The sequence below is a fragment of the Photobacterium sp. MCCC 1A19761 genome, from assembly GCF_037389125.1.
Taxonomy (GTDB): Bacteria; Pseudomonadota; Gammaproteobacteria; order Enterobacterales; family Vibrionaceae; genus Photobacterium.
This window is the reverse complement of record NZ_JAZGTF010000027.1, coordinates 1-57671: the sequence shown is the minus strand read 5'-3', so window position 1 is coordinate 57671 and position 57671 is coordinate 1. Positions and strand designations below refer to the sequence as shown.

Below are 57671 nucleotides of genomic sequence, written 5' to 3'. Positions count from 1 at the left end.
CGGCCTACGGCAGCGATCTGCTGGGCGGGAACATTCTGATTGCTTCGTATATTGCAGGGGTCATGATTGGCAACGAGTTAAAGCGGGGCAAAGTTGTCAGCCGCCATTTCTTCAACAGCCTCTCCTGGCTGGCACAGGCGTTGATGTTCGTGATCCTCGGCTTGCAGTTTTTTCCGGCAGCACTGGTAGGCGACATGCTGGTGGCGATTATTCCGGCGTTGCTACTGATGTTCATCGCTCGGCCGTTGGCAATCTTTCTTAGCTATGTCCCGTTTCGCAAGGCCAGTTTGCAGAAGCGTCTCTTTATTTCGGCGATTGGCCTGAAAGGAGCGACCCCGATTGTGTTTGCCTTGATCCCGGCTGCAGCCGGCGTGCCCGGCGCACAAACTATGATGCACATGGTGTTCTTTATTGTGCTGATCTCGGTGTTTGTCCAAGGGGGGGCGATCGATCCGCTGGCGAAGAAATTGGATCTGAATCAGTCCTGATCCTCGGTCGGGAGAATGAAAACGGCGAAGGGAAATCCTTCGCCGTTTTTGTTTGTCCTACAAACTGTGTATCGGTTCACAGTGTTGCCCGAAACTGCCGGGGGGCGTAGGGCGGAGGAGGATGCTCATCCTGGGGGCGGAGGAGGACAATATAGGGGTTCAAAAACAATAACTAACTGACTCTCAATAACGGAAATCGACTATGAAACGTGTTCTGAAAACGCTGACTCTCTGCTCTTTGACCACTGCTTTGGCATTCCCGTTTGCCGCCTCTGCGATGCAGGAAGGCGAACTGCTGATCTGGATTAATGGCGATAAAGGTTACGAAGGCCTAGCTGAGGTGGGGCGTCAGTTCGAAGAAGATACCGGCATCAAGGTAAACGTCCAGTATCCGGAGTCGCTGGAAGCCAAGTTCCAGCAAGTGGCTGCGACCGGTGGCGGTCCGGATATCATCTTCTGGGCCCATGACCGTTTCGGTGGCTATGCCAAAGCCGGCTTGCTGGCGGAAGTGAACCCGTCAGCGTCCTTTAAACAGAAGCTGGTTGATTTCAGCTGGGATGCAGTGACCTATGAAGGCAAGCTGGTGGGTTACCCGGTAGCGATTGAATCCCCGTCACTGATTTACAACAAAGACCTATTGCCTGAGCCGCCGAAAACTTGGGAAGAATTATATGCTATCGACAAGGCGATGAAAGCCAAGGGCAAGACCGCCATCATGTGGGATGTGAAGAATGCATATTTCACCTGGCCGATGATCTCTGCCAACGGCGGCTATGCGTTTAAGAAAACCGAAACCGGTTTTGACGGCAAGCAAGTTGGGATCAACAGCGACGCCGGCGTGGCGGGCCTGAGCTTCCTGGTGGACTTGGCCAAGAAAGGTGTGGTGTCTCCGGACATGGACTATGCGGTTTCCGAAGCCGAATTTAACAAAGGCAATGTGGCCATGACCATCAATGGTCCCTGGTCGTGGGGCAACCTGGAAAAATCGAAGATCAACTATGGTGTGGCGGTCTTCCCGACCCTGAACGGCGGTGCTTCTAACCCGTTTGTCGGGGTGCTGAGTGCCGGGATCAACGCGGCCAGTCCGAACCAGGATCTGTCAGTGGAGTTTCTGGAAAATTACCTGCTGACTGATGATGGTCTGAAAAAGGTCAACGATGACAAGCCACTGGGTGCGGTGACGCTGAAGTCCTTCCAGAACGAGCTGGCAAAAGACAGCCGGATTGCCGCAACCATGACCAACGCACAAAATGGCGAGATCATGCCGAATATTCCGGAAATGACCGCTTACTGGTTTGCTGAAGGCGCGGCGATTGAAAACGCACTGAATGGCCGCCAGAGTGTGAAAGATGCGCTGGATACAGCGGCCAAGCAAATCAAGTAGCAGGGATTTCACCTGAGTGGATACAATGCGCAGCTTGCTGCGCATTGTGCGTATTTCAGGCCGGTAGATTGCGGACTTGCGATTCCGGCTTGCTGGCAAGAAGGATAATGAAGACGTGAACGGGTTAACAGCGATGCCATACAGCGAGACGCTGTATGCAAAAGGAACCTTCAATGGCTGGGGCAATGATACGCCGATGCATTACATGGGCGACGGCCAGTATCAGGCCGTGATTTGTCTGCCGGCCGATCAGCATAGTTTCAAAATTTCCGACCAGGCAGGAAGCGAGCACCTGACGTTTTCAGCCGACAAATACAAGGCCGTGCCGTGCAGCGTCGATCAGGCTCAGGCTCTGGTTCCGGCCAAGGGGATCGGGAATGATCTGACGTTTCTGGCCCCGGCGACCGGGCTCTATACCCTGACGTTGACCGTGGCCGATGGCCATGCGCCGTCGCTGCTGATTCGCCTCGGCGGCGAAAATCGTGATGCCGCGCCGGAGCGGGCACTGTATTCCGGTGAATTTCAGATCACGGCCGGGCAGGCTGCCCTGCAAGGCAAAGCAGCGTCGGTACTGGCGCCGACTGAACTGTTCCGTCAGCTGGCAATTTGCGAGACGGCTGCCGCGCCGTTTGTCTTCGGCGATAATGTTGACGGCTATTATGAAGGGGCGACCCATGGCTTTGTGGCTGCGGGAAAGTACCGCCATCAGCAAGGCTGGTATCTGGGCACTTTCGCTGCCTTCGTTGGCGATCAACTTTTGGATAAAACAACGGCCAGTCAGGCGGATATCCTACCGTATGGCGTCACTCACCATTTCGACTCGGGAGCCAGCGACACCCTGATGTTGCTGTCCCAGCAACGGGCTGCAGCCCTGACGGTTCGCGCGGCTCAGCCGGCGACACTGGCTATCGCGCCGCAGTTGAACCTGGCGATCAATGCCTCAACGGTCAAAGCCTTTGAGGGCGGGGTGGTGTATGCGCTGGTGCCGGAATTGCGGCAGGAAGCGACGCCGTCATTTATCGCAATCACGGCCAACCGGCCGTTCCGTTGCCGTGAAGTTACGTTTGCTGAGGTCCCGGCGCTCAATGAGGTGGTGCACCTGAGCGGCAGCCATGTCAAACCGATGCTGGAATCCCTGGCGCCTGAAACGCAGATGACCGTCTATCTGACGTTTGCCCCTAGCGAAGAGGAAGCGATTGCCGCCGCGCAAACCCTGGTGGCGGAAGATGGCTTTACCGGTCATCAGCAGCAGGTGTACGACATGCTGACCCGATCGTACCTGTGGACGTCGGACCCGGACTATAACCGGGCGCTGATGTGGGCCAAAGCCTCGGCAAAAGTCTTTGTGTCCAATGAATACGGGAAGGGGATCTGGGCGGGTTTGCCTTGGTTTAAGGATTGCTGGGGGCGGGATTCGTTTATCGCGCTGTCGGGCACCTGTCTGGTGAACGGCGATTGTGAGGATGCCCGGGCGATTATCGACAACTTCTCAACCATGCAGCAAACCGATCCGGCCGATATCAACTTTGGCCGCATCCCGAACCGGGTTACCAGCCTGACCAACATGATTTACAACACCACGGACGGCACGCCCTGGATGGTCCGGGAGGTCTGGGATTACCTGCGCTACAGTGGCGATGCGGACTATGCACGGACGATCTATCCGGTCGTTCAGACCTATATTGCTGGCATTGAGAAAAACTACCTCGACGCCCATGGCCTGATGACCCACCGGGATCCGGATACCTGGATGGATGCCAAGCTGGAAGGCAAGCTGCCGTGGTCGGCCCGTGGTAACCGGGCGAACGATATTCAGGCGCTGTGGTATACCAGCCTCAAGGTGGCAGTTGAGTTGGCGCGGCTGAATGACGACCGCGATGGCGAGCTTCATTATCAACAACTGGCGGATCGGGTCCAGGCCAGTTTCCAGGCGCTGTTCTGGGATACCGACCAGGAGATGCTGGCCGATCGCCTGCACGCAGATAACAGTCGTGACCTGCAGGTCCGGCCGAACCAGCTGATGGTGCTGACCGTGCCGTTTGAGGGCGACCTGCTGGAGAAAACCATCGGGGCTAAAGTGGTCAAAAATGCGGTCAGCGAGCTGCTGTTCCCGTGGGGGATCACCTCGTTGTCGCAAAAGGATCCACACTTCCACCCGTATCATGCTAACCGGGCGGAGTATCACAAAGATGCGGCGTACCATAACGGCACGATCTGGGGGTGGAATGCAGGCTTTACCGTCAGCAGTCTGATTGCGTACGGCTATGCTGATTTTGCCTACCAGCTGACCCAAAACCTGTCGCAGCAAATCCTGACCTTAGGCCATCGCGGTGCCATGAGCGAAAACCTGGATGCATTCTTAACTGAGCAAGGCGCGTTGACGACGTCCGGCACCTACGCGCAGGCCTGGTCAGTCTCTGAGTTTACCCGCAACGGGTATCAGGATTATCTGGGATTCCGACCCGATCTGATGGCGCGCCAGTTGACGCTGGCACCTTGCATACCGTCGGCCTGGCAGACGTTTGATGCGGTGTTAAGTTTCGGCCAAACGCAAGCGCAAGATGACCCGGCATCGCTAGAGGTTCGATTTGAGCGCCGTGGGGCGCAGCAGGTGTATCAGTTGCAGCTGAATGTCTCGGCTGTCGGTGCCGCTGCCGGTGTCGAGCAACTGGCGCTGATCCTGACCGGTGCTGACTATGCCAAATACCGGTTGGTACTGCCTGCTGACATGCAACGATTGACGGTGAGTTTTGATCCGGTCACCGCCAAAGCGGCAGTGAACGGGATGGAGGTTACGCTGGCATGTCTCCAGCCAAGCTATCAGGCGGAGATGGGGCAGCTTTGCTTTGCCGAGCCGGAGACCGGGCGAACCTTCCCAGTGTTGCAGTCACCGCATGTTCTGCAACGTCTGGTAGAGCGCAGCGACCTAGCCCAGGCGACGGACTAAGGTACCGATATTAGGCCAAGGACATCTTCTCGGCCAAAGTACAGGTATCCTTTCGCGCGATCTCATCAGGGTTTGATTCGATGATGGCGCAGGTCATCGCCATGTAAAATCGCCATGCAAAAGCGCAGCCTTCGGGCTGCGCTTTGTATTGGGTCGTCGGTTGCTTTCCCGGTTGCTTGGTGGTCGGGCAGCATTACTGGCGGTGCCAGTGTGGAAGCCGTGGTTTGCGGCTACTCGTCTAAAAACACTTTGTCTTCAATCGAATAAGGCTCGTTGTCGTCGTACAGGTGTGTATCCCCCTTTAACTTTTTGACTTTCGCTTCAAGTGCTTTGGCCTCCTGATAGTCACCTTCCTGATACGCCATGTAAATGCGTTGCTCGAGATCTTCAATTCGGTCGTGGCTGCTCATCAAATGATCCTCCATCAACGATTCGTTTCTCTCAACCGGGTTTCAAAGACAGCGGTCTGTCCGACCGGCATCTTTAAGTTTAGCTGTGACCGGCAGTGAGGGCATAAAAAAGCGCTGCTCGTTTGAGCAGCGCAACAAATGAAAGTAAGGGAAAAGGAGGGAATCAGATATTAAACGCCCGGCTCCTGGTACAGGCGGCGGCAGGCACGGCCGTCGCTGTGGAACAGGTGGCAGCGGTGCGCTGGGATACCGACTTTGTAGCTATCTCCGACTTCGACCGGCAGCGTATCCGGGCGGCGGTAGATGAAATCAGCGTCCATATGTTCCAGGTTCAGGTAGGTTTGGGTTTCATAACCCAGTTTTTCGACCACCTGAACTTTGCCCTCAACGCAGGCATCGCCTTCGTCACAAGGCACCAGGTGCTCTGGTCGGATCCCCAGAGACATGCGATCGCCTTTGTTGACTGTGGTGCCGTCAACCGGGATCCAGAAGCTTGCACCGTTCGGCAGTTGCACCATCACGCGCTCGTCTTCGACCTGTTCAATCGACACACTCACGAAGTTCATTTTCGGCGAGCCGATGAAACCGGCGACAAAACGGTTTTGCGGGTAGTGGTACAGCTCCAGGGGTTTACCGACCTGGGAGACATAACCGCCATCCAGGACCACGATTTTCTGGGCCATGGTCATGGCTTCGATTTGGTCGTGGGTGACATAAATCATGGTGCAGCCCAGTTGCTTGTGCAGTTTGGCAATTTCGATCCGCATCTGCACCCGAAGCGCCGCATCAAGGTTAGAGAGCGGTTCATCAAGCAGGAATACATTCGGCTGGGAAACCAGGGTACGGCCAATGGCAACACGTTGGCGCTGGCCACCGGAAAGGGCTTTCGGTTTACGCTCAAGCAAGTGGCCCAGTTGCAGAATATCCGCAGCGTGGTCAACACGCTTCTTAATTTCTGCTTTGTCGGCTTTGGCCAACTTCATCCCGAATGACATATTGTCGAACAGGTTGAGGTGTGGGTACAGCGCGTAAGACTGGAACACCATGCCGACACCGCGCAGGGATGGCGGGACGTCATTCATCCGCTCTTCGCCGATGTACAGGTCCCCGGAGGTGATATCTTCCAGGCCGGCAATACAGCGAAGCAGCGTTGATTTACCACAACCTGACGGCCCTACAAAAACCACGAATTCGCCTTCAGCAATATCGAGATCAACATTTTTGGATATCAGGTTATCTCCATATGCTTTACATACATTTCGTAACGTGACACTTGCCATCAAGCCTATTCCTCTAAGTTCGTTGTTGCCTGCAAGGTACCTTGCGTGGGAATGATATTCATGCTGTACCTTGCCGGTAAAGAATTTTTCGGCAGTAGAGAAGAAAAAGAGCGGGTAGCGGATATTCACTCAGGCAGTGGAATGAATCGCTACCCTGACTAAAGCCGGACTACTTACTTCCCCAAGAAGTAGTGCGGTACTGTCGTTTCCAATAAAAAAGAACAAACTGTGAAAGTAAATTGCATCGTGCAAACAGTTAAAACATCTTCATCTACCCCATTGGGTATGGTGCTATTTTTACCCAGCTCAACAGGGGAAACATCCTCCTTGCGAAGAAATTCGCAGGGGGATGAGGGGGGGAGGAGTGCTTGGATCACACTTTGCTGTTAACTCAGCTGATGTTGCAATTTGAACGCAGTACCATGTGCGTTGCATCACAATCAAGTGTCGTTTTTAGATCTGCATCACTCATCGAAACGACAGAGATCACGCTTTCAAATCTGAGGGTTAGGGGGCGTAGGACTCAGGATGATGTTGAGTGCTGATTACTGGTGGATGATACAGACTGCAAATTGCGCTGACAGAGATGACTCTGCAGCAGACAAATAACAATCACGAAGGATGTTAATAATGAAGAAAGTCCTCAGCACTGTCGCTTTTTGTACCCTAGCCGCACTTGGCTCTGTAAATGCACACGCCGCGATTGAAGAAGGTCAACTAACCATTTGGATCAACGGTGACAAAGGCTACAACGGCCTGGCCGAAGTGGGTAAGAAATTTGAAGCAGACACAGGGATTGCGGTGACGGTTGCGTTCCCGGACGGCCTGTCTGAAAAATTCCCGCAAGTTGCTGCTGCCGGTGACGGCCCGGATATCGTGTTCTGGGCACATGACCGCTTCGGTGGTTATGCCAAATCCGGCCTGCTGGCAGAAATTAAGCCGTCTCAGGAAGTGAAAGACAAAATCATCGACTTCACCTGGGATGCCGTGAAATACGACGGTAAGTACATCGGCTACCCGATTGCGGTTGAGGCACTTTCTCTGATTTACAACAAAGACCTGGTTCCGAACCCGCCGAAGAACTGGGAAGACATGGAAGCGCTGGATAAGAAACTGCAGAAAGATGGTAAGAAAGCCATCATGTGGAACCTGAAAGAACCGTACTTCACCTGGCCGGTTCTGTCTGCAGACGGTGGTTACGCGTTCAAATTCACCGCTAACGGTTACGACGTGAAAGATGTCGGTGTGAATAACGCCGGTGCCAAGCACGGTATGAACTTCATCAAAGCGCTGATTGACAAGAAAGTGATTTCACCAGACATGGACTACAGCATCTCTGAAGCGGAGTTCAACAAAGGTAACGTGGCGATGACGATTAACGGTCCTTGGTCATGGGGCAACGTTGAGAAGTCCGGCATCAACTACGGTGTTACGGTTCTGCCGAAACTGAACGGCAGCCCGTCTAAGCCATTCGTCGGCATCCTGACTGCGGGGATCAGCTCTGCATCACCAAACAAAGATCTGGCGGTTGAGTTTATCGAAAACTACCTGCTGACCGATGAAGGTCTGGGCATGGTGAACGATGACAAACCTCTGGGTGCCGTGGCACTGAAATCGTTCCAGAGCAAACTGGACAACGACTCACGCATCGCTGCGACCATGGATAACGCCATGAACGGCGAAATCATGCCGAACGTGCCTCAGATGACGGCATTCTGGTATGCCCAGGGCAACGCGATTAAAAACGTAGTTGACGGCCGTCAGGATACAGATGCGGCACTGAACGACGCTGCCCGTCACATGCTGAAGTAATCTTTTTCCGGGGAGGGCGTTCCTCCCCATCTTCCTTTTGTCATTTTTGCTAGCGAGGAGCTGAGATGCAGTCAGTTCAAGGTGCAGGGCTTTTAGATTCCCAAGAAGAAAGCTCGAAATTTAATTATCGAAAGTGGCTGAAATGGTCACTGCTCGGCACGATCGGCGCGGTTAACGGTTATGCCACGATCCTGATGTATGCGCAGGGGGAAATCCCATTTGCACTGCTTACAGTTGTTCTTACCGCACTGGCTCTTTATATCTTCGGCAGTAATAAAACGTACGCCCATCGCTATATTTTCCCGGGCATCGCCGGGATGCTGATCTTCATTATTTTCCCGCTTGTTTATACCGTTGGGTTGGCGTTTACCAACTACAGCGCATCGAACCAGCTCTCCCTGGACCGGACGCAGGCTGTTCTGCAACAGCGGACTTTCCAGTCGGGTGAAAGCTATCGCTTTGATCTATACAAAGTTGAACATGGGCATCAGATTGTCATCAAGGACGGCAGTGCCTTGCTGGCCTCGGATGTGTTTGACATAGCTGCGCCAAGTACCATGAACCTGCGTGAAGTCGCGGCAGTTCAGGGTGAAAAAGAAGCGATTAAAACCATTGTGAACAACCGTGACAGCTTGTCTCAGGTTGAACTGCTGATGCCGGACGGCCATGAAATCACCATGAGCGGCCTACGCAAGTTTGCGGCAGAAAAACCACTGTTTACCCTGCAGTCAGATGGTCTGACCCTGCTCAATAACCAGACCCAACAGCTGTATCAACCAAACATGGCCATTGGTTATTACCAGCCGGTTGATGCCGACGGGAACTTTGTCGACAAGCCGATCTCTCCTGGATTTGTCGTCGGTGTTGGTGGTGCTAACTTCGAACGCGTGCTGACGGATGACGGGATTAAAGAGCCGTTTGTCGGTATCTTCATCTGGACGGTTGTCTTTGCCTTCCTGGCCGTTGCCTTGACCCTGGCGGTTGGGATGGTGCTGGCCTGCGTGGTTCAGTGGGAACCGCTGCAAGGGAGTGGCATCTATCGTGTGCTGCTGATCCTGCCGTATGCCGTACCGTCGTTTATTTCGATTCTGATCTTCAAAGGGCTGTTTAACCAGAGCTTCGGTGAAATCAACATGATGCTTGATGCGCTGTTCGGCATCAAACCGTCCTGGTTCTCCGATCCAGTGATGGCCCGGGTCATGGTGGTGCTGGTGAATACCTGGCTGGGCTTCCCTTATATGATGATCCTGTGTATGGGTCTGCTGAAATCGATCCCGGACGATCTTTACGAAGCATCCGCCATTGATGGTGCCGGTCCGGTACAGAACTTCTTCAAGATCACCCTGCCGATGCTGATCAAGCCGATGACCCCGCTGCTGATTGCCAGCTTCGCATTTAACTTCAACAACTTTGTCATGATCATGCTGTTGACTTCCGGTGGCCCGAACATGGTGGGCACGTCTGAGCCGGCCGGTTATACCGACTTGCTGGTGAGCTACACCTACCGTATCGCCTTTGAAGGGGGCGGTGGTCAGGACTTCGGTCTGGCGGGTGCAATCGCCACGATTATCTTCCTGATGGTCAGTGTGATGGCGCTGCTGAACCTGAAATTCACCAAATCGACTCTAGAGCAGGATTAAGGAGAAACGTCATGCCAATGGTTCAATCAAAATCTTTGAAGTACCGGGTATGGGCGACCCATATCGGACTGTGCCTGTTCCTGTCGATGATCCTGTTCCCGCTGCTGATGATTATCGCTATCTCGCTGCGTGAGGGGAACTTCGCCAGCGGTGAGCTGATCCCAAGTAACCCGACGCTGGATCACTGGCGTCTGGCGCTGGGCTTCTCGGTCACCAACGATGACGGCAGCGTCACACCGCCACCGTTCCCGGTCCTGCTGTGGCTGTGGAATACCGTGAAAGTTGCCGGGGTCACGTCGATTATCATCGTTGCCCTGTCAACCACCAGTGCTTATGCCTTCGCCCGTCTGCGTTTTAAAGGTAAGAGCACCATTCTGAAAGGGATGATGATTTTCCAGATGTTCCCGGCGGTTCTGGCGCTGGTGGCGTTGTACGCACTGTTTGACCGTCTGGGCCAGTATGTACCGTTCCTGGGGCTCAATACGCACGGTGGTTTGATCTTCTCCTATCTCGGCGGGATCGCACTGCACGTCTGGACGATCAAAGGTTACTTCGAAACGATCGACGGCTCCCTGGAAGAAGCCGCAGCCCTTGATGGCGCCACGCCGTGGCAGGCATTCCGCCTGGTACTGCTGCCATTGTCAGTGCCAATCCTGGCCGTGGTGTTTATCCTGTCGTTTATCGGGGTGGTGACAGAAGTTCCGGTTGCCTCTTTGCTGCTGACGGATGTCGATAACTACACCCTGGCGGTCGGGATGCAGCAGTATCTGTATCCGCAGAACTATCTGTGGGGCGATTTCGCAGCGGCGGCCGTGTTGTCTGCGATTCCAATCACCACGGTGTTCCTGATGGCCCAGCGCTTCCTGGTGGGCGGTTTGACATCAGGCGGTGTGAAAGGCTGATTTTTGCCTCCGGCATCGCTAAAATCATTTGCAAAGGCTTACCTCAAGGGTAAGCCTTTTTATTTTGGTGATGCCTCAGCCAGGGATCATTTTCTGGTCATGTTTCAGGGTTAGCATGCGCCGGTTGTGGGGAGAAAATTTTGCCAGGGTCGCTCCTGATTCCGACCATGCTTGCTCAGGAAATAGCTGTTATCTCTGATGAAAAAGTCGCCCATCGATGAATATCGAACGGAATAACGGGCTCGCATTCAGGTCCGGTTTTGCTAAGTTATGAATAATTGAGGACTGAGTTCCAGACCGGTGTAATTGTTATTCATATTAAATAATGGCGATTGACCGATTATTTTTCTTGTGACCGTGCATTGGGTTGTTGGTATAATGCGCAGAAGGCATTTGTTCTGCCAAATAGCGAATTGATAATAATAATGCTCACTTCACTTATGGTGAGCAGCTCCCGGGTACAGTCCTGATGATGGTTTGGCCGCCGATCAGTCGGGAAGCCACTGTACTCAATTGATATTGGCGTTGCTGCATAGCTGGACTTACGTTTGCTGCAAAGGAAAGGTAAGTTGAATTGGTAACCGAAACCCGATGTTGTCATCGGGTTTTTTTATGCTTTCAGCTGGCGATCTGGTTGCGTCCGGCTTGTTTGGCCTGGTATAAGGCCTCATCGGCAGCTTTCATCACCGCGGTTGGATGGGTATCCGGGAAGCTGTCAGCCACCCCGATACTCACCGTCACCTGAACCGTGTCTTTGGTGGCTTTCTTGCCCCGCTTGGCGGCACCTTGCTGGTCTTTGTCGTCTCGGCTGTCGTATTGGCGGAGCGCCATTTCGTAGTCAGCGATGGTTTCTCGCAGGTTTTCCAGATAGGGCAGGCACTGCGCTTTTTCTTTCCCTTTGAACAGCACCGTAAATTCCTCACCACCGTAGCGGTAGACTTCTGCGCCGCCCTTGATTTTCTGCATTTTCCGGGCAACCAGTCGAAGGACGTCGTCACCGATTTTGTGGCCATAGGTGTCATTGAAGGCTTTGAAATGGTCAACATCGACCATAGCCAGGGTGTAGTTGCGACCTAAGTGTTTCAGCTCCGTTTCCAGTGCGCGTCGGCCGGGGATCCCGGTGAGCGGGTCGATGTAGGCCAGCTCGTGGCTGCAACTGATCAGATTGAGCAGCAGGAGCAGTCCGGTCACGGAAAATGCCACGGCGGAGATATATGCCTGCTGGAATGTGGCAAATGTGATCCCGGCGAACAGCAGGCAAGTGAAAATGGCCTGATCATGGCTCTGATTACGCTTCAGCACCGCAGAGCCGCAGGCGAGACTACTGCCGAGGTAGAGCAACAGCAATAAAATGGGTAAAGGTGACAGAGACTTCAGGGTAAAGAAATGATTGTCCCAGAGCTCGGGCAGGGGATGTTCGGCAAAATGGTTGACGACCAGGGCTCCCCATCCCAATTGGACGCCGAGAAAAAGCAAGTAGCCGGTGCCGAAGCGGGAGAACAGCCGCCGCTCTGGCAGAATATGGACCTGGAGCAGATTGAGCGGCAGCAAGGTGGCCAGAAGCAGGTAAATCAGCCGGGTTTGCGGATTGCTCTGCGGGGATTGCAGATAGGTCTGAATGACGTAAAACGCGATGACCATCATCAGTGCCGTCAGGGCAGTTTTGCCCTGATTGAAGGGCTGGCTGAGTAGAATCACCAACCCGAGCAGTACATACGGCAATACCAGCAACAGTTCCTGGTATTGCGCGAACACTGCCAGCACCGACTCTAATGATACAAGCATTAAAGCCGCGAGAACAAGCGGTGTGCCGAAGCGCACTCCGGCATTTCTGAACTGGGCAAATGAGATGGTCGGCATGACTACAGATTTCTGGTTGCGGGCACCGGATACAGCGCCTTTATCTTACTATCGTCAGATCCTTATGTATCTTTACAAAGATTTGAAAAGAAAAGGAAATAATTTTCTCACTTGTGCTTCGGACAAGTTTTCCACACAGTCAATATTCCGCTCGGGAATGCCTTCCGGATCCGGGTAATGCTTCAGGACTTTCTCAACGCTGGCTTCGCGGATCAGGTGAAAAATCGGAAACGGTGAACGGTTGGTGAGGTTTTCCGCGTCATCCGGATCCGTGCCATAGAAACAGTAATTCGGATGGAAACTGGCCACCTGATAGGTGCCTTCCTTGCCGAGCTGATGGAGCAGGGCATCTACGAGATCAAGAAACTGATTGTAGTCATCAAATGCGGCGAATAAACCTGGCGTCACAACCAAGGTCGTGTCCAGTGTTTCGGCTGGCGTGTCATCCAGCGTTCTGATTTCCTGATAGATATCTTCCAGCAGGTCGGCTTCCGTGTCGGCATCGCTGACGTGAATCTTAATCTGTTTGTTGCGGTTGGGCTTGGCTGCGAACGGGCACAGGTTCAGGCCGATGACCACATCTTCCAGCCACTGTTGAACTTGATGTGTAACGTCTGATTTATCGATGGTCGACATGGGTAACTCAATGTACTGCTAAACAAGAGGAATGGGGTAAGGGTAACAATATTGTGCCAGAAAGAAAGCGGAACTGGCGGGAAGGTATAAAAAAGGGCCGGTATAGACCGGCCCTTGATAAAAAATAAACAATGAATCAAGCGATTAGGCTTTCTCTTCTGCCGGCTGTTCAGCCTTCGGCGCTTCAGCCGACGATGCTTCAGTCGATGGAGCTTCAGTCGATGATGCTTCAGCCTGTTGCTCTTCAATCAGCGGCGGGAAGATTTTCACGGGTTTTGCGACCAGCTGGCGCGTCGCAGCACGAACTTCAGCCAGTTTCACTTCAAACATGTCACCCAGCTGGAATTCACGGACGTTATCAATGCTGATCACGCCCAGATCACCGTTGCATTCGATTCGCTTCTTGTTATCCATGATCAGCGGACCCGGAATGAACGCGGCAGCGCCGTTTTCAATCAGGCGCACACGCATCCCGGCACGGTTGATGTCGAATACTTCTGCGGTAAAGACAGTCTCGTCTTTGACGGCGTCTTTCAGCAGACGAACATACAGCCAGTCAGCCACGTCGCGTTCAGCCATGCGGTGGTGACGACGGTGGTTGGCAATTTCTTCTCCGACTTCATCATCCGGCACCTGACTCGGCTCAAGGCCGCTGATGACGGATTTCAGCAGGCGGTGGTTGATCATGTCGCCGTACTTACGGATTGGCGATGTCCAGGTGGCGTAAACATCCAGGCCCATGGCGTAATGCGGTGCCGGCTTGTTGCCGACTTCGCTGTATGCCTGGAACTTACGCAGACGGTTGTCCAGGTAAGTGGTGTCCAGCGTGTTCAACCAGCGACGCAGGGAGCTGAAGCCGTCCAGCGTCAGCAGTTGTTCTTTCTCGAACGGCGCTTCGGCTTCGGTCAGGAAGTCCATGGCGGCATCCAGTTTTTCCGGATTAAAGCCGTTGTGGAAGTTATAAACACCAAACCCGAACTTCTCTTGCAGGACACGACCGGCGCAGATGTTCGCTGTGATCATGGCTTCTTCGATCATGCGATTGGCTGTCCGGCGCGGGTCGGTGTGGATCGCAACCACATCGTTGTCTGCGCTCAGCTCAAAACGGTAGTCCGGGCGGTCCGGGAATACGACGGCGTTGTTGGCACGCCATTCGCTGCGGGCATTGGCAAAACCATGTAGAGCGTCGATTTGCTGACGGATCACGTCGCTTGGCATCCAGCCTTCAGCACTGCCGTGTTCCAGCAGATCAGAGACGTTGTCATAAGACAGGCGGCCCTGCGACTGGATCCAGGCCGCGAAGAATTCGATATTGTCCTGGATCACGCCATCTTTATCGACGGTCACCTGGCAGCACAATGCCGGGCGTTTTTCGCCTTCCATTAGTGAACACAGCTCGTCGCTCAGTTCACGTGGCAGCATCGGGATGTTACGGCCCGGCAGGTAGATGGTGAAACCACGTTGACGGGCTTCTTTATCCATACTGTCGCCGACAGTGATGTAAGACGTCGGATCGGCGATTGCAACGGTAAGCTCGAAGCTGCCGTCTTCTTTGGCAACCGTATAGAGTGCATCGTCCATATCTTTGGTCGATTCACCATCAATGGTAATGAATGGCAGATCGGTCAGATCGCGACGCTCCAGGCCTTCTTCCAGCATATTCCAGCAGTCTTGCGGCGCCGGCTCGGCGTTGGGCAGGTCATGGCGGGCCAGAGTAACCCACCATGGGGCAATCTTATCATTGCTGTCGGTGATCTTTTCTTTGACGTCACAGAAGAAAGTTTTGTTGTCGCCGACCAGCGGGTGACGCGTCATGTTCGCAACAACCCAATCGCCTTCCTTTAATAGCTCAGGGTTCAGGCCTTTGATGGCACGGGCTTTAATCGCATCTTTGAGCTGCGGGTGATCCGGTACAACATGCAGACGGTCGCGGATCAGTTTGATGCGGCCAATAAAGCGAGTCATAAATTGCTCGACCAGCTCTTGCGGCTCTGCAACTTCACGCTCTTTTTCAGTCCGAATCACGGCAATCACACGGTCACCGTGCATGACGTTCTTCATGTAGTTTGGTGGAATGAAAAAGCTGTCTTTGCTGTTGTCGATCTCCAGAAAACCGAAGCCGCGGTCTGTGGCTTTAATCGTGCCTTCTTTTTTTGGCAAGGTTTCCTGAATTTGCTTTTTTAGCTGTGCTAATAGTGGATTGTCTTGAAACATTATACCCGGTCTCAGATTGTGAACCGACACACTATAAGGCCTTCGTGTTTTAAAACCAAGGGCAATCCCTGACAGAGGCGGTGAATTCTCTCCCTGTCTGCCGAATGAAAGGCTATAAAAGGAGGCGGCAGGATCCGGCGATGCTTGCTAATCTCAAGGAAGTGAGCGGGATTTGATTCAATGTGAACACAATTGATTAATAAATAGGTGTTTGAAAGTTAATTTGTGACAACGCTCAATTTTTTCTGGCATTTTATCGAGTAAACGCGCACAATACGCGCCTCAAAGCCGAGGCCCATGCTTGTGGTTGCTGTTGTAGAACCGTATAGAAGCAAAAGGGGCCCGTTTTTTTTTAGATCACATATTGGGATCCCAATGCAAGAATCTGTTACAGAATTTCGCCAGTTAAACCTGGCCGACACACTACTATCCGCACTTGAGACTATGGGCTTCGTTGCGCCGACTCCTATTCAGGCGGCGTCTATTCCTCTTCTATTAACGGGTACTGATGCGCTGGGTAAAGCACAGACAGGTACCGGTAAAACTGCGGCTTTCTCTCTGCCGCTGCTGAACAAGCTGGATCTGGACCAGCGCAAACCACAAGCGATTGTGATGGCACCGACGCGTGAGCTGGCCATTCAGGTTGCTGCTGAAATTAAAGTCCTTGGTCAAAACATCAAGGGCTTGAAAGTTCTGGAAATTTACGGTGGTGCATCGATCGTTGATCAAATGCGCGCACTGAAGTCAGGCGCACACATTGTTGTGGGTACACCGGGCCGTGTGAAAGACCTGATCTCCCGTGACCGTCTGCACCTGGACGAAGTGCATACGTTCGTTCTGGATGAAGCCGATGAAATGCTGAAAATGGGCTTCGTCGACGACGTTACCTGGATCATGGAGCAAGCGCCAGAAACTGCACAACGTGTGCTGTTCTCTGCCACTATGCCACCAATCGTGAAAGAAATTGTCGATCGTTTCCTGCGTGATCCTGCACGTATCGATGTTGCAGGCGAAAACCGTACGGTTTCTAAAGTTGAGCAGCAATTCTGGGTCGTGAAGGGCGTCGAGAAAGACGAAGCCATGATGCGCCTGCTGGAAACTGAAGATACCGATGCGTCTATCGTGTTCGTTCGTACCCGTCAGGATACCGAGCGTCTGGCGGACTGGCTGTCTGCTCGCGGCTTTAAAGCGGCGGCTCTGCACGGTGATATCCCTCAGTCTTTGCGTGAGCGCACGGTTGAGCACATCAAGCGCGGTGTGATTGATATCCTGGTTGCAACGGACGTTGTTGCCCGTGGTCTGGATGTGCCGCGTATTACGCACGTATTCAACTACGACATTCCGTTTGATGTTGAGTCATACATCCACCGTATCGGTCGTACTGGCCGTGCCGGTCGCAACGGTAAAGCGATCCTGCTGGTTCGCACCAACCAGATCCGCATGCTGCGCACCATTGAGCGTGTGACCAAGTCAAGCATGGAAGAGATCCAACTGCCGATGCGTGATGTGGTTGCTGAAGCGCGTCTGAGCCGTCTGGGTCAGGAGCTGGAAGCACAGAAAGAAGAAGCTAGCCTGGAATCTTTCGTAGAGCTGGTTGAGAAGCTGCAGGAAAGCATCGAAGTTGATGCCGCAACTCTTGCTGCGATGCTGCTGAAACGTCAGCAGGGTAACCGTCCGTTGTTCTACAAAGGCCCGGACCCAATGGTTGCAGCCATCGAGCGTGAGAAGCAGCGTCGCGATCGTCGTCGTGATGATGGTGACCGTGGTGACCGCGGTGATCGTGGTGAGCGCCGTGAGCGTCGTACGTACAACACTGCTGATTGGGATACCTATCAGCTGCAGGTTGGCCGTGAGCAAGGTGTTCAGGTGAAAGATATCGTTGGTGCGATTGCGAACGAACTGGGTCTGAACAAAGACAGCATCGGTGCAATCAAACTGGCTCCAGAGCACACGTATGTTCAACTGCCGAAGAAGATGACCAGCGAAGTTGTGTCACAGCTGAAGAAACTGCGTATTCGCCAGAAAGAAACGCAAGCTGTAGTTGTTGAAGATGATGTGCTGCGTGAGCACCGTCGTGGTAGCCGTGATGGAAACCGAGACGGTAATCGTGGCGGTTACCGTGGCAACCGTGAGGGCAACGGTGGTCGTGAAGGCGGTCGCGCACGTCGTGAAGGGGAGCGTCGCTTTGACCGTAACCGTGGTGGTGATCACCGTGGTAGCTACCGTGGTGAGCGTAACCATGGGAATAGCAACGGCAACAGTGGTGACCGTCGCCGCACTGAGCGCAGCAGCAAGCCACGTTCCGAGGCTTAAGTTTCGACAGTTCGCGTCATCGCGTAACTCTTTTAAAAACCGGTCAGCTTATTGACCGGTTTTTTTATGCCATAAATTCATATCAAATTTTTCATTTCATCTTGTCTTACAGCATGTCTTGGGAATGCCTCGCAAATGTTTAAAACTGTCAATTTCATCGATAATCATTAAGGCATAATCGCTCGCAGAATTAATTGAATATGGAACAATATATGCGTGCGAAAGATTTGGTTCTGACCCTGTTTGGGATGAAAGCTTTTCAACCTGAACAAGGCGTCTGGGAAGAGCAATATCAAAATAACCAGTGGCAACATTTGCATCAAATCGGCGAATTGGCACATTACAATGTGATTCGTGGTTATATTCGTTTCTTCAAACCCGGGGCAGATATTCTGGATATCGGATGCGGGGAAGGGGTGTTAAACCGGGAAATGAGTCGCTCCGATTACCATTATTATCAGGGGATCGATTTTTCGGACACCGCGATTCATAATGCCAATGCCAGTCTGCAAAACGAGAAAACCTTCTTTAAACAAGCGGATGCCCATGCCTACCAGCCTGATCGTCAATATGACTGTATTGTGTTTTGTGAAAGCCTGAACTGCATCAATAACCCGGATCAACTAATTTCCCGACTACGTCAGTATTTAAAACCGGACGGTATCATTATTATTTCCCTCTATCGCCAGTTGTGGGTCGACCGATTAACCTGGCGTAAAGTCCAGCAGGGGTTAACCCTTATTGACCAAACCCTGGTTCAAAATGGCAGTGGCCAGGCCTGGACCTGCAAGGTTTTTAAACCTGAGTAAAGATGATCCGGCACTTGTGATATTCATCAATAGTGCCGGAAATAGTCCATTCACTTTAATTCACTGTTTTCATTTTAATTCACGGTTTCATTTTAACCCGGTCGCTGGTGAAGATATTTCATCAAGCAGCCGGGGGAACGGGTAATGAATTAAGCCTGTTGATTGAAACCGGATAAAGACGGAAGGCCAGCGTTGTGACCAAGGGAAAAGAGATACGTTCAGAGGTTTGTGATCAGGGCGAGCACGGGGGAGCACTTCACCCGGCTCAGGAAAGTGTTTATTACGAACAGCAGCTCTATCCGCTGAGCCCAATTTACAATGTCGGCAGCTATCAGTTGATCACTCAAGCGGTGGATATTGATCGTATGCGTCGTGCCTGGACGATTTTATTCCGTGAGCTGGACGTTCTGAGAATGCAGTTGGTCGCCAGTGAACCCGGATCGCCGAGGCAGTCGGTGCTTCCCCCGACGGCTGAAGCGAGTGAGATGCTGTTTCTCGATTTCAGTGTTCAGGCAGACCCGGAACAAGCCGCGCAGCTTTGGATTGAGCAACAATTTGACCAGCCCTTTTCCCTTGAGCTCGGCCATGCGCATCAGGTGAGCTTGCTTCAACTGGCGGATGAAATCTTCTGGTTGGTCTTTCGTTTTCACCATCTGTTTATGGATGGGTTAGGGGTTTACCGCTTATATGAACGATGGCACCAGGTCTATACGTCACTGGGGTATCAGGCGGATTGTTCCTGGCTGAAGGGACACCCTCAATTTCTGCCGCAGGCGCAACAAGCCCGTGATTATTTGTCTTCACGTCGTTACCAGAGCGACCAGACTTATTGGCAACAGTTTATGGCTGACCAGACGCCGACCCGGCTGCCGCGCTACTATGACCAGGGTGGCAGCGATGAGTACAGCGTTTCGCTTTCTGGGCCACTTTGTTCGCAGTTGGAAGACTATTGCGCCAAGCACCGGGTGAGTATTCTGGCAGTGATAACGGCTGTCAGTAGCCGTTATTTTGCTGCGGTCCTGGATCAGTCGCAACTGATGTTGGCGACCGCGGTTCACGGTCGCAGCGGGAAGCAGGCACAACAAGTGATTGGCATGTTGTCGAATGTCATTCCGGTCGGTGTGACGGTGTCACCAGATATGCCGTTTGCTGAGTTTGTCGCGGCGATTAGCCAGCAGTTGGGTCAGAGCTTCCGCCATAGCCGTTTTCCGGTCAGTCACTTTGCCCGTTTGACGGAGACGCCGCGGGGACAGCTCTCAGATATTCATGTCCTCTATGAAAAATTCTCTGAACTTGCGCCGGCAGACTATCCGTACGGCGCAGGTCCTGCGTATGAAATTGTCCCGCGCAGCAGCCGGTTTGACCCGCAACCGTTGCAGATCCGTCTGCTCGACTATGAAACCAACGCAGCGTTCACCCTGCGCCTGAGCTATGCCCGGGCGTATTTCTCCCGCTCGGAGATCCAGGCACTCGCGGCACGTTTGACGTCCATTTTGACACTGGTGCTTGTCGATGATGCACGGCAGTGTGCATACAGGGGGGAGAATCAGGTGCCACTGACCCTGGCTGAGCTCCCGGTGACGATCCAGGCGGATCTGGATGCTGAGTGGGGACAGACAAGTGAAACCGTGTTCCCTCAGTCTCAAACACTGGCCGCGAAGTTTGAACATCAGGCCCGATATTTTGCGGCTCATCCGGCCGTGCATTTTCAGAATGCGAGCCTGACTTACGGAGAGCTCAATCAGCGGGCCAACCAGCTGGCCAGAGCGATCCAGGTCCGCTACCAGGCACGGTTTGGTCAGCCACGACCGCCGGATACCCTGATCGGCTTGTATCACCGCCGGGGGATCGACATGGTGGTCAGTATCCTTGCAGTCCTGAAAGCCGGTGGTGCCTATGTCCCGATCGATCCGCAGGCGCCGCCTGAACGTTGCCGTTTTATTATTGAAGATACGCAGGCCCCATTGATAGTGACGGAGCTGGCGCTGACGGAACAATTGACACAATTGGTTTCAGCACTGGCAACGCCGCCGGAAACGATCATGGCGGATGATCGAACTGCGTTGAATGCGCAATGCGACATCAATTTGCCGCAGTCGGGGCTGGCAGTCGATCTCGCTTATGTCATATACACCTCAGGAACTACCGGAACGCCGAAAGGGGTGCTGCAAACCCATCAGAATGTACTGCGGTTGTTTGATGCTTCACAGACAGCCTTTGCCTTTGATGCCGATGATGTTTGGGTCATGTATCACGCGTACAGTTTTGACTTCAGCGTGTGGGAGCTGTGGGGCGCACTATTGCATGGCGGGGCACTGGTGATCCCGTCCGCAGATGAAGTTCGCGATATGGCGCTGTTTTCTACCTTGTGTCGCCGCCACCGGGTCAGCGTGCTGAATCAGACACCGGCGGCATTTTACTCCCTGGCAGCAGAGCTGCTGGAGAAAGATCAGTGCTGGCCACAATTGCGTTACGTGATTTTCGGTGGCGACAAACTCAATCTGGCTCAGCTCGGCCCTTGGTGGGCGCGGCATGGAGATCAGCAACCGCAATTGATCAATATGTACGGGATCACCGAAACCACGGTGCATGTCACCTTTAAGCGTCTGCATCAGAGTATGGCCAACAGCGGCTCCTATATTGGCCGACCGTTGGCGGATATGCGCGGTTACGTGTTGGATCGTCATCTACAGCCGGTGCCGACCGGGACTGCCGGAGAGCTGTTTGTCGGCGGTGCGGGACTGGCCCGGGGCTATCTCAACCGACCGGAGCTGACCGCAGAGCGCTTTGTGCCGCATCCCTGTCCGTCAGCGATGGAACAAGCGCAGGGATGGGATCGACTCTATCGCAGCGGTGATCTGGTGCGGCGGTTGCCTGATGGTGAGCTGGAGTATCTGGGCCGCAACGATTTTCAGGTGAAGATCCGGGGTTATCGGATTGAGTTGGGGGAGATCGAAGCGGCATTGCTGGCACATGGGTCGATCAAGCAAGCGGTCGTGATTGATCGCGAACGTCAGGGACACAAATTTCTCGCCGCTTATCTGATTGCCGAGTCCGGGAAAACGATCCCGCTTGATCATCTTCAGGCCGAGCTCGCAGATCGTCTGCCGGAGTATATGGTCCCGGCAAGCTATACCGAGTTGGACAGCCTGCCGCTGACCCATCACGGGAAGCTGGACCGCGCCCGTCTGCCGGAGCCGGTGTTGACGGAAACCCAGGGCTACGTCGGGCCACGCTCGGCTTTGGAGGCCGTGTTGTGTGATGCCTGGCAGCAGGCTCTGGGACTGGCTCAGGTTGGGATCCAGGATAACTTTTTCCGCATTGGCGGGGACTCGATTGTCGCCATTGAACTGGTCTCCAGAATGCGGCGGGCCGGGGTCAGCGCGCAGGTGAAAGATATTTTTGCGGCACCGACAGTGGCTCAGCTGGCCCATCGACTGGATAACCGCCACGATCAGGAGATTGATGCCGAGCAGGGATTACTGACCGGAGAATTCGGTCTGTTGCCGATTCAGCAGCAGTTTTTCGCGATGAAGCTGGCGGTCCCGGCACATTGGAATCAGGCATTCATGGTGGAAATTCCACCGGCGATCACGCAGCGTCAGCTCGATGCAGCTTTGTCAGTTCTGGTTGCCCAGCATGACATGCTGCGTTGTCGCTTCCGGATCGCGCCGGACGGTTCCGTGAGCCAGTATTACGTCCCCTCAGATGCGATTTCGGTTACGCTTGAAACGCTGGAAGTAGGGGGGATGGATGAGGCGGAGCTGGAAGCCCGGCTCAGCCAGTGGCAAAGCGGTTTTGATCTTGAGGCGGGACCGTTATGGCGTGTGGTGCGTCTGAACGATGCGGCACGCACGCGGCTGTGGTTCGCGTTTCATCACCTGATTATCGATGTCGTGTCCTGGCGGATCCTGGCCGACGATCTGCGCTTCGTGCTCAACGGCGGTCAGCTTGGCCGGAAAACCAGCAGTTATCGTCAGTGGCAGCAGGCGGTTGGCCAGTATGCGTCGCGTCATGTACAGGAAATTGATTATTGGCGAGCGGTCATGGCCGATCATATCGTGGGCGTGGGACCAGGCTACGACATCTTGACTAAGACGCAGCCTTCCCGGGAGCGGCAAACCGGGCAACTCTTGTTGTCAGAAGCGCAGACGGACTTGTTAATTAGGGAAGCCAATCAAGGTTTTGATACTGAAATCAATGATCTCTTGCTCAGTGCCTTGGGGGTTGCGCTGAGCCGGGTGTTTCACGAACCGGTCCATCATGTGACACTGGAATCCCATGGCCGGGAGCTGGATATTGCGTCGTTGGATGTCAGTAAAACGGTGGGTTGGTTCACCAGCCTGTATCCGGTCCGTCTGGAGGCGGATGCCAATCTGGCAACGACCATTCGTCGGACGAAGCAGATCTTGCAAGCGGTCCCGAACAAGGGGATCGGTTTCGGGGCCTTGGCGGGACTGCTGGGCGATATGTCCTTGCCGAAGGTTTGCTTCAATTATTTTGGCCAGCTGAATCCCTCTGTTGAGGAAGGCGGCACATCGCTGTGGTCGATTCTTACCGAGCGGTGTGGCCGGACCCGCGCGGCAGAAAATCAGGTCGCAACAGGGCTGGAGCTGAATGGCGCTGTACGGCATGGCCGACTCATGTTTCAGATTGATTCAGACCTGACTCCCGCGCGGCATCAGGCATTTGTTCGTCAGTTTGAAGATGCCCTGCTGGCGGTGATTGACAGGGCCTGTTTTGAATTTCGTCACGGTGACCATCACCCTCAGGCTCCCGTTGCTTATCACCCGCCGGGGAACCGATTCTGGTATTTCCAGCGTACCCGCGAGCTGGAGCGCTGGGGCCCATGCGTTATGTTTGAGTTCCAGGATCTGCAGAACCACGCACTTACCGTACAGCAAGCCATGGACGCCGTTGTTGGGTTGCACGAAGGGCTGCGGATCAACCTGGCACAGCATTTTGGCCAAGCACAGCAATCCGGCCTAGTACAGCAATCCGGTTTAGTACCGCAATCCGGCGACTGGCTTGAGCAGATCTGCCCGGTGGATGCATTTCATTGCGTGTCGGTTGTGGATTGCTCTGCCATGTCTGATGCAGATGTTGAGCAGCAATTGGCGCAGTTCAGGCAGAGTATTGCCTTTGATCAGGCGCTGATCCGGTGCTTCTACTGTGACTTTGGGGCGTCGCAACCGGACCGACTGTATATCGCGATCCACCACCTGGTGATGGATCGTTACTCCCTGGGGATTTTCTTCCGGGATTTCCTGACGGCGCTGACCCAGTCGCAACAGGGGCAAGTGCCACATCTGACACGGACCGGGGTGAGTTTCCGAGAATGGCAGCAAGAGTGTCAGTCTTGGTTACAGAGCGGCGAAGCCCGGATCAATGCCCGCTTCTGGACACAACAATTGCAGCAGCCGGTGTCTCCGCTGCCGACGGACCAGCCTTTTGATCATCTGTGCAACAGCATCGGCTCCCGGCGCGAACTCTCGCTGCGCATGGGGACCGAATTGAGCCAGTCCCTGAAAAGCGTGGCAAATGATACCGGTGTTTCTGCCTACGATTTGGTGATGACAGCGCTGGCGCAGACTTTGTCGGCATGGTGTGACGGCGGCGCAGTGTGCTTTGAAGAAGTGCTGGTCGGTCGCGAGCAGAGTGCGCTGGATTTGTCCGGTACGGTGGGCTGGTTGAATGATTACGTACCGGTGATTGTCAGCCCGGCAGACGGTAAGCGGGGACTGGCCTTGGTCCAGGCCGTTCGCGATGATATTCAGGCGTGCAAGCAACACAGCCGGGGCTTCAGTGATCTCAAGTTCCGGCCGGAGCCGGTCGCAGCATCTGAAGATTTCTCGGCATTGCCGGCACCGGAAATTGATATCAACTTTATTCCCGAGTCGATGTCGTTGGGTGAGGAACATCTCAGCCATCCGTTGCTGCGACTGACGCGCTATGAAGCAATGGTCGGCGAGTCGCGTGAGGCCATTCATAAACTCTCGTGTACCGTGAGCTATGAACAGGGTGAAATGACCATGACCTGGGAATATGGCGATCGGATCTATCAGCGCCAAACCATTGAGAATTTGGCCGAGCGCTGTCGTGAAGCGCTCGCGGCCCTTGTGTTCGACATCCGCGCTGTTGATCCGGCGGCTGCTATGATGAACCCGGCTGTCGAATAAAATCGCCAATCGCCTGATATGTTTGCAGGCAGGCTTCCGGCACCAGTGTTTCCAGATTTAGGTAGGCGTGGACCATGGTCTCCAGATGCAAGTGTCGGCTGGGTGTGCCGGCACGCTGTAACCGGAAATGGTAGTGCAGGCCGTCGTCCTTAATGGGACAAAAACCGGCGGTGATGATCAACGTTTCCGGATGGTTGAGGGGGATATCGCCATATAGCGGGGAGACTGACTCCCGGCATTCCCGGTGCTGGAGATACTGCCGGAAGTACCATTCAATTTTGTTTGTCTCCAGCACATAGCCTGCGTGGTTCTCTCGCAGTGAATCGGCTGTCAGGGTGTAGTCCAGGCTCGGATAAATCAGGACCAGCTTGTCGACGCTGGGGGGCTGATCTGCCGAGGACGACCCCTGATCCTGCCGCGACGTTTGCGAGTTGAGTGACTGCACCACGGTTGCCGCCAGTGCGCCACCGGCTGAATCACCGGCCAGCGTCAGGCTGCGGCGATAGCAGATCTGATACTGATCCAGGGTGGGGAACAGCTGACGAAGACTGAGGAAGGCATCGTCAACCCCGGCCGGATAAGGGTGCTCGGGGGCAAGGCGGTAATCAATACTTACGACAATTGCCTGGCTGTGATGGGCCAGTTTTCGGCAGATTGGATCGTACACCGCGATGTCCCCGCACATATGCCCGCCGCCGTGATAAAACAGCACGACGGGCAATTCGGCTTCCGGGGCCGGGTGATAGATCCGGCACGGAATAGGGCTCTGATGGATGGTGCCGTCAATGACCCTGGCGATGTCGGGGGCGTGGGTAACAAACTGTGCGGTGATCCCTGCCAGTCCCTGGCGGGCGAGCGCCGGGGTCGGGGAAATACCGGCTTGCTCGGATTGGCGCAACAGGGTATTGAACTGTTCAAGCCAAGTTCGAAGTGCTGGCGGAAGCGTGGCCATCGTAAATTCCTTTTTTTCGAATCGATTCAATCTCCGGAACCCGCTTGATGAGATAGTCTTTGAAGTTGGCGCAGCGGGCCGGCATATATTTGCGCGGTTTAAAGTATAAGTTGAGTTCGAACTCACTACTGACGTAATTTTTCAACACCGGCACCAGGTGACCCCGTGCGATGTCTTTACTGATCAGACTGACCGGCAGGTAGGCGACCCCACCGCTGGCCAGGGCGATGTTTTTCAGGATCTCGCTGTCATCGGCTTCTACGGTCTGCGAAATTTCTACCGAAGTACACTCACCCTCCAGTTCAAAAATCCAGCGGTTACCTCCGACCAGGGTACTGGCGTACAAACAGAGGTGTTGTTTGAGGTCGTCCGGGATTTTCGGCTCCCCAAACTGTTCGATATAAGCCGGAGAGCAACAGGCCATCAATGGCTCGCGCAGCAGGGATCGCTTCACCAGCAGGCTGTCTTTGTCCTGAAACCCGCGATAGGTGGCATTGGCCCGAATGGCAAAATCCACCTCATGGACATGGTCGACCTCAAAGGCGGTCTCCAGCACCACAAAGTTAATCGAAGGGTGCTCGGTCAGGTATTCACCGATGATGGGGCTGAGGTAATGCTTGGCGAACAAGGGCGTGCTGGCCACGCGGATAGTACCGCGATCTTCACTGCTCATGTTCTGAACTTCATTGAAGATGTCATCAATTTCGCTATGGATCTGGGTAAATCGATCATAGAGCCGTTGGCCGGCCTGGGTCGGACTGATTTTTCGGGTCGTCCGCTTGAGCAGGCTGACACCCATGCTCTCTTCCAGTTCATTGAGCCAACGGCTGGCCGCCGATGCCGAGATCCCGTTCTGCTTGGCAGCTTCACTGATCGAGCCTGATCGTACGACATGGATAAAAAAGACAACCTTGTCCAGCATGTTCAATCCTGGTGAATATTTAGTCACCTCCCAGTTATAGCAAACGAGCGTTTGAGAAACCAATGAAATCACTGTGACATCAGAATCTTGCTCATCCTTCGTCCCTAATACGAAAAGGTGATTTGCAACAATGTTGGTAATAATTTTGCATCTTTCATCTAAGATAGGGGGAAATAACTGAGTTAGTGACGAAGAGTGTTTCCCACGCTGTTCACTTTCTGAAGTCATACCTGGTGCAGGTATTAAGGATGAGGGGAAATGATGCTGAAAGATAAAATTTGTGTTGTAACGGGTGGCGCACAGGGGATAGGGCGTTGCATTGTCGAAACATTTGCAAACCAGGATGCAACTATGGTGTTTGCCTGTGACATGAACGCGGCGGTGATGGCGGAACTGGAGTCGCAATTTGTGAATGTCCGGGCCATTGAGCTGAATGTCTGTGACCGTACGAGCATTGCCAACTTTGTTGAGCAGGTTAAAGCTGAATTCGGCCGCATTGATGTGCTGGTGAACAATGCGGGGATCACCCGGGATAACCTAATCGAAAAAATGACCGAAGAAGAGTGGGATTTGGTGGCGGATGTGAACCTCAAAGGGGTGTTTAACATGACGCAGGCTGTCGCGCCGCTGATGATGGAGAACGGCGAAGGCTCCATTATTACGATGTCTTCCATCGTCGGTACTGACGGCAATATCGGCCAGAGTAATTACGCCGCGACGAAAGGCGGCGTGATTGCGATGACCAAAGGCTGGTCAAAAGAGTTCGCCCGCAAAGGGGCGGCCGTGCGGGCAAACTGTATCGCACCCGGGTTTATTGAAACACCGATGACCGCGGATTTGCCGGAGAAAGTGCTCGATTATATGAAAGGAAAAACGGCGTTGAAGCGGATGGGGAAACCCCAGGACATCGCGGAGGGCGCACTGTTCCTTGCCAGTGATCGTTCGGCCTTCATTACCGGTCAGACCCTCAAAATTGATGGCGGGCTGGTGATTTAAAGGCAGGAAGACTGCTTTTATCGCGACATCTCCAAGGACAAAAGCCACCGACATTTTCCGGTGGCTTTTGTGATTGGAACGCTTGGCTGCGCAAGGTTTTTTGGGTTGCGAAAGAACTTTATGGCTGTGGCCGGTTTCGTCGCCGGTGCGGTGCCAATGCTTCGCCGATTCGATAGAATTAGCTGGATTTCAATTTACTTGAGTGGTTGGCAGGTCAGCGTCTTGTCCATCCAGGTTACTTTGGCTTCTCCCTGATGCTCCCAATATTCGACATTACGGCCGGTGAATTTGCTGCCACTGGCGGCAGGGGCAATCAGAGCAATGACCTGTTCGTCTCCCCAGGTTAAGACAGCGCTGTGTGGATCTGTTTGCCCGTAGAAGACGGCGGTGAAAGGTTGGTCTGTTTCATTGCATTTGAACGCAACCGGTGTGGGTGCTTCCAGCAGACCGCCGGTAATTTGCAGTTCGACAATCCGGGACTTGTACTCGGATTCAACACAGGCTTTTTTGTCATCGGCTTTCCAGCAATCATTGCGCCCTTTGATCCAGCCCCGCTGCATCGCTTTGGCGGTGGCTTGTTCAGCTTGCGGATAATTGGCCATCGCGGCTGGGAACACCTCGGCCATTTGGCGATCCAGGGCGGCCAGTGCATCATCCTGGCAGATCATCTCTTCGATAGAGCCTGACGCCTGGTTGCAATCAAAGCTGGGGGGTGCGGCCAGCACGGACAAAGGCAGTGCAGCCATCAGCACTCCGGTGAACCATCGGGCAGGGAGGGAAAACGCGTTGTTCATTGTCACCTCGTAAATCGGCATTGGATGAATGGCAATAAGTATGGTCGCAGGGGTGGCAGAATGAAAGTGAACCCCGCGCAAGCTGAGCCGCTGCGGGAGGGCGACGGCTTAGGCTGGGTTATGGGCTGTAGGTTATGGGGAAATCGCTTTCACACTGTCACGCACCACTAGGGTCGGCTCCAGTTGAATCACCTGGTTGCTCGTCCGCTTGTTCTGGATTTTATCCAGCAGGGTATCGACGGCTTGCTGGCCCAAACGGTGCTTGGGCTGATGGATGGTGGTCAGGGACGGCGTGATGTATTTTGCCAGTTTGATATCGTCATAGCCGACGATCGACAGATCGTCCGGAACCCGGATCCCTTTTTTGTAGGCGGTGTTGATCACGCCCATCGCCATCATGTCGTTACAGACAAACAGCGCTGTCGGCAGCGGCCCACGCTGATACAAGGTGTTGAATGCGGCTTCGCCACCCTCGCATTCGAAACTGCCGGCAATGATCCAGCCCGGATTGATCGGCAACCCGGCTTCTTCCATCGCCTGGGTAAAGCCCGACAGGCGTTGCTGGGCGGTGAGCTTATCCAATGGCCCGGTCAGGCAACCAATTTGGGTATGGCCCTGCTCAATTAGATGTCGGGTCGCCAGGTAGCCGCCCTGATGCGAGTTATCCTGGATTTTATCGCTTGGAAAGTCAGTTGGGCCCCAATCCATAACCACCGTCGGCACCGGTTGGTGGCGACCGAACAGATCAAATGATTTCTCCTCAACTTCGCTGCACATCAGCAGCAGGCCGTCGACTCGCTTTTGTAGCAGGATATCGAGGTTGGCATGCATTCGTTCGATATCCCCTTCGGTATTGCAGAGGATCAGGTTATAACCGTGCTGATAGCAGCGGCGCTCGACGCCCTTGACGACCTCGCCGTAAAAGGGGTTGGTTGAGGTAGTGACCAGCATCCCGAAGGTGCGGGTATGATTGACTTTCAGACTGCGTGCCAGCGCGGAAGGGGCGTAGTTGAGTTCCTCAACTGCTGCCATCACCCGGGCAGAGATGTCTTCACTGACAAAGCGAGTTTTATTCAGTACGTGGCTGACGGTTGAGGTCGAGACACCGGCCTGTTTTGCCACATCTTTGATTGTCGCCATAATTACTCCCTGAACACTCTCTTGAATCGAGAGCTGCCTGCCTCCGGCCATAGCTCGGCATCGGGGCAGGCGGTTCAATTAATGTCCCATCAGAAAACGTTCGACTTCACGTCGGTGTGGAATCGAGGTTTGCGCACCCACGCGGGTGACCGAAATGGCAGCGGCGGCGTGGGCAAAGCGAATGGCTTTCTCTAGTGGCATGTTTTCCTGCATCGCTGTGAGCAGGGCACCGTTAAAGGTATCCCCGGCAGCTGTGGTATCGCAGGCTTCGACGCGGAACCCCGGAACCTGATAACCCTGGCCTTGCTCGCTGACCCAGACCCCCTGGCTGCCGAGGGTGATCATCACTTGCGAGATCCCTTTGGCGTGCAGCGCATCTGCTGCTTGTTGGGCGGAGGCAATATCGGTGACTTTAATGCCGGTCAGCAGCTCAGCTTCGGTTTCGTTAGGGGTGATCAGATCCACCAGTTGCAACAGTTCATCCGACAGCGCACGGGCCGGCGCCGGGTTCAGGACCACGCGTGTCCCGGATTGCTTCGCAATGCGGGCCGCAGACTCGATGGTCTCGATCGGTGTTTCCAGCTGCATCAGCAGGGTATCGGCGTGTTCAATCAGGTGCCGGTGCGGGGTAAGGCGCTCAGGGGTCAAGCGTGCATTGGCTTCTGCCGAAATACAGATGCTGTTCTCACCCGTTGCTGTAACCTGGATCATCGCAATACCGGTCGGCGTACCGGCTTCGATCATCACAGCCTCGGTATTCATGCCTTCTCGGGCAAAGGTTTCACGCATGTCGCGGCCGAAGCTGTCATCACCGACACAGGCGATGAAGGCAATATCCGCCCCCAGACGCGCCGCAGCCACGGCCTGGTTCGCGCCTTTTCCTCCCGGGATCACCTGATAGGTGTGACCATGTAATGTTTCGCCTGGTCGTGGGAATGAAGCAACTTGCAGGACGTGGTCGGCATTCACACTACCGAGGACAACTAATTTATTCATAGTGAAACCTTTATAATTTTATACTTGCCGTTTCAATCGGGCCAAATTGTATGGGTTAGCCGGGTGAGTGGGGCTAAACGATGCAAACTGACAGGAATCGGGCAGGTCTCCCGGCGGTAACCGGGAGACCTGCCTGTGGATTTTACTGAGTGATCACTTTCAGTGGTACCGGAATGTTGGCCTCAACTTGCTCACCTTTCAATACCTTATCGGCAGTTTCGACGCCCAGCGCACCAATCAGGTCTGGTTGCTGCGCAATGGTGGCGCCCAGTTTGCCGCGTTTCACCGCCGCAATACCGTCATCGGTGCCGTCGAAGCCGACAATCAGGACGTCTTTACCCGATGCCTGTACCGCGCGCAGGGCACCCAGCGCCATTTCGTCGTTCTGGGCGAAAACGGCCTGGACATCCGGGTTGGCTGCCAGCATGTTTTCCATCACGTTCAGGCCCTTGGTGCGGTCGAAATCCGCCGGCTGGCTGGCCAGCAGTTTCAGTTCGTTGGCTTTCACGGCATTCATGAAGCCCTGGCCGCGCTCACGAGCGGCAGAGGTACCGGCAATGCCTTCCAGTTGGATCACGCGGGCTTTCTCACCGACTTTTTCCATGATGAACTGGCCGGCCATTTCACCCCCGGCAATGTTGTCCGAAGCGATGTGGCTGATGACTTTGCCCCGGCTGGCGCCGCGGTCCAGCGTCAGTACCGGGATCCCTGAGCGGTTGGCCATGCGGATGGCATTCGAAACAGCATCCGAATCCGTCGGATTGATCAAGATGGCTTTGACGCCGCGAACGGTCAGATCTTCAATATTCGACAGCTCTTTGCTCGGGTCATTTTGCGAGTCCAGCACAATCAGGTTGTAACCCAGCGCCTGCGCTTTGGCTTCCGCGCCTTCTTTCATGGCGACGAAGAACGGGTTATTCAGGGTCGAGACGACCATCGCCAGGGTGTCCTGGGCTGCCGCAGTCGAGCTGACAGAGGCAGACAGCATGGCAGCAGAGATCAGGGTTGCTAACTTTTTCATTGTGATTTCCTTCTACAGATGTCGGGTAATTGCGGGTCGGGGGAAGCCCGCGTCAGAGGTTTACTTGTTTTTGTTATCGACCATGACCGCCAGCAGAATCACGCTTGCTTTGGCAATCATTTGGTAATAGGAAGAGACGTCCAACAGGTTCAGGGCATTATTCAGGAAGCCGATGATCAGGGCGCCAATCAGGGTGCCCATAATCCGGCCTTTACCGCCGGCCAGGCTGGTGCCACCAAGGACAACCGCGGCAATTGCATCGAGCTCGTAGCCCATTCCAGCGGTCGGTTGCGCCGAGGAAAGGCGAGAGGTCACGATAATTCCGGCTAGCGCAGCCAGCAGGCCACAGATGGCGTACACACCAATCTTGACGCGATCCACGTTGATGCCGGACAGACGCGTGGCCGACTCGTTACCGCCCAGAGCATAGATGTAACGGCCAAAGCGAGTGTGGTTCAGCAGATACCAGATGGCGGCAAAGACAATCACCATCAGCCAGATAGGCACCGGAACGCCCAGCGCGTAGCCGGTTCCGAACCAGGCAAAGCTGTCAGCCACATCGGTAAAACCGGTTGAAACCGGGCGACCCTCGGTGAACACCATGGTGACACCGCGCAGCAGGGTCATGGTGACCAGCGTGGCAATAAAGGCCTGCACTTTACCTTTGGCAATGATGACACCGCTGATGGCGCCGAGTGCCGCACCGGCCAACAGGGCGGTTGGTACCGCAACCATCACCGGCACTTCCATGCCAATCAGTGTCGCGGCCAATGCCCCGCACAGGGCCAGAACTGAGCCGACACTGAGGTCAATCCCGGCGGTCAGGATCACCAGAGTCATGCCGACGGCAATAATGGCATTGACCGAGGTCTGGCGCAGAATGTTAAGAATATTGTCAACCGTAAAGAAATTCGGGTTCAGGAATGACACCACGACAATCAGAAACAGCAGCGCAATCAGTGATTTTTGTTCAATGAGCCAGGCTTTGCTGAATCGTTTTTTATTCTCGTTGGTCGGGGATTTGGTCATCGCGTTGGTGCTCATGCTGCTACCTCATTGGTCTGTTTGCCCACCGCACAGGCAAGTAGTTTTTCTTGATCGGCCTCTGCAGCCTTGAATTCGCCGCTGATCCGGCCTTCGTGCATCACCAGGATCCGGTCACTCATGCCGAGAACTTCCGGCATTTCTGAAGACACCAGAATGATGCTCATTCCTTCGGCTTTAAATTGGTTGATCAGCTGATAAATCTCTTTTTTCGCGCCGACGTCCACGCCGCGGGTCGGCTCGTCGAGGATCAGCACTTTGGGCTTGGTCATCAATCCCTTGGCGATGGCCACTTTCTGCTGATTCCCGCCCGACAGGTTGCCGATGATTTGATCCCGGCTCGGCGTTTTAATGTTGAACAGGCGAATAAAGTCGTCGACGGCTGTCACTTCTTCAGTGTGATTCAGCTGGATCCCGGTCGACAATTGGTCGAGGGCGCAAATCGACATGTTTTCTTTAACCGATAAGCCCAGTACCAGACCGTCGCCTTTGCGATCTTCCGAGATGTAGGCAATCCCGCTGGCCAGGCCTTCTTGCGGCGTGGTTGGGTTGATGGGCTTGCCATTCAATAGCACATCGCCGGATTGCCGTGGCAGGGCACCGTAAATGACTTTCATCAGTTCGGTACGGCCCGCACCCATCAGGCCGGAAATGCCGAGAATTTCACCGCGATCCAGCGTGAAGCTGACATTGTTCAGCCCTTCGCCGTGGAGGTTTTTCACCTCGAGGCAGGTGGTACCGTGCTGAACCGCAATGCGTGGGTACTGATCATCGAGTCGGCGGCCCACCATCATCTCGATCAGGGTGTCTTCATCTGTTTCTGCAACCGCACGTTCTCCGATGAACTTGCCGTCGCGCAGCACTGTAATGTCGTCGCAGATTTCGAAAATCTCTTTCAGACGGTGGGAGATATAGACGATGCCACAGCCTTGATCACGTAACTCGTTGATCACCTTGAACAGGGATTCCGTTTCGGTATCAGTCAGGGCGTCGGTCGGCTCATCCATAATGATGACCTGGGATTCAAAGGAGAGTGCCTTGGCAATCTCAACCATTTGCTGTTCGCCCAGGCTCAGGTCGCCCAATGCCGTTCGGGCGCTGTGCTTCACATTCAGGCGCTTGAGCAGGGCGTCGGCATCGCGATACATCCTGCCCCACTGAATCCCGCCGAAGGCATTGGTCGGCTCGCGGCCGAGAAAGATATTTTCGGCAATGGTCAGCTCCGGGATCAGGTTCAGCTCCTGGTGGATAATGCTGATCCCGGCCTCCTGAGAGTGGCGCGGACCGTTAAAGCGGACCGGCTGGCCCTGGTAGTGAATCTCACCGGCGTCCATGGCGTAGATACCGGTCAGCGTTTTCATCAGGGTCGACTTACCGGCCCCGTTTTCGCCCATCAGGGCCATGACTTTCCCCGGATAGACATTGAGGCAGGCGTGGTCGAGTGCTTTGACGCCCGGGAATGCTTTTTCAATGCCTTGAAGCGCGAGAATTGGCTGTTTCATGTCATTTCCTTGCAGCTAAGCGAAAATTCGGGTTAGAACACCACGCCGGACTGAAAGATCACGTTGGCGTACGGGGTGCATTCACCGGTGCGGATCACCGCTTTACTGCGGCGGGTCTGTGCCTTGAATGCTTCGTGGGGGATGTAGGTGACGGCGATGTTTGTATCAGTTTTCCGCGCTTCTTCGTCGATCAGCGTCAGCAGCGCCTGGTGGTGTGCCGGGCTGACTTCGGCAAATTCCTCGGCCATGACGACGCCTTCAATTTGCATTTCGCTCAGAACCGCCTGGATGGTGTTCATGAAACTTGGAACACCCGGGATCAGTGCCAAATCAATGCGCTGGGTTTCTCCGGGAATTGGCAGCCCGGCGTCGCAGATGGTCACTTCATCCGTGTGGCCGAGTGTTGCAATCAGATGGGACAAATCGGCATTAATCAGAGCGCTTTTTTTCATCGTGGCACCTTCATCAGTCGTGTCATGCAAATCCGTGGAATTGGTCTCGCGTGACGACAGTTGTTGTTTTTATGAGCATCGAAACGTTTACGCAAACGTTTCGATGGCTGAAATATAGATCGAAACGTTTCGATGATCATCGTTATCTCATACAAAATGTGACGTGAATCAGAACTCAAACGGAAATCTTGCACAAAAGGAGGGAGGGATCACATACCAGAGCCGTATGGCCGAAAGATGACGATCGTCAGAGAAGTGTCATTTAATGTAAATTCTGGCGGAGAGGTTTGGTTGGAAGCAAAAAAAACCTTATCATCATGCCTTTGGCTTTATTTGTCTGAAGAATGATTCCCGGCTATGGTATTTCCTGACCTGAACATGCTCCCCGTACTGTGGGCCACTGCGCCTGCACTGGTGGTGTGCCTGATGATTGGACTGAAACAACGAAAAGCCTGGATGGCAAGGCTCTCCCTGATCGGGCTGACCTTCGCACTGATCTTGCTGGTGGGGGCTGTGTATCTGGACTACCAGTCGTTTGAAGATTGCCTGTTACCCAAGCCAGAATACGATATTTTTCTCGATGATTGCATTTCACTGCATTAGCACAGGGTCGCAATAATCACCTGAGTTGAGGCAAAGTACGCCGTCACCGGCTGGCCCGGAGCGAGGGGCGGAGCGTTTTTCCGCTGATAGTCAATCAACGCACAAATCTCATCATATTCATCCAGTTTGACAAGCACCTCTGCTGAATTCTGATCTTCCCGAATACTGGCAACTTCGCCTTGCACCCTATTATCCCAGGCCGGATCTTCCGGGGGAGTACCGTTGAGCGCTTGAGGGCGGATGTGAACGGCTGGTCCTTTAACGAGCGCGATGACATCTTTCCCGGTGGTCAATTCCAGCCGACGGGTGCTGCCTTGCGTAATGGTCGCACAAATGTGCTGGCCGCCTTTCAAAGCCAGCCAGACTTTATCATGCAGGCTGTGGCGCTCAATATGGCTGATGGTGCCAAAGAGCTGGTTTCGGGCGCTGGTTTGAAGCGAAAACTTGGTCATCACCCCCAGCAGGCTGTGGAGCGGCGCATCCGGATCGTTTAAGGCTTTCAGGCCCATGTTTTGGATGGTATCGAGCAGGTCATACATTTGCACTAACCGGTGTCCAAAGTCGGTTACCTCAGCACCACCGCCCCCTTTACCGCCTTTTTCGCTGGCTATCACCGGCGTTGCGGACCTTGTATTCATATCTTTGATGGCGTCATAAGCGGCTTTGTAGCTGATGCCGGCAAGCTTGGCGCCCTGGCTGATTGAACCGGTTTGCTGAATGGCTTTTAGCAGGGCGATTCGGCGCGGATTGGCAAAAATTTTGCCGTTTTCAGAAAGCGTCAGCAGAGCATCAAAATCCATGAGGTACCAGCGTGTGTTTGATCAGGTCGTTGAGTGATTATAACAGCGAACTGTTTGATTTGAATGTAGAAATGTTTGTACGGATGACGCGTTATATTGCTTTGAATGTTATGCGATTGGTGGCATGAATGGGGGAGAGTGTGCCAGAATAGTATTTTTGGATGTGGGACTGAGGATACATGGCAGTACTAGAAATTTTGGCTGCGCCTGACAGCAGGCTTCGTGAACAGGCCGCTGACGTGAGTGATGTCAGCGCGGTACAGACGTTGATTGATGACATGCTGGAAACGATGTACAGCACGCCCAATGGGATTGGCCTGGCGGCCACCCAGGTCGGACGTACGGAAGCCATTGTGGTGATCGATATCTCTGAACAACGGGACGCGCCTTTGGTTTTGGTGAATCCGAAGGTAATTCACGGGGAAGGGGAAACCATGGGGCAGGAAGGCTGTCTGTCGGTTCCCGGTTATTATGCTGATGTTCCCCGCTTCACCAAAGTGACGGTCTCGGCATTGGATCGCCACGGTGAGCCGATCACTATTGAGCGGGATGATTTCCTGGCTGTGGTCATGCAGCATGAAATTGATCATTTAAAGGGGAAATTGTTTATCGATTATCTCTCACCGCTTAAAAGGCAGATGGCACTGAAGAAAGTGAAAAAGCATCTGAAAACTGCGGTCTGAAAAAACGAAGCGAGAGCTAAGGGCTCTCGCTTCGTTTTTAATTCAGGTGACTCAGAGGTGCGTCAACGATCTATGCTGCGCCTGGGCCGTGTAGAAGTTCAGGGACGGCTGGATGTCAGGCGCCTATCGGTTTCGGCCAGCATCACGGGCGTGAAGGTTAAGTGGTCGACTTCAGGGTGTCTTTCCTGCAGTAAAGGCTTGTCCCGTTGCTGCGCGTCACTGTAGGTAATATAGCCATAGCCGCTGGGATATTCGAGATTCCACAACTGGCTTTTGGCGACCAGGCTGGAGGTGATGAACTGGCCAATATAGGTAACTGCACCGGGGGTGATGGTAAAGGTCAGATTCAGCTCTTCCGGCGATTTGGAGTAAATTGACTTATTCCCGTTACTGCCTTTGAAGCCGATTGAAAACAGCTGATATTGTCCGGCGGGCAAGGCAAGATAAAACAGTTGCCCTTTCAGGGTGTCAGTGTTGAAGTCGGCATCTTCATGGTTACTGGCGACGGTCAGGTACTCAGGATCCCCAATTTGGCGGATATAGAGGGTGGTGATCAGGCCTTCCCCGGATGCGGGCCAGATGGTCGTCGCACTCAAACTGCCGGCGAGAAACCCGACGGGCTGCTCTGTGGACTTATACTTTTCAGGTAGTGAAACGTAAACGCCGCTGGAACAACCAAGCAATAACTGGCTGATGAAAATGAACACGATGATTCTCATAGGTTTCCGATCCCTGCACTGTTGGAAATACTATGTATTTGAGTTAGCAGCTTATTTTACCGCTGTTCCATGACAATATTGCTGCTATATATGCCATAGATTGTATTGAGTATCACGGAGTAAATGCGTTTTGGTGCTTTTTAGACTCAGATTTATGAGGTTGTACACGAAAACGTTGAGGGGATGTGTTTTACCTGGAAGCGCGCTGGGAGCAACGTTGACGTGATTTGCTGTGAGTCGTACTTGGGGAAAGAGCGGCTCCTTCGCCACGTATGCGGCTCAGGTTGTATGATTCAAAGACAATGTATGTCTAATCAGGGCCGGTCAATGGTGAGATGCCCGGGGAGAAGTCGCGTTCTTATGGTGGCTGAATACCAGGCCAGTCAGCCTGTATGCAATGTACAGACTGGCTGGGTGGTCGGCAGCAGGCTCGGCGTTATTTTTTGAGCTTGTCGACGTCAATAACATTTTTGAACTTGCCGGCTTTGCTCAGCAGATAGTCGACATCCGGTGGGAAGTCCTTGTTGGTTTTGGCGTGCTTCATCATGTCAAACACGGTAAATTCGGTCAGGATGGCATATTGATAAGATACAAAGTCGCCATTGGCCTGTAAGGTCGGATCGAAGTACTGCTCCCCTTTGCGGATAATCGCATGGTCGACAATGGGATCTTCGCAGCGGTAGCCCAACACATAACGATCGCCTTTGCCGTAGATAACATTCATATAGCTGTTATAGAAGCATTCATTTACAGTGGTGGTGCAGGTCTCCAGGGTGGCTTCATCCATGGCGGAGACGGTCACAATCCGAATCTTATCTGCTTTGAAATTTAACTCTGTCAGTTGGCGACGTACTTCGTCGAGATTTACATCTGTCACTTCTTATACCGTATCAATCAAAAAAACCGCGGCATTATACCTCTACCCGTTGAAAATTACACGGTAACTCATGCTCAGGGCTGCGGTTCATCGGCAAAAGTACTGTGGTGACAAGAACCTGAGGCCAGCGACAACATATTGAACAGAAAAAAAGACCTGTTTTTATGAACCCAGATGTTTAAATGAGATTTATTTTCAATTAAGATGTGGACCGTTAAATCGGACAAGCAGGATGTAGAAGCTTGTATTTTCAATAAAATTCACGGAGTGAATTTTAAATTTGTGTGCATTCCCGTAAAAGATGAATTGCCAGATGAACTTAAAGAAATCCAGTCTCGCGCTGATCATGGTCAGCATGAGTGCGGGCGCTCAAGCCGACAGCCTTGATACGGCCCGGGCCATTGAAAGTAAAACCAATGCCGCTTCTGCTTACAGCCAGAAGAAAATCGATAAAAGTGCCGAAACGGCACTTGCGATGAAAGCAGAAGTCGAAATGCTTCAGGAAGAAGTGAAGAACCTGACGGTGTATCGCGATCACCTGGCCCGGCTAGTCGCCAGCCAGAATGCGGAAGCGCAGAGCCTGAACGATCAGATCGCCGGCATTAAAGATACCCGCCAGGGTGTGGTGCCGCTGATGTACAAGATGATCGACGGGCTGAAGCAATTGGTGGCGACGGACAAGCCTATCCGTCAGCAGCAACGTTTGGCGCGTGTCGCCAAACTGGAATTCATGATGGCGCAGGCGGATGTCAGTGATGCAGAGAAATACCGTCGTATTCTCGAAGCGTACCAAATTGAAATGGACTACGGCACCAAACTGGGTGTCTTCCAGGGGCCGCTGGCACTCTCTGCCGAAGAGTCTATCGAAGCGGAGCAACTGTACCTGGGCCGAATTTCCCTGGTTGCCCGTAGCTTAGACGGCACGCGCTACTGGGCGTGGAATGACAGTAAAACCAGCTGGCAGACACTCGATAACGAGATGGCTGCGAATGTGGATAAGGCATTTGCCATTGCGACCAAACAGGCCGCGCCGAGTCTGGTGACGTTGCCGGTGTCTGTGCATGTGGAGGGCAAATAAATGAAGATTAAAGCGATAGTAGCCGCACTTTGCCTGTTCACGTTGCCAGCCACCGCCATGGCCAATACGGAGCTGGTGGATAAGACCCGTCAAGCGCAGCAGGTTCAGAAAGTCCACAATGCAGAGCGTGAAGCCGGTTTCCGTCAAACAGAGCAACAAATCCGGGCCCAGCTGAAAGCCCTCAAAGCCCAGAAAGTACAGCTTGAGCAGGAAACGGAGCGCCTGAGCGAAACGTTCAGTGAGAATGAGAACAAACTGGCCCAGCTTGAAGAGCAATTGCGTCTGGAAACCGGCAGTCTGGGTGAGTTGTTTGGGGTTGTTCGTCAGACGGCAAAAGAGCTGGATTCTGAAATGGCATTTTCGGTCACCAGTGCTGATCGCCATGCGTTCAAAGATGTTGTCGCGGAAGTGGTGGAAGCCAAGGCATTGCCATCGCTGTCTCAGTTGACGGCATTGTGGCAGGGCATGAGCGATCAAATTTCAGCCAGTGCCGAAATGCGTGAAGTGACGGTGCCGTTTATTAACGGTGAAGGCTATCAGTCTGATGTTCAGGCCTACCGACTGGGTAGCATCGGGATGATTGGTGAGAAGGGCTATATCGCGTGGGATGGCGAGCGCCGGGTGGCAACGCCGTACTTGAGACAACCGGAGCAAGGACCGGTATTCGGCGCCATGTCACCGCTGTTGGATTCCGGCCTGCAAATGGCTGTGGTCGACCCGTCTCGTGGCATCATGCTGGAACAACTGGCCAATACACCGGAGCTGAAAGATCGGATCGAACATGGCGGCGTGGTCGGTAAAATTATCCTGGGTCTGCTGGGGATTGGTGCCCTGATTGCCCTGTTCCGCGGAATGAAGTTACTGGTGATCCGCCAGCAAATTCAGTCTCAGTTGAAAAACCCGACACAGCCGGGGAATAACCCGCTGGGCCGTGTATTGCGTGTCTATAACAAAGAGCAGAAACGCTCTGTTGAAGCGCTGGAACTTCGGTTGCTGGAAACCATTGTGGATGAGCAGCAGGGCCTGGAGAAAGGTCTGTCGATGCTGAAGTTGCTGGCGGCGCTGGCCCCGATGCTGGGTCTGCTGGGCACCGTGACCGGGATGATCGAAACCTTCCAGGTGATCACGCAGTTCGGTAACGGCGATCCGACCGTGATGGCCGGCGGGATCTCAATGGCGCTGGTGACGACCGTGCTTGGTCTGATTGCTGCCATGCCGTTGCTGCTGGCTCATAATGTGCTGAGCACCCAGGCTGAAACAATCCGTAATATCCTCGAAAAACAGGGGATTAGTCTGGTTGCCGCGCAAGCAGAACAAGCAGGAAGTGCCGCCTGATGGAAACATCACTATTTGAACTCCCCATATTGCAAACCATAGGTGCTGAAGGCTGGTGGTACACCTTGCAGCATTTCATGGACCAGGGTGGTCAGGTGTTGTGGTGGCTGGCGGCTGTGGTTCTGGTGAAATGGCTGCTGGTGATGGAGCGGGTGTTATACCTGCTCGTCACGTACCCGAAACAGCAGAAAGCCTGGTTACAACAATGGGAAGCCAGGACGGATCAGTCGTCCTGGTATGCCCTGGCCCAGCGGGAAGGTTGGTTAAATGAAGCGCGGCAAGCACTGAGCCAGAACCTGAATTTCATTAAGGTGTTGGTTGCCATTTGTCCGATGCTTGGACTGCTGGGCACGGTCACCGGGATGATATCGGTGTTTGATGTGATGGCGACGCAAGGCAGCAGCCAGCCGAAACTCATGGCCTCCGGGATCTCTCTGGCAACCTTACCGACAATGGCCGGGATGGTTGCGGCACTGGCCGGAATGTTTGTTCACGCGCGTCTGGCAAAGGTTTGCCACTGGCGTGAACTGAAGTTAGAAAAAATATTAAGGAGTCAGCGATGAGACTGAACCGTCCGTCTTCTGCTCGGGAAGAAGCCCAGGTGGACTTGACCTCCATGCTGGACATCGTATTTATCATGCTGATCTTCTTTATTGTGACCAGCTCGTTTGTCCGTGAATCCGGGGTTGAAGTGAACCGGCCACAGGCCAGCCATGTGGTTAGCCAAAAAGATGCCGGGATTTTTGTGGCGATCACTTCTGCCAACGACATCTACATCGATAAGCGCGTGGTGGATGCCGAGCGGGTTCAGGCGACGTTGGAGCACTTGCTGCTCGACCAGCCGGATGCGTCGCTGGTGATCCAGGCCGATGAACATGCTTACAACGGCACGGTCGTGAAAGTGATGGATGCGGCCAAAGGGGCCGGTGTGAAAAACATTGCCCTGGCAGCGGAGAAAGGCTGATGTTGCGATTACTCATGGCTCTGCCTGCTGCGCTGGCAATGGCTTTGGGGTTGTTCACCCTGATGGCCTGGATGGTCGATAATGGTGACAAGTCGCTGCCGGAAGATAAGCCGCTGCTTGCTTTCGACATGGTGATGGTTGAGCAGGACACGGAAATTCGCCGTCGGCAGCGGGCAGTCCCGCCGCAGCCGGATATGCCGGAGCCGCCACCGCAGGCAACCCCTGCGGCCTCGCAGCAGGCCGTGACGGCCAGTATTGCGCCGACGATGCCGAACCTGTCGCTGGATACCGCAGTGACCGGGGTGCAGGTTGAAGCGCCGCAATTCTCGGATTTCGGTACCAACCAGCAAGCGATGCCGCTGTACCGGGTTGAGCCGAATTATCCGCCTCGGGCACAGAAACGGGGACTGGAAGGGTATGTCGTATTGTCATTTACGATCGACCCGCAAGGCCGTCCGACCGATATTCAGATTCTGGATGCGAACCCGCGTCGGATCTTCGAGCGGGAAGCGGTGCAAGCACTTCGACGGTGGAAATACCAGCCGAAAGTGGTGGATGGGGCTGCGATTGCGCAGGTGGGTCAAACGATCAGACTGGAGTTTAAGTTAAATCAATGATGAAACGTCTCGTATTATTACTTGCTCTGGCATGCACAACTGCCACGACTCACGCGGAGCTGACGCAATTTACGGCCAATAAGGTTCAGCGTGCCCATAACCTGCAGCAAGAAGACAAACTCGGTGAAGCCATCGAGTTACTTGCCGGTCTCGATCCCGCAAAAGCGTATGACAAGGCATTCGTGAAGCGGATGCTGGGGGTGTTCTATTGGCAGCAGGGCAGTATCAAGCCTGCGATCAAGCATCTGGCCTATGCGGTGGACACCGGTTTACTTCAAGACCAACAGGCCTGGACTACCCAAAGAATGCTGGCCGATATTCTGCTGACTGATGCGCAGTACAAACGTGCGTTGCCGCATTATTATCAGCTCGCCAAGAATATCCCGGAGCAGCAAGAGCCGGCGCAACTCTGGCTGCGCATCGCCCAGTCCCATTATCAGTTGAGCGAATGGCAGCAGGTGCTGAAAGCCGTGAAGGCTTATCAGGGATATGCGCCGCAGCCGGAAGTGCCGATCCTGTCCATGAAACTGGGCGCTCAGCTGCAACTGGAGCAATGGAAAAGTGCCTTGCCGACCTTGCAGAGCCTGATCGCCCTGCAACCGGATCATTTGTCCTGGTGGCAACAGATGGCGGGTATTCAATTGCGGCTCGGCCGTTCGAAACACGCGCTGGAAACACTGGCTCTGGCAAAGCGCCAGGGGGTGGCATTGACCCAGCAAAACCTGACCACGTTGGCGCAGCTCTACGCCCAGCAGGGGATCCCTGAGCGGGCAGCCAAAATTTATGCGCAACTGGAGGGGGCTCAGGACGATCCGGAATTGATGTCCATGCAAGCCATGTACTGGCAGCAGGCAAAAGAGTGGGACAAGGCCATTTCATCCTGGGAAGTCGCAGCGCGACTCGACAATCGTCATCGCTGGGCGCTGGCGCAGCTGCTGTTGCAGGAAGGTCAGTTTGATCGGGCATTGGCTGAACTCAATCGTGTGAAGCAAAAAGCCAGTCAGGCGGATGTTGAGCTGGCACGGGTCCGGGCGTATTACAAGCTGAAAGATTTTGACCAGGCCATTATTCATGCCAAACAGGCGAATAACATCCAGCCGACTGCGACGTCTAAAAGCTGGATCAAGTACCTGAACCAGATGCGAAAAATGGATGGTTAACGTATCCGTTGCCAAAGAACGGTTACTGCAGAAAACAAGGCCCCGGTTTGGGGCCTTTTTTGTATGGAATGACAAAGCCTCTTTCCTTCAAGCGCGTGTTTTATTCGAGAATTGGCATGATTTATCTCAACAGAAGCAGCGCAGACGATAAGCTATAACTATTCGCCGTAAACAAGGACTCATGATGACCGTCCCGATACGAAGCTTGACCTGACAGACGATCTTGCGGGCATACCGCCAGGAATCGTCATCCGTTGACCGGGATTTGAGTCTGACATTTCAATCGTTAAGGGGCTTGTATGGCTGTTCATGAAATCCGAAATATTGCATTTGTCGGTCAAAGTGGGGTGGGAAAAACCAGCCTGATTGAGCGGCTGTTATCTGATTCCCAGACCATCACCCACCTCGGCAGCGTGAAAACCGGTGACACGGTGACGGATTGCGATCCCCAGTCGATCCAGTACCAGCATAGTATCGAAACCACACCGGTGACGCTGACCTGGCAGTCACATCGTATGAACATCATTGATACTCCCGGCGTACTGGAGTTGCTGGGGCGTACGTTCAGTATTTTCCCGGCGATTGAATCGACGGCGCTGGTGCTGGATGCCAATACGCCGCTCAATCAGGTATCCGATCGTTTGTTTTCTTTCGCACGGGATCAACAAAAGTGCCAGATGGTGATTATCAATAAGCAGGATCTCAATCCGGATAAGATTCCGGCGCTGGTGGCTGAACTGGTCTCGCATTTTGGCGCGGCATGCCTGCCGATCAATCTGCCGACCCAAGATGGTACCGGTGTGGTCGATTGTTATTTTGAGCCGGCGTATGAACAGGCGACGCTGATGAGCTCGGTTGAAGCTGCACATGAGCAGTTGGTCGATCAGGTGATTGAAGTGGATGAAGCGCTGATGGCGCTTTATCTGGAGCAGGGGTCGGAATTGTCACCCGAGCAACTGCACGAGCCGTTCGAAGCGGCATTAAGAATGGGGCACGTCATTCCGGTGTGTTTTGTTTCCGCAGAAAGCGGGGCCGGTGTTGATTTGCTGCTGCGCACCCTGATGGAGATCATGCCGACACCCGAGGAGGGGAATCCACCACTGCTGGAAAAAAATGGCCGCCCGGTGCCGGTGAATCTGACCCAGAGCGATCACAGCGTCGCCCATGTCTTTAAGATCAGTGTTGATCCTTATTTAGGGAAGATGGCTTATCTTCGTGTGTTTCAAGGAAAAATCAACGCGGGAAGTCAGCTGTATATCAACGACAGCCATAAATCTTTTAAGGTCGCTCACCTCTATCAGCAACAGGGGAACAAGCGGATTGAAATATCAAAAGCCACTGCCGGAGATTTCTGTGTCCTGGCCAAAATTGATGAACTCTATTTTGGCACCGTGGTTCACGATTCCCATGATGAAGATGGGATCACCATGCATCCTCTGGAATTCCCGGAGCCGATGTACAGTTTGGCGATACGGCCCACCAAGCGGGGAGATGAACAGAAGCTATCCGAAACGTTGCAGAAGATCGCCGCAGAAGATCCGACGCTACGTCTGGAGCACCGGAGCCGAACCAATGAAACGGTTCTCAGTGGGCAAGGGGAATTCCATCTTAAAATCGCCCTGGAGAAAATGGCTTCGGTCTATAAGCTGCAAGTCGAAACCGCTGAGCCGGGTATTGAGTATTTTGAGACGATCACCCAAGCGGCAGAGGGGCATTATCGCCATAAAAAACAAAGTGGCGGAGCCGGTCAGTTTGGTGAGGTTCAGTTGAAAGTTCGGCCGCTGGCGCGTGGGGAAGGTTTCCAGTTTATCAACAAGGTGGTGGGTGGGGCGATTCCGACCTCATTGATCCCCGCAGTCGAGAAAGGGATCCGGCAGGCCGTCGAAGAAGGTGCGATCTCAGGCAACCCCATCCGTGATGTCGAAGTAACGGTCTACGACGGGAAACATCACCCGGTCGACTCGAAGGAAATTGCTTTTGTGATCGCCGGGAAAAAAGCATTCCTTGATGCGGTGAATCAGGCCAGCCCGATTATCCTCGAACCGATTGTTGAGCTATCCCTGTTGGTGCCGACCCTGTCTGTCGGGGACGTGACCGGCGAGCTGGCCGGAAATCGCGGGGTGATTTTGGGCACCAATGTCGAGCCCAATAATTTTACGGCCCTGCAAGTGCGGGCACCCCTTAATGAGCTGCAAGGGTATGCACAGCGTTTGCGTGCCATGACAGGCGGCGAGGGGTGTTTTAGCATGGTGTTGAGCCACTACGAGCAAGCGCCTCACCATGTTCAGCAAAAGGTTTGTCAGCGTGAGCAAAGCGGCGATTAAAAGTATGCATTGACGGAGGAGATCCCGCTAATGGCTTGTTATACATCAAATTTTATAAATTTTCTTATCAGATGCACGCGTTGGCATGATATGCTTTTGTACACATAAAGAGCGGGCCAGGCAGCGGGATTTGACTATCTTTGGCGGTAGCGTGTTTTTGTTCCAGCCACCTGTCTTTGCCGAAATGGCCTGCATTTGCGTAAGCTGGCCATGTTTAAATTATCTGCTTTTACGTAGTTGTCCGCTTTTACGTCAGCTGCCTGTTGTTACGCAAAAAGAAAGGGATTGAATATGAATGTCGATGAATTTAATCACTTTTGTGGTTCTTTTCCGGCAACCACCCATGTCGTGCAATGGGGAAACTCTCAGGTTTGGAAAGTCGGTGGCAAAGTGTTTGCGATTGGCAGTCGGGGAAAACAGGAACAGCCCGTTTATACCTTTAAAACCTCAGACTTGAATTTTGTTTTCCTGAGTAACCATGACGGGTATATCCCGGCCCCGTATTTCGCAACGCGGGGGATGAAATGGATTCAGCAAACCGAAACCTCGGGTGAGTTAGATGAAGCGCTCAGATATTACCTTTCCGAGTCATACCGTATCGTGGCACTTGGTCTGAGCAAGCGAAAGCAACAAGCATTAGGGATCAATCTGTACCAAGAGCCCTGAGTTGCATGATGTGAAGGCATCGCTCAATAATCCCGCCCTTGAATGGCTGGTGGTCGAGCACGATCCCGTCAATGACGTGTTTGAACGATTTTTCCTGAGCCGGGGCTTTTTACAGTCTCAGGGATTGTTGTCATCGTTACATCGCGTATCGCCCTCACGCTGGAAATAGGCTTCTTCCAGCGAGGCCGTTTTTTCTTTGTGTGTTTTCATGAAAGCCAAACCGCAATTTGGAATGCGGATTTTTCAAACATCGACGTTAAGGAGAGCAATCAATTGATGTTTCCCGAACTTAGCACCTCACGACTGACCCTCACGTCTCTTTATCCAGAAGACAAAGATGCATTGTTTGAGATTTTCTCGAATGATTTAGTGGTCCAGTATTATGATGTGGCAGCTTTTCATCAGGCCGAACAAGCGGTCCAGTTAATCGATCTCTTTCAGTCACGTTTTCAAAATAAGCAGGGGATTCGCTGGGCGATTCGATTGAAAGAAACCAACCAACTTATCGGAACATGCGGGTTTAATTCATGGAATGCCGCAATGAGACATGCTGTTGTTGGCTACGACCTGCGACCTGATTATTGGGGGCAGGGGCTCATGGCAGAAGCGGTGCATGCGATCATTCAAGCTTCCTTCGACGGGATGTTACCTTGCGGACCTTTGAACCGGATTCAAGCCGATACGGTGATTGGGAATACGGCATCGGAGCACGTGTTGCTGAAGCTGGGCTTTGTCGAAGAAGGGATCCGCAGGGAATCCGGCTATTGGAAGGATCAGTTTCATGATCTCAAGTGTTTCGGCCTGCTCAAATCTGAGTTCAGAAGTGAATAAACGCTTGAAGGTGTATGAAAGAGGCGGTGCATTGAATCACTTCCTGCACTGTTGATCGTGGCAGGGTTGAAGTCTGCCACGATCAAACATGCTTGTAGCAAAGGCAATCGCCAAGGAGAGCATCATGATTAGTCATATCGACCATCTTGTTTTAACCGTTGCTGATATTGATGCGTCTGTTCAGTTTTATCAGCGCGTGCTGTTAATGGACACAGTGACGTTCGCCAACGGGCGAAAAGCAATGAAGTTCGGGAATCAAAAAATCAACTTGCAGCTGTTAGGGCAAGAGAGAAGAAATAAAGCCGGTGTTGGTTCCGGTGACTTATGTCTGATTTCATCGTGGCCGATCGAAGACGTCGTCGCGCATCTGTCGAAAGAGGGCATTGATATTGTGGAAGGCCCTGTGACCAAGTCCGGCGCCATGGGAGCCATTGAATCGGTGTATTTCACGGATCCCGACCAGAACCTAATCGAAATCAGCGTTTACCCATAATCAAATCGTCGTCTTGGGTGTCGAAGGCAATCACGCGAAGACAACCACAGCATCAGCACGAATCTAGCATAGCAATTTCTATGGTTTGCCGATTGTACGGCAGAGCCCCGTTGGGGGCATTTCACGTTCCATAACAGTTTACACTATCGAGAAAAATAACAATGCAGTATGAAGTTTACAGCCTGAAAGACAGAGCTGATTTAATTGACCAGGTTGCGTCACTGGATGACCGTTCATGGCCGCTGTTTCTCCAAAATGGCGATGCGAAGAGCTGGTCTCGTTTTTATGACGAACTGAGCGATACGGTCCTCGTGTTGGTCCAAGGTGACAAGGTGATTGCGGCTGGTTTTACGGTTCCTGTCATCTGGGATGGCACACCTGAAAACTTGCCGGAATCGATCGAGGCCGTGTTGCTGAACGGTCTTCACACGAAGCGTCACGGCTTGCAGGCGAACACCTTGATTCCAATTGGTGCTTTGGTTGATGCTGAGGCACAAGGCCAGGGGCTGAGTGCGAAAGTGCTTGTCGAGATGAAGACCCTCGCGCTATCGCTGGGATTAACCTCCCTGGTGGTTCCGGTTCGGCCGACGAAGAAAGCGCAGTATCCGTTGCAAGCGATCACGGATTATTCAACTTGGCGCAACAGTGAGGGTTATTTGTTTGATCCCTGGCTTCGGGTTCATGAAAAGCTGGGCGCAGAAATCATTCATATCGCTGAAAGTACCCTGGAAGTCGCCAGTTCGCTGAGTGACTGGTCGGCATGGACAAAAATGGTATTTCCGGTCTCGGGGAAATACGTGGTACCAGGCGCCTTGATGCCGGTTATGGTTGATACAGACAACGATCGGGCTGTTTACAACGAACCGAATGTCTGGATGCTTCATCCAATGCAATGATGCATGCCGGTTAAAAATCAATGCATTTACTTGTTTTCCTATCGGGCCGGCTGGTTAAGTCACGTTAATCACAAGGAAGCACATGAAAAAATCGATTGTCCCTCAAGATTTTCAGCATTATTACGATGACTGGCATTTTTCACCGGTGATTGAAAGTGATGGAACTGTGTATTTGTCTGGCGTGACAGCGGCAAGAAAAGACAAGCCGATCAGCACGGATCCGGAAGAGCAGTTTCATGATGCATTCTATAAGCTGGGTGTTTACTTAGCCGCGGCTGACTTGACGTATGACGACATTTTAGAAATGACGACTTTCCATATCGACCTACGCCAGCACATCGAGACGTTTTCCAGAGTTAAAGATCAGTATATTCAGGCCCCTTACCCAGCCTGGTCTGCGATTGGGGTATCAGAATTTATCCCTCAAAATTCGCTGGTGGAAATGCGGATCGTCGCCAAGCGCTGTTGATTATTCAGCCAGCATGTCTGGGTTCCCGGTGGGCATTCATCCACGTCAGTTGTTACCAAGGAAGAACAATGTCAGTTATTTTACCCAAGCCGTTAAAACCGGGAGATAAGATAGGATTCTTTTCGCCATCATCCCCGGCAACTGTATTTGCGCCGACTCGGTTCAAGCGGGCGGAATTGTTTCTGCGCAGCAAAGGCTTTGAACTACAGCCTGGTTTATTGACCGGAAAACATGATCACTACCGTTCTGGCTCGATCCAACAGCGGGCGGAAGAATTCAATGCATTGATACGAAACCCTGAGGTTCGGTGTGTGATGTCCACAATCGGCGGCAGTAACAGCAATGCGCTTCTGCCGTATCTTGATTATGATGCCTTGATCCGGGATCCCAAGATCATCATCGGCTATTCAGATGTCACCGCGCTGTTGTTGGGGATATATGCTAGGACCGGGTTAATCACATTTTACGGCCCTGCGCTGGTTGCTTCTTTTGGAGAGTTGCCTCCTTTGGTTGAGGAGACCTACCAGTCTTTTGAAACGATATTGTGCCAACAGAGCTTACTTCCTTTTCATTATGCGATGCCGCAGCGATGGACCGACACGAAAATAGACTGGGAAACACAGACTGAGCCGAAACCCAGCCAAGACAATGGCTGGCTCTACCGGGGGCACGGCGTCGTTTCAGGTCGTTTGATCGGTGGCAACCTTAATACGATGGCAGGTATTTGGGGGAGTCCCTATATGCCGGAAATCGTCGACGGCGATATCTTATTCTTGGAAGATTCACTGAAAGGGATCGAAACCGTCGAACGCGCATTTTGCCACCTAAAAACTTGTGGCGTATTCGACAGAGTCTCGGCGATTGTACTGGGCAAGCATGAATTGTTTGATGATAAAGGCACGGGGCGTACACCTCTGGATGTCCTGATTGAAGTACTAAATGGCCAGGCGCTGCCTATATTGTACGGCTTTGATAGCTGTCATACCCATCCGATGCTCGTCACTCCGCTTGGCGTCGACGCTGAAATCGATTTTGATGCCGAGCGCATTTGTCTGAAGAGTCCGTGGTTGGAGCCGGCTTAAACGAAAGGTAATTGGAGTCACAGTGATTGAATTGAGAAAAGCGACGACTGGCGATGTTGATGTCTTCGTGGGGTTTGAAAGTGATGCGGATACACGGCAGTTCATTCTGTCGTATTCAGCGGAAAAGCATCATGCGGTCATGCGTCAGCCAGATGTGATTTACCTCGCCATCATGCAGGCGCAAGCAGTGGCTGGTTTTATCATCTTGGCATTGGATGGCGATGACAGCGTGGAGTTTCGGCGAATTGTGGTGGGGAGCAAAGGCGCCGGAACCGGTCAGGCTGCCATTCTCGCCATTGAGCAATATTGCCGGGTGCAACTGGCGCGCCGGCGAGTTTGGCTTGATGTGTTTGACGCCAATGACAGGGGGAAATACATTTACCAAAAACTTGGTTATCAGCCATTTGCCACCGATAACGTTGCGGGTCAAACGCTGTTGCTGATGGAAAAATGGCTTTGATGGTGCTTCGATATGAAAGGTTCACGGCTATAACAGTGAACAAACCCCGAAACCGGATAAAGACATTGGATAAAGACATAAAGGAAGCTGATGCGCCAGTCGTTACGAGAGAAAGTCATTCAAGTTTGCAGTAAGAAAATCAGCCAGAAAGGCGAGCATGTTGGAGTGTCGTTTTATGCGTTTTTTGCCAACAAAAACGATGATCCTGAGCTGCTGATGGAAGCGGCAACATGGTGGATCCAAACCCACCAGTTGGACCACTTCGAAAAAGCGACAAAAATTATGGCGATGGTCGAGTCAGGTCAATAGGGCTCCTGCTTGTTAGGGGGCGTAAGGGAACGGAAGGGAAAACTGCTTCATGGGAAAACAGATTGGGAGCCCGGAAAGAGCGATTTATCACGACAAAGATCGGGTCATCCGGCCATTGAATCCGTGGTCGGCAACCATTCACCGACTGCTGGATCATTTACATGCTCACGGTGTGATGAATTGCCCAAGGTTTATTGGCGTTGACGGTGAACAGGAGATGTTGAGCTACATCGAAGGCGAGACGTATAACTATCCGCTTTCGAGGGCTATTGCCAGCCACCATGCGTTAACTTCTGCGGCCAGTTTGCTGCGGCAGTTACATGACGCCTCTGCCAGCTTTTTATCATCGAACTCAGACCATCAACATCTATGGATGCTGCCTGCACAAGCGCCGCAGGAAGTGATCTGCCACGGCGATTTCGCGCCTTATAATGTTGCCCTGAAGGGGGAAGTGGTGAGCGGCGTCTTTGATTTCGATACGGCGCATCCCGGTCCCAGAGTGTGGGATATGGCGTATGCCGTTTATTGTTGGGCACCTTTCAAAACCGATCCGACGGATGCGCTGGGAACCCTGTCAGCACAGATTGACCGGGCCAAGGCATTTTGTGATGCCTACGGGGCGAGCGCTGCGCAGCGACAACTGTTGGTTGAGATGATGATGAAGCGACTCGCGGCCCTGGTAGCGTTCATGCAGAGCGAAGCGGATGCGGGTAATGCGCAGTTCAAGGCAAACATCGCCCAGGGACATCATTTGAGTTATCTGGCCGACATCGACTATCTCAAACAGCACCGGCAAGTCATTACCTCGGGGTTAATGGCTGGGATTTAAGACGAGAATAGCAATGAGGCTCTTTGCTGTGCGAAACGCTCTTCGTAACAAAGAGCCTGCGCAACAAAGAGCCGGATTCAGATTAGTTTGAAGTGCGGTATTTTTTCAGCACTTCATTGAGGGATTGTGATGTGTCGGTGAGCTGCTGAATATTCCCGACAGACTCTTGCGATGCGTTCAGCAGTTGGCTGGATTGCTCCCGAATGTCGTTCAATTCCGATGCAATTTCATTGACTACCGCCGTCTGCTCTTCAGCCGCCGTCGCAATCTGAGCACTCATGTCCATCAGGGATTTGGCTGAGTCAGCAATTTCGCTGACATCCGTGCCAATTTCACCAATCAGCAGGCTGCTTTGCTCCGCTTGCGCCAGGGTTTGATTTGTTTTCAGCGAGATTTCCTGAGTCTCGGACTGAAGCTGATCGATCATGCCCTGAATTTCAATGGTGGCATTTTGTGTCCGGCTGGCGAGAGTACGGACTTCATCCGCGACCACGGCAAAACCGCGCCCTTGTTCCCCGGCTCGGGCCGCTTCAATGGCAGCGTTAAGGGCCAGCAAGTTGGTTTGTTCCGAGATTGCATTGATCGTGGTGATCACATCATTGATCGCAGTCGCTTTCTCATTCAGGCTGATCACACTGTCTGCGGCACTGCGCGTATGCTGCGACAGGGTGGTCATCATCGCAATCGCTTCCTGGACGCGATCATTGCTTTGCATGATGCGGGTGGTGTCTTGGTCCGATTGATCTGATGCCTGCACACCGTAGTTTGCAATCTCAGTGGCGGTTGCAGACATTTCTTCCATCGCCGTTGCGACAGAGTCCACGGAAGCGTATTGCTTGTTCACGCTGGCCTCAGATACTTTGGCGTCTTGCGAAAATGCAGTGGCCGTTTCATACAGCGTCGCCGAGCCGGATTTCACGGTATTGACCATGTCACTGATGGTATCCATGGTACGGTCCAGCTCGTGACCGATCACGCCGAATTCATCCCGGCCAATGTGGAAACCCAGCCGTGAGGTTAAATCGCCGTCAGCAAGGCGGCGGGTGGTTTGATGGATCACCCAAAGCGCGCCCATCAAGTGCGTCGATACCCAGTAAAAAAGGAGTGCCAGTGGCAACAAAGGCAGAAAAGATAGTGAAAATTGGGTGAGTGCGGCGCTTTTGGCGGCTGCGTCGACTGCCGGCACCGTAAGAACGGCATATTGGCCATGAATGGTGGAAGATGCAGTGACTTGTTGATCGGAGGAAGAAGCGATGGAAGAACGAAGTTGAATGCCTTGGGATTGTAGGACTTGCTGTACCTGAGCTTCATCGGCTTTGAGCGCCAGCAGGGTCGTCACCGCGGTATCGACCTGGGCTTGTGCGCTGACCCGGCTGGTTGTGCTGAGGTGATCCAATGTCGAGAAGTAGTGTTTTCCTGAAAAGCCAATCAGCACCACGGCAAACAAGCAGAACAGAATCCAGAATTTATCCGTCACATTGGTTTTTATAAGCAGCCGATCAATCGGCCTGAAATCAACTTCTCTCATTGTGTCCCTCAAAGTTAACCAAAGTATTATTCAATGTAATTGCGGTTTAACGGCGATGATTTTCACATAAATTAATAACCAGGTTCAGTTGTTGCGATATGTTTGGTGATTCACGTCACGTATTTTTTCTGTGGCGTTATCTGTTTACTGAATGACGCCAGGGTCGGAAGTCGAGCAGAGAGAGTTGCAGAAACCGTTAAATTGTTGCGGTCAACCAAACTGAGCGAAGGGTCGTTGTGAGCACACAGCAAATGTCCGGTCGGACAAAAAAGCGAGTATTTGATGAAAATACTCGCTTGTAGGTGCTTTGAACGTGCGGGAGTGACTTAGCCGTGTGGGATGAGATTTTTCAGCCGCTGTAGCAACGCTTTGAGCTCATTCAGTGCTTCTTCTTTGAATAAAGCGATATTGGTGACATCAACATCCGTGGCATCCATGTAGTCTTCCAGATGATCGACGGCTTCGTGCTGCCCCTGTTGACGGAGTGCTTCTGAAGCCTCTTCCAGTTGAACCAATAGATTTCGCAGTTCGTGAATACGGCTATCGATCTCAGCAAGTTTTTGATGATCCATGACGTGCTCCTTATCGACTGACCATGATTAAAAGTCCCGGGGTAATAAAGAACACACCCAGAACGTAGCCAACCGCATAGAGTTTTCTTTCCGCAGCGGCGCCGGCAAGTTTTTCAGAAAGGATCAACGGAATTTCACGCAGGAAGGGAATGCCGTAAATCACCACAACGCCAAGAATGTTGTAGACCAGGTGGACGATTGCGATTTGCAGTGCAAACACCGCATTTCCGCCGGAGATTGCCGTGGCAGCCAGGAGCGCGGTAATACAGGTTCCGATATTTGCGCCCAGGGTAAACGGGTAAATATCCCGGACTTTAAACACGCCGGAACCGACGAGCGGCACCATCAGGCTGGTGGTGGTCGAGGAAGATTGAACCAGAACCGTCACCAAGGTGCCGGAGCCGATCCCACTGAGTGGGCCGCGGCCAATGGCGGCGTGAAGCACTTGTTTCGCTTTGCCGACCATCAGGGTTTTCAGCAGTTTGCCGATTAAGGTAATGGCAAAGAAAATCAGACCAATGCCAAGAATGATCGTCACGGCGCCGGCCATGGTCTGGCTCAGGCCAAGCGTCGACAGCAGGTCGCTGATTGCACTGATCACCGGCTTGGTGATGGGCTTGATGAAGTTCAAACCGCTCATGCTCATGGCGTTGCCGCCGAGGAAGAAATTCGCAATCACCGCTGAAGCTTTCTCCAGAAAGCCGAACATGATCTCCAGTGGCAGGAAGATCAATACACTGATAACGTTGAAGAAGTCATGTACTGTGGCAGCGGAGAAAGCGCGTTTAAACTCGTTCTTGTCCCGGACGTGCCCCAGGCTCACCAGGGTATTGGTGATGGTGGTGCCGATATTGGCGCCCATCACCATCGGGATAGCGGTCGCGACGGGTAACCCTCCGGAAACCATCCCGACAATGATCGAGGTGACGGTACTGGACGATTGGATCAACGCCGTACAAATGGTCCCGATGATTAATCCCATAAAGGGGTTGGCGGCAAATTCGAACAGCTCTTTGGCATGATTCCCGGTGGCGGCTTTAAATCCGGAACCGATCATCCCGACGGCCAGTAAAATCACATAAATTAAGCTGATAACGGCCAGCCACTGCGGCCATTTTTGATTCACACCCAATGCAGGAGAGGCTTCACTATACGCACTCATTCCATATCCTCTGAAAAATAATGAAGTTGAAGAAGAGTGGGTAGGTTATGCAACTTGTATTAACTTCCGGTGACGTGACTGCATGCGGCGATACGATTTTCGGCTTGGTCCAATTTTAAAGTTGAAAATATGAACTGACGCATCCCAAATGGGTGTTATTCACCCATTTGGAGCGTAATGGAAGTAGTTATTGGGAGATTACTTCCAAACCAGGTTGTTCGTTTCATTGTTGAACGAGAAGCCGATCATCTGTCAGCGCTTGGCGGCAAATTGGTAGGGAACGTTGCGCCGTTTCACCAGAGTTGACTTGATAATGGACGTGTTTGTGTCCGCTAATGTCGACACTTTATCAAGCACATCATCCAGTTGCGACATGCTTTCAAAGCAAATTCGGGCGAAGAAGCAGTCTTCACCCGTGACTTTATCGCACTCGATGATCTCCGGGATGCGCTCGATCATCGCTTCCAGTTGCTTGATTTTCCCCGGGTGCTGGCGCATGCGAACAATTGCCATCAGTGGATAACCGAAGCTTTCCGGATCAAGTTCGACTGTATATCCGGCAATGACGCCATGTTCCTCCATCTTTTTGAGTCGTTCATTGATGCTCGGCGAGGACATATTGACTGCACGGGCTATCTCTGCAACGGGGAGTCGGGCATTGGTGTCCAGCAGCGTCAATATCTGACTGTCGATGGCGTCAAGCGTCCACTTTTCATTTTTAAGTACTTTTCTCAATTGGACTTCCTTTTTAAAGAGATAACCGATATGTGCCTTGTTTATCGTATTCGCTGATAGGGTATTCACGCGTAATCTATAAGCTATCACCATGAGTTGTTAAAGGTACATAGCAAATGTTTAGCTCAGATAAAGAAAAAGGCACCCTGGAGATGGTTGCCGCCATGATGCTGTCCGGGACGATTGGCTATTTCGTAATTGAGTCCGGCCAGTCGTTCTGGAATGTGGTTTTTTTCCGTTGTTTGATCGGCTCCCTGTTTCTCGCTGCGTATGTGGCCGCGACCAAGCAATTTCGAAAGGAGATGATCACGGTTTCTGTGCTGGGGGTAATAATCGCCGGTGGCGTGACACTGGTTGGCAATTGGGTGCTTTTGTTTGCCTCGTTCGACTATATCCCGTTTTCCATCGCCACGATTGCTTACCATATGCAGCCCATGATGCTGGTGCTCGTGAGTGCACTGTTAACCCGGCAGCTGCCCGGTTTCAATACAATGCTTGGCTTGATTGTTGCGATGATTGGCCTAGGCTTGGTTGTGGGGATCCCACTCGATGACATTTGGGCGGTCATCCGTGGTGAAAGCAAGGCGGATGGCGCAGTTTGGGGGCTCTTATTGGCGTTAGGCGCGGCATTTTTGTATACCATTACGACCTTGCTGACGAAACAAGTCAGCCATGTACCCGCCAGTGTGATTGCGGTGATTCAGGTCTTTTTAGGTGGGTTATTCCTGCTGCCCTGGGTCAATTTTGAACAGCTCCCGATCGAAGCATCCTCCTGGGGCTGTCTGTTGTTTCTTGGCTTAGTGAATACCGGATTCATGTACGTCATCATGTATGACGCGTTTCAAAGGCTAAGTACGTCGCTGATCGCTATCTTATCCTTCATTTATCCGGTCACTGCTTTGTTTGTGGATTACCTGGCGTTTGACCACACCATCACAGTATTGCAAGGAGTTGGCGTTATCCTGATCCTCTTGGCCATCTGTGCAGTGAAATTCAACTGGAATATGAGTTTCCGCGTAAGAGATCGATTGAGCCACCAGAGACCGTGATTGATGAACGCTCGAAAAGGCGAACCAGTGGTTCGCTTTTGTCGTCTTGTATTTAAACGATGAAATCAACAGGGCTTTTCGTTCCCGCCCGACGGTTTCCAATAACGTGTGTGTAAATTTCCGTTGTTCGTAAATCAGTATGGCCAAGAAGTTCTTGAACGGTTCGAATATCTGTTCCGTTTTCCAGCAGCCGTGTTGCGAAAGAGTGGCGAAATGTATGTGCTGTAACTCTTTTGGAAATATCACTGGTCCTGACGGCTTCTCGAAGTTGTCTGGCAAATGCGGTGGCATGTAAATGGTGTCGACACACATAGCCATCATAAGGATGAATACAGCGATGACTCGAGGCTTTGTTGACTAAATCGGCGTGAACTTTTCTTGCAGTCAGTGATCTGATCTTGTGACGTTTACTGACAGGCCACCCTCATGGGAAAAAGCACTTACCGAACAGATAACTGGAAAGAGTACAACCAATCACTGATTAACCGCGGCTCGCTGACATTCTGGATCGACAAAGAAGCGATAAGCGGCTGGTTATGCTCTGAACATCACGGTAACCGTGGACGCGGCAATCAATATTCAGACACTGCGATCATGACGGCTCTCATGGTAAAGCGACTATTCAACCTGTCACTTCGTGCTGTTCAAGGTTTCATGAACTCGGTGTTTTCTCTGATGAAAGTACCACTAACATGCCCGAACTACAGCAGCATCAGCAAGCGAGCGAAAACGGTCGA

General features: G+C 52.9%; 52 protein-coding genes (1 of these 52 running past the window's edge). 30 read left to right on the top strand and 22 right to left on the bottom strand.

Annotated features, from left to right (window positions below; genetic code table 11):
- The 3 genes from VV869_RS19680 to VV869_RS19670 form a co-directional block, all read left to right on the top strand.
- On the top strand, positions 1 to 488 hold the 3' portion of the coding sequence (locus VV869_RS19680) for a potassium/proton antiporter (protein ID WP_337736667.1). It extends 685 nt beyond the left edge of the window; 488 of the gene's 1173 nt are visible here — the last part of the coding sequence; its start codon lies off the left edge, out of view; the stop codon is at positions 486 to 488.
- 202 nt (positions 489 to 690) lie between these two features.
- Complete coding sequence (gene malE, locus VV869_RS19675; RefSeq protein WP_337736625.1) at positions 691 to 1872, top strand: maltose/maltodextrin ABC transporter substrate-binding protein MalE; 1182 nt, start codon at positions 691 to 693, stop codon at positions 1870 to 1872.
- Positions 1873 to 1987: 115 nt separating this feature from the next.
- The gene (locus VV869_RS19670; RefSeq protein ID WP_337736624.1) at positions 1988 to 4819 is read left to right on the top strand and encodes an amylo-alpha-1,6-glucosidase; all 2832 of its coding nucleotides are present in this window, start codon (positions 1988 to 1990) and stop codon (positions 4817 to 4819) included.
- A gap of 230 nt (positions 4820 to 5049) precedes the next feature.
- On the opposite strand, the gene VV869_RS19665 is transcribed toward VV869_RS19670, so the two are convergent.
- Both VV869_RS19665 and malK read right to left on the bottom strand, forming a co-directional pair.
- Positions 5050 to 5229: a hypothetical protein gene (locus tag VV869_RS19665; protein ID WP_337736623.1), complete on the bottom strand. Its 180-nt coding sequence runs from the start codon at positions 5227 to 5229 to the stop codon at positions 5050 to 5052.
- 170 nt (positions 5230 to 5399) lie between these two features.
- Positions 5400 to 6509 carry a maltose/maltodextrin ABC transporter ATP-binding protein MalK gene (gene malK / locus VV869_RS19660; RefSeq protein WP_337736621.1) on the bottom strand — a complete coding sequence of 370 codons (1110 nt, stop codon included), beginning with the start codon at positions 6507 to 6509 and terminating at the stop codon, positions 5400 to 5402.
- A gap of 630 nt (positions 6510 to 7139) precedes the next feature.
- Here malK and malE (VV869_RS19655) point away from each other — a divergent pair.
- The 3 genes from malE (VV869_RS19655) (at position 7140) to malG (ending at position 10863) form a co-directional block, all read left to right on the top strand.
- Positions 7140 to 8321, top strand: a complete 1182-nt coding sequence (gene malE, locus VV869_RS19655; RefSeq protein ID WP_261604281.1) for a maltose/maltodextrin ABC transporter substrate-binding protein MalE — start codon at positions 7140 to 7142, stop codon at positions 8319 to 8321.
- Positions 8322 to 8386: 65 nt separating this feature from the next.
- The gene (malF, locus tag VV869_RS19650) at positions 8387 to 9961 is read left to right on the top strand and encodes a maltose ABC transporter permease MalF (protein WP_337736619.1); all 1575 of its coding nucleotides are present in this window, start codon (positions 8387 to 8389) and stop codon (positions 9959 to 9961) included.
- A gap of 11 nt (positions 9962 to 9972) precedes the next feature.
- Complete coding sequence (gene malG / locus VV869_RS19645; protein ID WP_337736618.1) at positions 9973 to 10863, top strand: maltose ABC transporter permease MalG; 891 nt, start codon at positions 9973 to 9975, stop codon at positions 10861 to 10863.
- 618 nt (positions 10864 to 11481) lie between these two features.
- Here the strand turns inward: malG and VV869_RS19640 are convergent.
- The 3 genes from VV869_RS19640 to VV869_RS19630 form a co-directional block, all read right to left on the bottom strand.
- Positions 11482 to 12723, bottom strand: a complete 1242-nt coding sequence (locus VV869_RS19640; RefSeq protein WP_337736617.1) for a GGDEF domain-containing protein — start codon at positions 12721 to 12723, stop codon at positions 11482 to 11484.
- A gap of 72 nt (positions 12724 to 12795) precedes the next feature.
- The gene (locus VV869_RS19635) at positions 12796 to 13359 is read right to left on the bottom strand and encodes a DUF1415 domain-containing protein (RefSeq protein ID WP_337736616.1); all 564 of its coding nucleotides are present in this window, start codon (positions 13357 to 13359) and stop codon (positions 12796 to 12798) included.
- A gap of 144 nt (positions 13360 to 13503) precedes the next feature.
- Positions 13504 to 15573 (bottom strand): exoribonuclease II, encoded by a 2070-nt coding sequence (locus tag VV869_RS19630; protein WP_337736614.1) that lies wholly within the window; start codon positions 15571 to 15573, stop codon positions 13504 to 13506.
- Between the two features lie 375 nt (positions 15574 to 15948).
- Between VV869_RS19630 and VV869_RS19625 the strand changes: the two genes are divergently transcribed.
- The 3 genes from VV869_RS19625 (at position 15949) to VV869_RS19615 (ending at position 24874) form a co-directional block, all read left to right on the top strand.
- Complete coding sequence (locus VV869_RS19625) at positions 15949 to 17886, top strand: DEAD/DEAH box helicase (RefSeq protein ID WP_337736613.1); 1938 nt, start codon at positions 15949 to 15951, stop codon at positions 17884 to 17886.
- A gap of 212 nt (positions 17887 to 18098) precedes the next feature.
- Complete coding sequence (locus tag VV869_RS19620; protein WP_337736612.1) at positions 18099 to 18695, top strand: class I SAM-dependent methyltransferase; 597 nt, start codon at positions 18099 to 18101, stop codon at positions 18693 to 18695.
- A gap of 194 nt (positions 18696 to 18889) precedes the next feature.
- Positions 18890 to 24874 carry an amino acid adenylation domain-containing protein gene (locus VV869_RS19615; protein WP_337736611.1) on the top strand — a complete coding sequence of 1995 codons (5985 nt, stop codon included), beginning with the start codon at positions 18890 to 18892 and terminating at the stop codon, positions 24872 to 24874.
- Here the strand turns inward: VV869_RS19615 and VV869_RS19610 are convergent.
- Positions 24849 to 25826 (bottom strand): alpha/beta hydrolase, encoded by a 978-nt coding sequence (locus tag VV869_RS19610; protein WP_337736610.1) that lies wholly within the window; start codon positions 25824 to 25826, stop codon positions 24849 to 24851. The two genes, VV869_RS19615 and VV869_RS19610, sit on opposite strands and share 26 nt — an antisense overlap.
- On the bottom strand, positions 25789 to 26748 hold the full coding sequence (locus tag VV869_RS19605; protein WP_337736609.1) for a LysR family transcriptional regulator: 960 nt from the start codon (positions 26746 to 26748) through the stop codon (positions 25789 to 25791). Before VV869_RS19605 ends, VV869_RS19610 begins: the two co-directional genes overlap by 38 nt.
- Positions 26749 to 27009: 261 nt before the next feature.
- Here VV869_RS19605 and fabG point away from each other — a divergent pair, with 261 nt between their 5' ends.
- On the top strand, positions 27010 to 27744 hold the full coding sequence (gene fabG / locus VV869_RS19600) for a 3-oxoacyl-ACP reductase FabG (RefSeq protein WP_337736666.1): 735 nt from the start codon (positions 27010 to 27012) through the stop codon (positions 27742 to 27744).
- Between the two features lie 194 nt (positions 27745 to 27938).
- Here the strand turns inward: fabG and VV869_RS19595 are convergent, their stop codons facing one another.
- The 7 genes from VV869_RS19595 to rbsD all read right to left on the bottom strand — a co-directional run bounded on the left by VV869_RS19595 (position 27939) and on the right by rbsD (position 34693).
- Complete coding sequence (locus VV869_RS19595) at positions 27939 to 28538, bottom strand: MliC family protein (RefSeq protein WP_337736608.1); 600 nt, start codon at positions 28536 to 28538, stop codon at positions 27939 to 27941.
- A 132-nt stretch (positions 28539 to 28670) separates the two neighbouring features.
- A complete protein-coding gene (locus tag VV869_RS19590; protein ID WP_337736607.1) occupies positions 28671 to 29678 on the bottom strand; it encodes a substrate-binding domain-containing protein in 1008 nt (335 codons plus the stop codon).
- A 78-nt stretch (positions 29679 to 29756) separates the two neighbouring features.
- Positions 29757 to 30674 carry a ribokinase gene (rbsK, locus tag VV869_RS19585; RefSeq protein ID WP_337736606.1) on the bottom strand — a complete coding sequence of 306 codons (918 nt, stop codon included), beginning with the start codon at positions 30672 to 30674 and terminating at the stop codon, positions 29757 to 29759.
- 142 nt (positions 30675 to 30816) lie between these two features.
- Positions 30817 to 31695 (bottom strand): ribose ABC transporter substrate-binding protein RbsB, encoded by an 879-nt coding sequence (gene rbsB, locus VV869_RS19580; RefSeq protein ID WP_337736605.1) that lies wholly within the window; start codon positions 31693 to 31695, stop codon positions 30817 to 30819.
- A 60-nt stretch (positions 31696 to 31755) separates the two neighbouring features.
- Complete coding sequence (gene rbsC, locus VV869_RS19575; RefSeq protein WP_337736604.1) at positions 31756 to 32739, bottom strand: ribose ABC transporter permease; 984 nt, start codon at positions 32737 to 32739, stop codon at positions 31756 to 31758.
- A complete protein-coding gene (gene rbsA / locus VV869_RS19570) occupies positions 32736 to 34241 on the bottom strand; it encodes a ribose ABC transporter ATP-binding protein RbsA (protein WP_337736603.1) in 1506 nt (501 codons plus the stop codon). The genes rbsC and rbsA overlap by 4 nt, the downstream gene beginning before the upstream one ends.
- 32 nt (positions 34242 to 34273) lie before the next feature.
- A complete protein-coding gene (rbsD, locus tag VV869_RS19565) occupies positions 34274 to 34693 on the bottom strand; it encodes a D-ribose pyranase (protein ID WP_337736602.1) in 420 nt (139 codons plus the stop codon).
- A gap of 357 nt (positions 34694 to 35050) precedes the next feature.
- Here rbsD and VV869_RS19560 point away from each other — a divergent pair, with 357 nt between their 5' ends.
- Positions 35051 to 35296 (top strand): hypothetical protein, encoded by a 246-nt coding sequence (locus VV869_RS19560; RefSeq protein ID WP_337736601.1) that lies wholly within the window; start codon positions 35051 to 35053, stop codon positions 35294 to 35296.
- Here the strand turns inward: VV869_RS19560 and VV869_RS19555 are convergent.
- A complete protein-coding gene (locus tag VV869_RS19555) occupies positions 35293 to 36096 on the bottom strand; it encodes a TOBE domain-containing protein (protein WP_337736600.1) in 804 nt (267 codons plus the stop codon). The genes VV869_RS19560 and VV869_RS19555 overlap by 4 nt on opposite strands.
- Before the next feature lie 179 nt (positions 36097 to 36275).
- On the opposite strand from VV869_RS19555, the gene def reads away from it, so the two are divergent.
- Positions 36276 to 36779 carry a peptide deformylase gene (gene def / locus VV869_RS19550; protein WP_337736599.1) on the top strand — a complete coding sequence of 168 codons (504 nt, stop codon included), beginning with the start codon at positions 36276 to 36278 and terminating at the stop codon, positions 36777 to 36779.
- Between the two features lie 98 nt (positions 36780 to 36877).
- On the opposite strand, the gene VV869_RS19545 is transcribed toward def, so the two are convergent.
- Both VV869_RS19545 and VV869_RS19540 read right to left on the bottom strand, forming a co-directional pair.
- A complete protein-coding gene (locus VV869_RS19545; protein WP_337736598.1) occupies positions 36878 to 37498 on the bottom strand; it encodes a hypothetical protein in 621 nt (206 codons plus the stop codon).
- Between the two features lie 436 nt (positions 37499 to 37934).
- Positions 37935 to 38375, bottom strand: a complete 441-nt coding sequence (locus VV869_RS19540) for a hypothetical protein (RefSeq protein ID WP_337736597.1) — start codon at positions 38373 to 38375, stop codon at positions 37935 to 37937.
- A gap of 313 nt (positions 38376 to 38688) precedes the next feature.
- Here VV869_RS19540 and VV869_RS19535 point away from each other — a divergent pair, with 313 nt between their 5' ends.
- The 16 genes from VV869_RS19535 (at position 38689) to VV869_RS19460 (ending at position 51888) form a co-directional block, all read left to right on the top strand.
- On the top strand, positions 38689 to 39453 hold the full coding sequence (locus tag VV869_RS19535) for a DUF3450 domain-containing protein (RefSeq protein WP_337736596.1): 765 nt from the start codon (positions 38689 to 38691) through the stop codon (positions 39451 to 39453).
- Entirely contained in the window at positions 39454 to 40788 is a 1335-nt protein-coding gene (locus VV869_RS19530; RefSeq protein ID WP_337736595.1) for a MotA/TolQ/ExbB proton channel family protein, read from the top strand. It abuts the gene before it with no gap.
- A 77-nt stretch (positions 40789 to 40865) separates the two neighbouring features.
- Positions 40866 to 41351 carry a MotA/TolQ/ExbB proton channel family protein gene (locus VV869_RS19525; protein WP_337736665.1) on the top strand — a complete coding sequence of 162 codons (486 nt, stop codon included), beginning with the start codon at positions 40866 to 40868 and terminating at the stop codon, positions 41349 to 41351.
- Complete coding sequence (locus VV869_RS19520; protein WP_261604256.1) at positions 41348 to 41752, top strand: ExbD/TolR family protein; 405 nt, start codon at positions 41348 to 41350, stop codon at positions 41750 to 41752. The genes VV869_RS19525 and VV869_RS19520 overlap by 4 nt, the downstream gene beginning before the upstream one ends.
- Entirely contained in the window at positions 41752 to 42369 is a 618-nt protein-coding gene (locus VV869_RS19515; protein WP_337736594.1) for an energy transducer TonB, read from the top strand. Before VV869_RS19520 ends, VV869_RS19515 begins: the two co-directional genes overlap by 1 nt.
- The gene (locus VV869_RS19510) at positions 42369 to 43529 is read left to right on the top strand and encodes a tetratricopeptide repeat protein (RefSeq protein WP_337736664.1); all 1161 of its coding nucleotides are present in this window, start codon (positions 42369 to 42371) and stop codon (positions 43527 to 43529) included. The genes VV869_RS19515 and VV869_RS19510 overlap by 1 nt, the downstream gene beginning before the upstream one ends.
- A gap of 299 nt (positions 43530 to 43828) precedes the next feature.
- A complete protein-coding gene (gene fusA, locus VV869_RS19505) occupies positions 43829 to 45853 on the top strand; it encodes an elongation factor G (protein ID WP_337736593.1) in 2025 nt (674 codons plus the stop codon).
- A gap of 291 nt (positions 45854 to 46144) precedes the next feature.
- On the top strand, positions 46145 to 46519 hold the full coding sequence (locus tag VV869_RS19500) for an MmcQ/YjbR family DNA-binding protein (protein ID WP_337736592.1): 375 nt from the start codon (positions 46145 to 46147) through the stop codon (positions 46517 to 46519).
- 276 nt (positions 46520 to 46795) lie between these two features.
- On the top strand, positions 46796 to 47350 hold the full coding sequence (locus tag VV869_RS19495; RefSeq protein WP_337736663.1) for a GNAT family N-acetyltransferase: 555 nt from the start codon (positions 46796 to 46798) through the stop codon (positions 47348 to 47350).
- A gap of 124 nt (positions 47351 to 47474) precedes the next feature.
- A complete protein-coding gene (locus VV869_RS19490; RefSeq protein ID WP_443147344.1) occupies positions 47475 to 47843 on the top strand; it encodes a VOC family protein in 369 nt (122 codons plus the stop codon).
- 161 nt (positions 47844 to 48004) lie between these two features.
- Positions 48005 to 48739, top strand: a complete 735-nt coding sequence (locus VV869_RS19485) for a hypothetical protein (RefSeq protein ID WP_337736591.1) — start codon at positions 48005 to 48007, stop codon at positions 48737 to 48739.
- Between the two features lie 82 nt (positions 48740 to 48821).
- Complete coding sequence (locus tag VV869_RS19480; RefSeq protein ID WP_337736590.1) at positions 48822 to 49208, top strand: RidA family protein; 387 nt, start codon at positions 48822 to 48824, stop codon at positions 49206 to 49208.
- 68 nt (positions 49209 to 49276) lie between these two features.
- Positions 49277 to 50290: a S66 family peptidase gene (locus tag VV869_RS19475; protein ID WP_337736589.1), complete on the top strand. Its 1014-nt coding sequence runs from the start codon at positions 49277 to 49279 to the stop codon at positions 50288 to 50290.
- Positions 50291 to 50312: 22 nt separating this feature from the next.
- On the top strand, positions 50313 to 50750 hold the full coding sequence (locus VV869_RS19470) for a GNAT family N-acetyltransferase (protein ID WP_337736588.1): 438 nt from the start codon (positions 50313 to 50315) through the stop codon (positions 50748 to 50750).
- Between the two features lie 90 nt (positions 50751 to 50840).
- Positions 50841 to 51059 (top strand): DUF6500 family protein, encoded by a 219-nt coding sequence (locus VV869_RS19465; RefSeq protein ID WP_337736587.1) that lies wholly within the window; start codon positions 50841 to 50843, stop codon positions 51057 to 51059.
- Positions 51060 to 51108: 49 nt separating this feature from the next.
- Positions 51109 to 51888: a phosphotransferase enzyme family protein gene (locus VV869_RS19460; RefSeq protein WP_337736586.1), complete on the top strand. Its 780-nt coding sequence runs from the start codon at positions 51109 to 51111 to the stop codon at positions 51886 to 51888.
- 82 nt (positions 51889 to 51970) lie between these two features.
- Here VV869_RS19460 and VV869_RS19455 read toward each other — a convergent pair whose 3' ends face one another.
- From VV869_RS19455 to VV869_RS19440, 4 genes are all read right to left on the bottom strand, one after another.
- A complete protein-coding gene (locus VV869_RS19455; protein WP_337736585.1) occupies positions 51971 to 53416 on the bottom strand; it encodes a methyl-accepting chemotaxis protein in 1446 nt (481 codons plus the stop codon).
- Between the two features lie 326 nt (positions 53417 to 53742).
- Entirely contained in the window at positions 53743 to 53988 is a 246-nt protein-coding gene (locus VV869_RS19450; RefSeq protein ID WP_337736584.1) for a hypothetical protein, read from the bottom strand.
- Positions 53989 to 53998: 10 nt separating this feature from the next.
- Positions 53999 to 55150, bottom strand: coding sequence for a Na/Pi symporter (locus VV869_RS19445; protein WP_337736583.1), 1152 nt, complete (start codon positions 55148 to 55150; stop codon positions 53999 to 54001).
- Between the two features lie 252 nt (positions 55151 to 55402).
- Positions 55403 to 55954, bottom strand: coding sequence for an Lrp/AsnC family transcriptional regulator (locus VV869_RS19440; RefSeq protein ID WP_337736582.1), 552 nt, complete (start codon positions 55952 to 55954; stop codon positions 55403 to 55405).
- 83 nt (positions 55955 to 56037) lie between these two features.
- On the opposite strand from VV869_RS19440, the gene VV869_RS19435 reads away from it, so the two are divergent.
- Positions 56038 to 56934, top strand: coding sequence for a DMT family transporter (locus tag VV869_RS19435; RefSeq protein ID WP_337736581.1), 897 nt, complete (start codon positions 56038 to 56040; stop codon positions 56932 to 56934).
- 52 nt (positions 56935 to 56986) lie between these two features.
- On the opposite strand, the gene VV869_RS19430 is transcribed toward VV869_RS19435, so the two are convergent.
- The gene (locus VV869_RS19430) at positions 56987 to 57331 is read right to left on the bottom strand and encodes a tyrosine-type recombinase/integrase (RefSeq protein WP_443147345.1); all 345 of its coding nucleotides are present in this window, start codon (positions 57329 to 57331) and stop codon (positions 56987 to 56989) included.
- Between the two features lie 29 nt (positions 57332 to 57360).
- On the opposite strand from VV869_RS19430, the gene VV869_RS19425 reads away from it, so the two are divergent.
- On the top strand, positions 57361 to 57671 hold a 311-nt coding region (locus VV869_RS19425; protein WP_337736580.1), incomplete at its 3' end, for a transposase.

Coding starts and splice junctions, on each gene's coding strand:
- malE (WP_337736625.1), top strand. CDS start 691: ATGAAACGTGTTCTGAAAACGCTGACTCTCTGCTCTTTGACCACTGCT.
- VV869_RS19665 (WP_337736623.1), bottom strand. CDS start 5,229: ATGAGCAGCCACGACCGAATTGAAGATCTCGAGCAACGCATTTACATG.
- malK (WP_337736621.1), bottom strand. CDS start 6,509: ATGGCAAGTGTCACGTTACGAAATGTATGTAAAGCATATGGAGATAAC.
- malE (WP_261604281.1), top strand. CDS start 7,140: ATGAAGAAAGTCCTCAGCACTGTCGCTTTTTGTACCCTAGCCGCACTT.
- malF (WP_337736619.1), top strand. CDS start 8,387: ATGCAGTCAGTTCAAGGTGCAGGGCTTTTAGATTCCCAAGAAGAAAGC.
- malG (WP_337736618.1), top strand. CDS start 9,973: ATGCCAATGGTTCAATCAAAATCTTTGAAGTACCGGGTATGGGCGACC.
- VV869_RS19640 (WP_337736617.1), bottom strand. CDS start 12,723: ATGCCGACCATCTCATTTGCCCAGTTCAGAAATGCCGGAGTGCGCTTC.
- VV869_RS19635 (WP_337736616.1), bottom strand. CDS start 13,359: ATGTCGACCATCGATAAATCAGACGTTACACATCAAGTTCAACAGTGG.
- VV869_RS19630 (WP_337736614.1), bottom strand. CDS start 15,573: ATGTTTCAAGACAATCCACTATTAGCACAGCTAAAAAAGCAAATTCAG.
- VV869_RS19625 (WP_337736613.1), top strand. CDS start 15,949: ATGCAAGAATCTGTTACAGAATTTCGCCAGTTAAACCTGGCCGACACA.
- VV869_RS19620 (WP_337736612.1), top strand. CDS start 18,099: ATGCGTGCGAAAGATTTGGTTCTGACCCTGTTTGGGATGAAAGCTTTT.
- VV869_RS19610 (WP_337736610.1), bottom strand. CDS start 25,826: ATGGCCACGCTTCCGCCAGCACTTCGAACTTGGCTTGAACAGTTCAAT.
- VV869_RS19605 (WP_337736609.1), bottom strand. CDS start 26,748: ATGCTGGACAAGGTTGTCTTTTTTATCCATGTCGTACGATCAGGCTCG.
- fabG (WP_337736666.1), top strand. CDS start 27,010: ATGCTGAAAGATAAAATTTGTGTTGTAACGGGTGGCGCACAGGGGATA.
- VV869_RS19595 (WP_337736608.1), bottom strand. CDS start 28,538: ATGAACAACGCGTTTTCCCTCCCTGCCCGATGGTTCACCGGAGTGCTG.
- VV869_RS19590 (WP_337736607.1), bottom strand. CDS start 29,678: ATGGCGACAATCAAAGATGTGGCAAAACAGGCCGGTGTCTCGACCTCA.
- rbsK (WP_337736606.1), bottom strand. CDS start 30,674: ATGAATAAATTAGTTGTCCTCGGTAGTGTGAATGCCGACCACGTCCTG.
- rbsB (WP_337736605.1), bottom strand. CDS start 31,695: ATGAAAAAGTTAGCAACCCTGATCTCTGCTGCCATGCTGTCTGCCTCT.
- rbsC (WP_337736604.1), bottom strand. CDS start 32,739: ATGAGCACCAACGCGATGACCAAATCCCCGACCAACGAGAATAAAAAA.
- rbsA (WP_337736603.1), bottom strand. CDS start 34,241: ATGAAACAGCCAATTCTCGCGCTTCAAGGCATTGAAAAAGCATTCCCG.
- rbsD (WP_337736602.1), bottom strand. CDS start 34,693: ATGAAAAAAAGCGCTCTGATTAATGCCGATTTGTCCCATCTGATTGCA.
- VV869_RS19560 (WP_337736601.1), top strand. CDS start 35,051: ATGGTATTTCCTGACCTGAACATGCTCCCCGTACTGTGGGCCACTGCG.
- VV869_RS19555 (WP_337736600.1), bottom strand. CDS start 36,096: ATGGATTTTGATGCTCTGCTGACGCTTTCTGAAAACGGCAAAATTTTT.
- def (WP_337736599.1), top strand. CDS start 36,276: ATGGCAGTACTAGAAATTTTGGCTGCGCCTGACAGCAGGCTTCGTGAA.
- VV869_RS19545 (WP_337736598.1), bottom strand. CDS start 37,498: ATGAGAATCATCGTGTTCATTTTCATCAGCCAGTTATTGCTTGGTTGT.
- VV869_RS19535 (WP_337736596.1), top strand. CDS start 38,689: ATGAACTTAAAGAAATCCAGTCTCGCGCTGATCATGGTCAGCATGAGT.
- VV869_RS19530 (WP_337736595.1), top strand. CDS start 39,454: ATGAAGATTAAAGCGATAGTAGCCGCACTTTGCCTGTTCACGTTGCCA.
- VV869_RS19525 (WP_337736665.1), top strand. CDS start 40,866: ATGGACCAGGGTGGTCAGGTGTTGTGGTGGCTGGCGGCTGTGGTTCTG.
- VV869_RS19520 (WP_261604256.1), top strand. CDS start 41,348: ATGAGACTGAACCGTCCGTCTTCTGCTCGGGAAGAAGCCCAGGTGGAC.
- VV869_RS19515 (WP_337736594.1), top strand. CDS start 41,752: ATGTTGCGATTACTCATGGCTCTGCCTGCTGCGCTGGCAATGGCTTTG.
- VV869_RS19510 (WP_337736664.1), top strand. CDS start 42,369: ATGAAACGTCTCGTATTATTACTTGCTCTGGCATGCACAACTGCCACG.
- fusA (WP_337736593.1), top strand. CDS start 43,829: ATGGCTGTTCATGAAATCCGAAATATTGCATTTGTCGGTCAAAGTGGG.
- VV869_RS19500 (WP_337736592.1), top strand. CDS start 46,145: ATGAATGTCGATGAATTTAATCACTTTTGTGGTTCTTTTCCGGCAACC.
- VV869_RS19495 (WP_337736663.1), top strand. CDS start 46,796: ATGTTTCCCGAACTTAGCACCTCACGACTGACCCTCACGTCTCTTTAT.
- VV869_RS19490 (WP_443147344.1), top strand. CDS start 47,475: ATGATTAGTCATATCGACCATCTTGTTTTAACCGTTGCTGATATTGAT.
- VV869_RS19485 (WP_337736591.1), top strand. CDS start 48,005: ATGCAGTATGAAGTTTACAGCCTGAAAGACAGAGCTGATTTAATTGAC.
- VV869_RS19480 (WP_337736590.1), top strand. CDS start 48,822: ATGAAAAAATCGATTGTCCCTCAAGATTTTCAGCATTATTACGATGAC.
- VV869_RS19475 (WP_337736589.1), top strand. CDS start 49,277: ATGTCAGTTATTTTACCCAAGCCGTTAAAACCGGGAGATAAGATAGGA.
- VV869_RS19465 (WP_337736587.1), top strand. CDS start 50,841: ATGCGCCAGTCGTTACGAGAGAAAGTCATTCAAGTTTGCAGTAAGAAA.
- VV869_RS19460 (WP_337736586.1), top strand. CDS start 51,109: ATGGGAAAACAGATTGGGAGCCCGGAAAGAGCGATTTATCACGACAAA.
- VV869_RS19455 (WP_337736585.1), bottom strand. CDS start 53,416: ATGAGAGAAGTTGATTTCAGGCCGATTGATCGGCTGCTTATAAAAACC.
- VV869_RS19450 (WP_337736584.1), bottom strand. CDS start 53,988: ATGGATCATCAAAAACTTGCTGAGATCGATAGCCGTATTCACGAACTG.
- VV869_RS19445 (WP_337736583.1), bottom strand. CDS start 55,150: ATGAGTGCGTATAGTGAAGCCTCTCCTGCATTGGGTGTGAATCAAAAA.
- VV869_RS19435 (WP_337736581.1), top strand. CDS start 56,038: ATGGTTGCCGCCATGATGCTGTCCGGGACGATTGGCTATTTCGTAATT.